This is a genomic window from Vibrio sp. CJQ_6 (assembly GCF_043106745.1).
GTDB classification, from domain to species: Bacteria; Pseudomonadota; Gammaproteobacteria; order Enterobacterales; family Vibrionaceae; genus Vibrio; species Vibrio furnissii.
In genome coordinates, this window is the sequence record NZ_JBICMV010000007.1 from 169,399 (window position 1) to 227,069 (window position 57,671).

52 protein-coding genes (2 of these 52 only partly in view) are annotated in these 57,671 nt (G+C 48.5%); 23 read left to right on the top strand and 29 right to left on the bottom strand.

Features of this window, described 5'->3' with window-relative positions:
- The 8 genes from pntB to ACF8PK_RS01505 form a co-directional block, all read left to right on the top strand.
- Nucleotides 1-431, top strand: partial view of a Re/Si-specific NAD(P)(+) transhydrogenase subunit beta gene (pntB, locus tag ACF8PK_RS01470; RefSeq protein ID WP_014257312.1) — the 3' end only. Its footprint begins 946 nt before the window's first position; only the last 431 of its 1,377 coding nucleotides appear in the window; its start codon lies beyond the left edge, outside the window; it ends in the stop codon at nucleotides 429-431.
- 130 nt (nucleotides 432-561) lie between these two features.
- A complete protein-coding gene (gene vxrA, locus ACF8PK_RS01475) occupies nucleotides 562-2,037 on the top strand; it encodes a sensor histidine kinase VxrA (protein ID WP_014257313.1) in 1,476 nt (491 codons plus the stop codon).
- Nucleotides 2,012-2,671, top strand: a complete 660-nt coding sequence (gene vxrB, locus ACF8PK_RS01480) for a response regulator transcription factor VxrB (protein WP_038152126.1) — start codon at nucleotides 2,012-2,014, stop codon at nucleotides 2,669-2,671. The genes vxrA and vxrB overlap by 26 nt, the downstream gene beginning before the upstream one ends.
- A 3-nt stretch (nucleotides 2,672-2,674) precedes the next feature.
- Nucleotides 2,675-3,553: a DUF2861 family protein gene (locus tag ACF8PK_RS01485; RefSeq protein WP_014257314.1), complete on the top strand. Its 879-nt coding sequence runs from the start codon at nucleotides 2,675-2,677 to the stop codon at nucleotides 3,551-3,553.
- 60 nt (nucleotides 3,554-3,613) lie between these two features.
- Nucleotides 3,614-4,786: a conjugal transfer protein TraF gene (locus tag ACF8PK_RS01490; protein ID WP_014257315.1), complete on the top strand. Its 1,173-nt coding sequence runs from the start codon at nucleotides 3,614-3,616 to the stop codon at nucleotides 4,784-4,786.
- A 43-nt stretch (nucleotides 4,787-4,829) separates the two neighbouring features.
- The gene (locus ACF8PK_RS01495; protein WP_004728141.1) at nucleotides 4,830-4,988 is read left to right on the top strand and encodes a YoaH family protein; all 159 of its coding nucleotides are present in this window, start codon (nucleotides 4,830-4,832) and stop codon (nucleotides 4,986-4,988) included.
- A gap of 592 nt (nucleotides 4,989-5,580) precedes the next feature.
- Entirely contained in the window at nucleotides 5,581-6,195 is a 615-nt protein-coding gene (locus ACF8PK_RS01500) for a hypothetical protein (protein ID WP_143680467.1), read from the top strand.
- Nucleotides 6,185-6,271, top strand: a complete 87-nt coding sequence (locus tag ACF8PK_RS01505; RefSeq protein ID WP_241669783.1) for a DUF3693 domain-containing protein — start codon at nucleotides 6,185-6,187, stop codon at nucleotides 6,269-6,271. The genes ACF8PK_RS01500 and ACF8PK_RS01505 overlap by 11 nt, the downstream gene beginning before the upstream one ends.
- A gap of 215 nt (nucleotides 6,272-6,486) precedes the next feature.
- Here ACF8PK_RS01505 and yciH read toward each other — a convergent pair whose 3' ends face one another.
- Both yciH and ACF8PK_RS01515 read right to left on the bottom strand, forming a co-directional pair.
- Nucleotides 6,487-6,798, bottom strand: coding sequence for a stress response translation initiation inhibitor YciH (gene yciH, locus ACF8PK_RS01510; protein WP_014257320.1), 312 nt, complete (start codon nucleotides 6,796-6,798; stop codon nucleotides 6,487-6,489).
- Between the two features lie 8 nt (nucleotides 6,799-6,806).
- The gene (locus tag ACF8PK_RS01515) at nucleotides 6,807-7,181 is read right to left on the bottom strand and encodes a DUF3319 domain-containing protein (RefSeq protein ID WP_038152387.1); all 375 of its coding nucleotides are present in this window, start codon (nucleotides 7,179-7,181) and stop codon (nucleotides 6,807-6,809) included.
- A 101-nt stretch (nucleotides 7,182-7,282) separates the two neighbouring features.
- On the opposite strand from ACF8PK_RS01515, the gene ACF8PK_RS01520 reads away from it, so the two are divergent.
- Complete coding sequence (locus tag ACF8PK_RS01520) at nucleotides 7,283-8,251, top strand: tyrosine-type recombinase/integrase (RefSeq protein ID WP_392439775.1); 969 nt, start codon at nucleotides 7,283-7,285, stop codon at nucleotides 8,249-8,251.
- Here ACF8PK_RS01520 and ACF8PK_RS01525 read toward each other — a convergent pair.
- Together ACF8PK_RS01525 and ACF8PK_RS01530 are read right to left on the bottom strand one after the other, a co-directional pair.
- Nucleotides 8,235-9,239 carry a D-alanine--D-alanine ligase gene (locus ACF8PK_RS01525; RefSeq protein ID WP_392439777.1) on the bottom strand — a complete coding sequence of 335 codons (1,005 nt, stop codon included), beginning with the start codon at nucleotides 9,237-9,239 and terminating at the stop codon, nucleotides 8,235-8,237. The two genes, ACF8PK_RS01520 and ACF8PK_RS01525, sit on opposite strands and share 17 nt — an antisense overlap.
- Before the next feature lie 159 nt (nucleotides 9,240-9,398).
- On the bottom strand, nucleotides 9,399-9,983 hold the full coding sequence (locus tag ACF8PK_RS01530) for an SPOR domain-containing protein (RefSeq protein WP_004728146.1): 585 nt from the start codon (nucleotides 9,981-9,983) through the stop codon (nucleotides 9,399-9,401).
- A 216-nt stretch (nucleotides 9,984-10,199) separates the two neighbouring features.
- On the opposite strand from ACF8PK_RS01530, the gene ACF8PK_RS01535 reads away from it, so the two are divergent.
- Nucleotides 10,200-12,887, top strand: coding sequence for a bifunctional acetate--CoA ligase family protein/GNAT family N-acetyltransferase (locus ACF8PK_RS01535; protein WP_392439779.1), 2,688 nt, complete (start codon nucleotides 10,200-10,202; stop codon nucleotides 12,885-12,887).
- Between the two features lie 50 nt (nucleotides 12,888-12,937).
- Here the strand turns inward: ACF8PK_RS01535 and ACF8PK_RS01540 are convergent, their stop codons facing one another.
- Nucleotides 12,938-13,834 (bottom strand): LysR substrate-binding domain-containing protein, encoded by an 897-nt coding sequence (locus ACF8PK_RS01540; RefSeq protein WP_392439781.1) that lies wholly within the window; start codon nucleotides 13,832-13,834, stop codon nucleotides 12,938-12,940.
- A gap of 244 nt (nucleotides 13,835-14,078) precedes the next feature.
- Between ACF8PK_RS01540 and ACF8PK_RS01545 the strand changes: the two genes are divergently transcribed.
- Complete coding sequence (locus ACF8PK_RS01545; protein WP_392439783.1) at nucleotides 14,079-16,181, top strand: TonB-dependent hemoglobin/transferrin/lactoferrin family receptor; 2,103 nt, start codon at nucleotides 14,079-14,081, stop codon at nucleotides 16,179-16,181.
- A 371-nt stretch (nucleotides 16,182-16,552) separates the two neighbouring features.
- On the opposite strand, the gene ACF8PK_RS01550 is transcribed toward ACF8PK_RS01545, so the two are convergent.
- The 4 genes from ACF8PK_RS01550 to ACF8PK_RS01565 all read right to left on the bottom strand — a co-directional run bounded on the left by ACF8PK_RS01550 (nucleotide 16,553) and on the right by ACF8PK_RS01565 (nucleotide 19,265).
- Nucleotides 16,553-16,804, bottom strand: coding sequence for a hypothetical protein (locus tag ACF8PK_RS01550; protein ID WP_392439785.1), 252 nt, complete (start codon nucleotides 16,802-16,804; stop codon nucleotides 16,553-16,555).
- A gap of 1 nt (nucleotide 16,805) precedes the next feature.
- Nucleotides 16,806-18,497 (bottom strand): SgrR family transcriptional regulator, encoded by a 1,692-nt coding sequence (locus tag ACF8PK_RS01555; protein ID WP_014257327.1) that lies wholly within the window; start codon nucleotides 18,495-18,497, stop codon nucleotides 16,806-16,808.
- Nucleotides 18,498-18,578: 81 nt separating this feature from the next.
- Entirely contained in the window at nucleotides 18,579-18,812 is a 234-nt protein-coding gene (locus ACF8PK_RS01560; protein ID WP_004728152.1) for a DUF3389 domain-containing protein, read from the bottom strand.
- A complete protein-coding gene (locus ACF8PK_RS01565; protein WP_004728153.1) occupies nucleotides 18,813-19,265 on the bottom strand; it encodes a hotdog fold thioesterase in 453 nt (150 codons plus the stop codon). It abuts the gene before it with no gap.
- A gap of 172 nt (nucleotides 19,266-19,437) precedes the next feature.
- On the opposite strand from ACF8PK_RS01565, the gene ACF8PK_RS01570 reads away from it, so the two are divergent.
- Together ACF8PK_RS01570 and ACF8PK_RS01575 are read left to right on the top strand one after the other, a co-directional pair.
- Nucleotides 19,438-20,226, top strand: a complete 789-nt coding sequence (locus ACF8PK_RS01570; RefSeq protein ID WP_038152142.1) for a M48 family metallopeptidase — start codon at nucleotides 19,438-19,440, stop codon at nucleotides 20,224-20,226.
- Between the two features lie 141 nt (nucleotides 20,227-20,367).
- Entirely contained in the window at nucleotides 20,368-20,934 is a 567-nt protein-coding gene (locus ACF8PK_RS01575) for a PhnA domain-containing protein (protein WP_392439788.1), read from the top strand.
- Nucleotides 20,935-21,019: 85 nt separating this feature from the next.
- On the opposite strand, the gene ACF8PK_RS01580 is transcribed toward ACF8PK_RS01575, so the two are convergent.
- From ACF8PK_RS01580 to ACF8PK_RS01590, 3 genes are all read right to left on the bottom strand, one after another.
- A complete protein-coding gene (locus tag ACF8PK_RS01580; RefSeq protein ID WP_004728156.1) occupies nucleotides 21,020-21,211 on the bottom strand; it encodes a hypothetical protein in 192 nt (63 codons plus the stop codon).
- 377 nt (nucleotides 21,212-21,588) lie between these two features.
- Nucleotides 21,589-22,548, bottom strand: a complete 960-nt coding sequence (locus ACF8PK_RS01585) for a TerC/Alx family metal homeostasis membrane protein (protein WP_392439791.1) — start codon at nucleotides 22,546-22,548, stop codon at nucleotides 21,589-21,591.
- A gap of 451 nt (nucleotides 22,549-22,999) precedes the next feature.
- A complete protein-coding gene (locus tag ACF8PK_RS01590; protein ID WP_143680488.1) occupies nucleotides 23,000-24,733 on the bottom strand; it encodes a bifunctional UDP-sugar hydrolase/5'-nucleotidase in 1,734 nt (577 codons plus the stop codon).
- 266 nt (nucleotides 24,734-24,999) lie between these two features.
- Here ACF8PK_RS01590 and ACF8PK_RS01595 point away from each other — a divergent pair, with 266 nt between their 5' ends.
- Nucleotides 25,000-26,631, top strand: coding sequence for an ATP-dependent endonuclease (locus tag ACF8PK_RS01595; protein ID WP_004728159.1), 1,632 nt, complete (start codon nucleotides 25,000-25,002; stop codon nucleotides 26,629-26,631).
- A gap of 245 nt (nucleotides 26,632-26,876) precedes the next feature.
- On the opposite strand, the gene ACF8PK_RS01600 is transcribed toward ACF8PK_RS01595, so the two are convergent.
- Both ACF8PK_RS01600 and ACF8PK_RS01605 read right to left on the bottom strand, forming a co-directional pair.
- The gene (locus ACF8PK_RS01600) at nucleotides 26,877-27,371 is read right to left on the bottom strand and encodes a DUF1097 domain-containing protein (RefSeq protein ID WP_158141889.1); all 495 of its coding nucleotides are present in this window, start codon (nucleotides 27,369-27,371) and stop codon (nucleotides 26,877-26,879) included.
- 184 nt (nucleotides 27,372-27,555) lie between these two features.
- Complete coding sequence (locus ACF8PK_RS01605) at nucleotides 27,556-28,461, bottom strand: LysR substrate-binding domain-containing protein (protein WP_038152153.1); 906 nt, start codon at nucleotides 28,459-28,461, stop codon at nucleotides 27,556-27,558.
- A gap of 216 nt (nucleotides 28,462-28,677) precedes the next feature.
- Between ACF8PK_RS01605 and focA the strand changes: the two genes are divergently transcribed.
- Nucleotides 28,678-30,129: a formate transporter FocA gene (gene focA / locus ACF8PK_RS01610; RefSeq protein WP_143680489.1), complete on the top strand. Its 1,452-nt coding sequence runs from the start codon at nucleotides 28,678-28,680 to the stop codon at nucleotides 30,127-30,129.
- Nucleotides 30,130-30,223: 94 nt separating this feature from the next.
- On the opposite strand, the gene ACF8PK_RS01615 is transcribed toward focA, so the two are convergent.
- The 3 genes from ACF8PK_RS01615 to ACF8PK_RS01625 form a co-directional block, all read right to left on the bottom strand.
- On the bottom strand, nucleotides 30,224-30,793 hold the full coding sequence (locus ACF8PK_RS01615) for a YceI family protein (protein ID WP_004728163.1): 570 nt from the start codon (nucleotides 30,791-30,793) through the stop codon (nucleotides 30,224-30,226).
- A complete protein-coding gene (locus ACF8PK_RS01620; RefSeq protein WP_014257336.1) occupies nucleotides 30,790-31,329 on the bottom strand; it encodes a cytochrome b in 540 nt (179 codons plus the stop codon). The genes ACF8PK_RS01615 and ACF8PK_RS01620 overlap by 4 nt, the downstream gene beginning before the upstream one ends.
- Nucleotides 31,330-31,491: 162 nt before the next feature.
- Entirely contained in the window at nucleotides 31,492-31,740 is a 249-nt protein-coding gene (locus ACF8PK_RS01625; protein ID WP_004728165.1) for a DUF2164 domain-containing protein, read from the bottom strand.
- A gap of 197 nt (nucleotides 31,741-31,937) precedes the next feature.
- Between ACF8PK_RS01625 and ACF8PK_RS01630 the strand changes: the two genes are divergently transcribed.
- The 3 genes from ACF8PK_RS01630 (at nucleotide 31,938) to ACF8PK_RS01640 (ending at nucleotide 34,693) form a co-directional block, all read left to right on the top strand.
- Nucleotides 31,938-32,573: a hypothetical protein gene (locus ACF8PK_RS01630; RefSeq protein ID WP_041943411.1), complete on the top strand. Its 636-nt coding sequence runs from the start codon at nucleotides 31,938-31,940 to the stop codon at nucleotides 32,571-32,573.
- 166 nt (nucleotides 32,574-32,739) lie between these two features.
- Nucleotides 32,740-33,528: a lipase gene (locus tag ACF8PK_RS01635; RefSeq protein WP_392439795.1), complete on the top strand. Its 789-nt coding sequence runs from the start codon at nucleotides 32,740-32,742 to the stop codon at nucleotides 33,526-33,528.
- Between the two features lie 355 nt (nucleotides 33,529-33,883).
- Nucleotides 33,884-34,693, top strand: a complete 810-nt coding sequence (locus ACF8PK_RS01640) for an EAL domain-containing protein (protein WP_392439797.1) — start codon at nucleotides 33,884-33,886, stop codon at nucleotides 34,691-34,693.
- A gap of 133 nt (nucleotides 34,694-34,826) precedes the next feature.
- On the opposite strand, the gene ACF8PK_RS01645 is transcribed toward ACF8PK_RS01640, so the two are convergent.
- The 7 genes from ACF8PK_RS01645 to ACF8PK_RS01675 all read right to left on the bottom strand — a co-directional run bounded on the left by ACF8PK_RS01645 (nucleotide 34,827) and on the right by ACF8PK_RS01675 (nucleotide 46,238).
- Nucleotides 34,827-36,779, bottom strand: coding sequence for a 7TM diverse intracellular signaling domain-containing protein (locus ACF8PK_RS01645; protein WP_392439799.1), 1,953 nt, complete (start codon nucleotides 36,777-36,779; stop codon nucleotides 34,827-34,829).
- A 238-nt stretch (nucleotides 36,780-37,017) separates the two neighbouring features.
- Nucleotides 37,018-37,332 (bottom strand): cupin domain-containing protein, encoded by a 315-nt coding sequence (locus tag ACF8PK_RS01650; protein WP_392439801.1) that lies wholly within the window; start codon nucleotides 37,330-37,332, stop codon nucleotides 37,018-37,020.
- 130 nt (nucleotides 37,333-37,462) lie between these two features.
- Complete coding sequence (locus ACF8PK_RS01655) at nucleotides 37,463-39,772, bottom strand: FdhF/YdeP family oxidoreductase (protein ID WP_392439803.1); 2,310 nt, start codon at nucleotides 39,770-39,772, stop codon at nucleotides 37,463-37,465.
- A 10-nt stretch (nucleotides 39,773-39,782) separates the two neighbouring features.
- The gene (locus ACF8PK_RS01660; RefSeq protein ID WP_392439805.1) at nucleotides 39,783-40,673 is read right to left on the bottom strand and encodes a formate dehydrogenase accessory sulfurtransferase FdhD; all 891 of its coding nucleotides are present in this window, start codon (nucleotides 40,671-40,673) and stop codon (nucleotides 39,783-39,785) included.
- Between the two features lie 325 nt (nucleotides 40,674-40,998).
- Nucleotides 40,999-43,422, bottom strand: a complete 2,424-nt coding sequence (locus ACF8PK_RS01665) for a sensor histidine kinase (protein ID WP_392439807.1) — start codon at nucleotides 43,420-43,422, stop codon at nucleotides 40,999-41,001.
- 35 nt (nucleotides 43,423-43,457) lie between these two features.
- A complete protein-coding gene (locus ACF8PK_RS01670; RefSeq protein WP_055465258.1) occupies nucleotides 43,458-44,570 on the bottom strand; it encodes a two-component system response regulator in 1,113 nt (370 codons plus the stop codon).
- A 273-nt stretch (nucleotides 44,571-44,843) separates the two neighbouring features.
- Nucleotides 44,844-46,238 carry an SLC13 family permease gene (locus tag ACF8PK_RS01675; protein WP_392439809.1) on the bottom strand — a complete coding sequence of 465 codons (1,395 nt, stop codon included), beginning with the start codon at nucleotides 46,236-46,238 and terminating at the stop codon, nucleotides 44,844-44,846.
- A gap of 91 nt (nucleotides 46,239-46,329) precedes the next feature.
- Here ACF8PK_RS01675 and ACF8PK_RS01680 point away from each other — a divergent pair, with 91 nt between their 5' ends.
- On the top strand, nucleotides 46,330-47,130 hold the full coding sequence (locus tag ACF8PK_RS01680; protein ID WP_392439811.1) for a helix-turn-helix domain-containing protein: 801 nt from the start codon (nucleotides 46,330-46,332) through the stop codon (nucleotides 47,128-47,130).
- A gap of 119 nt (nucleotides 47,131-47,249) precedes the next feature.
- Here ACF8PK_RS01680 and ACF8PK_RS01685 read toward each other — a convergent pair whose 3' ends face one another.
- The 3 genes from ACF8PK_RS01685 to ACF8PK_RS01695 all read right to left on the bottom strand — a co-directional run bounded on the left by ACF8PK_RS01685 (nucleotide 47,250) and on the right by ACF8PK_RS01695 (nucleotide 49,859).
- Entirely contained in the window at nucleotides 47,250-48,299 is a 1,050-nt protein-coding gene (locus ACF8PK_RS01685; protein ID WP_004728178.1) for an NAD(P)-dependent alcohol dehydrogenase, read from the bottom strand.
- A gap of 193 nt (nucleotides 48,300-48,492) precedes the next feature.
- On the bottom strand, nucleotides 48,493-49,233 hold the full coding sequence (locus tag ACF8PK_RS01690) for an SDR family NAD(P)-dependent oxidoreductase (RefSeq protein ID WP_392439813.1): 741 nt from the start codon (nucleotides 49,231-49,233) through the stop codon (nucleotides 48,493-48,495).
- 164 nt (nucleotides 49,234-49,397) lie between these two features.
- A complete protein-coding gene (locus ACF8PK_RS01695) occupies nucleotides 49,398-49,859 on the bottom strand; it encodes a MarR family winged helix-turn-helix transcriptional regulator (protein ID WP_154179872.1) in 462 nt (153 codons plus the stop codon).
- A 219-nt stretch (nucleotides 49,860-50,078) separates the two neighbouring features.
- On the opposite strand from ACF8PK_RS01695, the gene ylqF reads away from it, so the two are divergent.
- Entirely contained in the window at nucleotides 50,079-51,023 is a 945-nt protein-coding gene (gene ylqF / locus ACF8PK_RS01700; protein ID WP_038152161.1) for a ribosome biogenesis GTPase YlqF, read from the top strand.
- 160 nt (nucleotides 51,024-51,183) lie between these two features.
- Here the strand turns inward: ylqF and ACF8PK_RS01705 are convergent, their stop codons facing one another.
- Entirely contained in the window at nucleotides 51,184-52,179 is a 996-nt protein-coding gene (locus tag ACF8PK_RS01705) for a GTP-binding protein (protein ID WP_154179871.1), read from the bottom strand.
- A gap of 470 nt (nucleotides 52,180-52,649) precedes the next feature.
- Here ACF8PK_RS01705 and clcA point away from each other — a divergent pair, with 470 nt between their 5' ends.
- From clcA to cqsA, 3 genes are all read left to right on the top strand, one after another.
- Nucleotides 52,650-54,047: a H(+)/Cl(-) exchange transporter ClcA gene (clcA, locus tag ACF8PK_RS01710; RefSeq protein WP_004728183.1), complete on the top strand. Its 1,398-nt coding sequence runs from the start codon at nucleotides 52,650-52,652 to the stop codon at nucleotides 54,045-54,047.
- Nucleotides 54,048-54,207: 160 nt separating this feature from the next.
- Nucleotides 54,208-55,167 carry a TDT family transporter gene (locus ACF8PK_RS01715; RefSeq protein ID WP_004728184.1) on the top strand — a complete coding sequence of 320 codons (960 nt, stop codon included), beginning with the start codon at nucleotides 54,208-54,210 and terminating at the stop codon, nucleotides 55,165-55,167.
- Between the two features lie 217 nt (nucleotides 55,168-55,384).
- A complete protein-coding gene (gene cqsA, locus ACF8PK_RS01720) occupies nucleotides 55,385-56,566 on the top strand; it encodes an alpha-hydroxyketone-type quorum-sensing autoinducer synthase (protein WP_392439817.1) in 1,182 nt (393 codons plus the stop codon).
- Between the two features lie 161 nt (nucleotides 56,567-56,727).
- Here the strand turns inward: cqsA and ACF8PK_RS01725 are convergent, their stop codons facing one another.
- Nucleotides 56,728-57,671, bottom strand: the final stretch of a protein-coding gene (locus ACF8PK_RS01725; protein WP_392439819.1) for a hybrid sensor histidine kinase/response regulator. Its footprint extends 1,108 nt past the window's final position; the window shows 944 of its 2,052 coding nt (coding positions 1,109-2,052); the start codon falls outside the window, past its right edge; the stop codon is at nucleotides 56,728-56,730.

Genomic DNA, 57,671 nt, shown 5'->3' on the forward strand with positions numbered 1-57,671 from the left:
CACAGGCTCAGTACCCAGTCTTTGAGATCACTGAAAAACTTCGTGCCATGGGTGTTGAAGTGCGATTTGGTATTCACCCGGTAGCGGGGCGTCTGCCAGGTCACATGAACGTACTGTTGGCGGAAGCGAAAGTGCCTTACGACATCGTGTTGGAAATGGATGAGATCAACGATGATTTCTCAGACACCGATACTGTGTTGGTGATTGGCGCGAACGACACCGTGAACCCAGCGGCGCAAGAAGACCCGAACAGCCCAATCGCGGGGATGCCCGTTCTGGAAGTGTGGCACGCACAAAACGTTATCGTATTCAAACGTTCGATGAATACGGGTTACGCGGGTGTGCAAAACCCACTGTTCTTTAAAGAGAACACGTACATGCTGTTTGGCGATGCGAAAGATAGTGTAGACGCCATTTCTAAAGCACTGTAATCTCCGATTCTCAAGACACAAGAAGCCAGCATTTAGCTGGCTTCTTTATTATTCGATGATGCATTATTGACAGCAATATAACACGCCAAATGTATCTTTCTAAGAGAATACGTTATAGTTTTGTAACCCTATGATCTGCCGAAGATTCAAATTGATTAAAGCGATACTCAGAACCCTAGCAGTTTTAGGGCTATTCACATCAACCTCATCTTATGCAGATTCGCTGCCTGAGCGCATCGATCTGTTTGTATCGCTATTTGACTACCAATCGGCCGTTGTATCGTACGACATTCGCGAAATCCAGAATGACTACCCAACACGTCTTCTGACGCCCGATACCATGTTGCCGCAAACCTCCGCTTATCCATTAAAAGATATCCAGCAACTGTATAGTCTGGCTCAAACCTGTACCGGAAAACTACCGCTCAACCCATTGGTCACCGAACCGCTGGTTTTTACTCGCGCCATCTGTAAAGGCACGCAGTTACCCATGCGTTGGTTTGCCCGCAGTGCGTTGATTCACCCAGGCGGTGGGACATACGCTTCGCGCTATGCGGAAGTTCACACCGACAAAACGAGCGACCTGCAACAATACATGCACATTCAGGAACGCCCGCAAGCCGAAACCAACACTTTATTGGGCCGTTTACAGAGCATGAATGAAGACACGATGACGGCATTGATCGCCGGCGCCGTTATGTTTGGGGACGATACGGAACTTTGGCTGAGAAAAGGGGACGAATATTACGTTTTCGATGAAGAAACTTGGAATCGAAACGCCAGCAAAGCCGGATTATCGTTTAACATAGTCACTTCAGACAGCACGTGCTTTGTGCAGCGCGGCAACATCTGTTGGGACATTGAAGATCATTCTGATTTGTTACGAATTAGTATGGTCGCTTTGGTGATTGCCAACATACTTTTGGTATTTGGTTGGTCAATTTATCGTTGGAATTCAAAGCGTCAGGACATGAAGAGCCGCATGCTCATTCTGCAAATCCTTACGCATGAGCTACGCACACCGATCGCAAGCCTGTCGTTAACCGTCGAAGGCTTTCGTCGCGAATTTGAACATTTGCCTGAGTCTGTATACGATGAGTTCCGTAGGCTGTGTGAAGATTCACGTCGATTAAGGCAATTGGCAGAGGCAAGTAAGGATTATTTGCAATCTGATAACAAACCTCTTGCAACAGACTGGGTTCCGTCCGTTGAAGAGTGGTTACAATACAAGGTTGAAGAGGAATTCGCCGAGCCGGTAGAACTCAAAATTAACGAAGACATTGCAGCCAAACTGAATGTCTACTGGCTGGGGACTTGTGTCGATAATTTAATACGCAACGCGGTCAAATATGGCGTTGCGCCCGTGACATTGGAAGTAATTACTAAATCTAACGCTGTCACAATCAAGGTTACGGACCAAGGAACGCTTACAAACAAGGATTGGCGTCATTTACGCAAGCCATTTGTCAGTAAAAGTGGCTTAGGACTTGGCTTAACTATAGTAGAATCGATGGTCGGGCGAATGGGTGGAACAATGACCCTAATCGGACCGCCGACCACTTTTATATTGGAGATACCCTGTGAAACAGACATTGCTTCTCGTTGAAGATGATAAAAACCTAGCTGACGGACTTCTAGTTAGTTTGGAGCAAGCAGGATATGACTGTTTACATGCAGAGACGATTGCTGGTGTAAAGCAATATTGGGAAAAAGCCGACTTGGTGATTCTTGACCGTCAGTTACCTGATGGCGACTCAGTGCAGCACCTCGCGGATTGGAAGAAACTGAAAGACGTGCCGGTCATTTTGCTGACTGCGCTTGTCACCGTGAAAGATAAAGTGACCGGTTTAGATGCAGGCGCCAACGACTATCTAACAAAACCTTTTGCCGAAGCAGAATTATTTGCCCGCGTGCGCGCTCAGCTTCGTTCTCCTGAAAATGAAGATCAGGATGACAGCAAAGTCGTGACTGCGAATTTAACCATCGATAAAGCCACTCGCGAAGTGTTCTTTAATGGTGAATCGATCACGCTTACACGTACTGAATTCGACCTGCTGCTGTTTTTAGCAAGCAACCTTGGCCGCGTATTTACACGTGATGAACTGCTGGATCATGTGTGGGGTTACAACCATTTCCCAACCACACGTACCGTGGACACCCACGTTCTACAGCTACGCCAAAAACTACCAGGTTTAGAAATTGAAACGCTGCGTGGTGTTGGCTACAAAATGAAAGCGTAACGAATGCGAACAACTGCGTTACTGATGGGCACGCTGCTATGCGTGCCTCTTTCAGCACAAAGTGTGGAGTGGTTTGAGAACAACACGCCGCTTACACAAGCTCATCAACATCTGCTCAACAACGATTTAGAGAGCATGTTTGCCTCTCTGGTTGAAGTGTGGCAGCTTGAACACAACAAAAATATCAAATCCCATCTGAATGATCTTCTCGTTCAGTCACTGACGGTCGATTGCGGTAAAGGGTTGGACAGCAAACCTTTTCCAGAATGGATTAAATCGGTGTTGATTCGTCGTATCGACATTCAAAGTCCAGGTCGTGATGCTTACCAAGTTCTCATTGATACCAAAGCGAAGAAGGCGATTGCCGACATTCGTTTAACGCAATGGGTTGATAAACCACTGTCCAATGACAGTACGTTTACTCGCACTGACCGTGACAACGTCACAAGTCAAAACATCTCGTATCTTAAACGCTACAACCTCAATACCAAATTGAATATGGGTCTGTATCGTTTAGATATCACCGCCAACGACCAAGAATCGTGGAGCGCTTGGGTGATTTTTGGTGAACCCAAAGCGAAACAAACTGTACGTTGGGCGTCGAAAGATCAGTGGGTGGTTGAAAAGAACGCGCTGCTTAATCGTTTCTGCCCGCTGCCTAAATTGGGCGTGTCGGTTTTCGATTATGTGGATGGTAAATACAAAGAGATTTGGAATCAGAGCTACGAATCCGATTATCCAACCTCATTGGAACTGAACAATCTCCCTTCCGATCGTTATGTTTTAGCCGTCTCGATGACGCATCAACGGTGGCAAGGGCCCATCACAATTGAGCAATCTCAAGTTATCAGCAAAACATATGACGTTTCTCTAGAGGAATAGCTAAAGATAATAGAGAATATGCCGCTATAAAACGAAACGGAACTTACGGTTTATATCGGCATGAATAACAAACTCAAATTTCTTGCGCTGTCAGTCGCGATTGCCGCGCCCAGTGCCTTTGCAGCAAACTACGCCGTAGAAGCTCGCGGTGATGCCATGGGCGGCGTTGGTGTCGTCTCCGCCAACTATCTCACAGCCCCATTTTATAACCCTGCGATCGTTGCCATTTACCGACGCAATGACGATGCAGGCATGATTCTTCCCAGTATCGGCTTTACCTACAACGACCCCGATCAAATGGTCGATGGCATGGATAACATTTCCAGCATCATCGACAGTGGCGATCTCAACCGCGCTGGCGAATTGCAAACAGCAATGAACGACGTCAGTGGTGACGTTCTTAGCGCCCATCTTGGTGGCGTTGTCGCATTTGGTATCCCAAACCGCTATCTTGCTATGAACATTTTTGGTAAGGCGTATACCGAATCTTTTGCCACCACGAACATCGCAGATTCCTGCCCGAGTTACACAGAAGGCTCGGATGAATGTACCTTTGAGAAAGCGCAAAACAGTACTGTTAACGCAGTGTCCGTCGCCGTGACTGAAGTCGGGATCACGTTTGCGAAATACCAAACGTTCATGGGACAACACATGTCCTTTGGTATCAGCCCGAAACTACAACGCATCTATACCTACGTCTACGAAGCCAGCCTCAACGATTACGATATCAAAGATCTGCGCGAAAACAGCAATGGCGAAACCACGTTTAATATCGATGCCGGTGCACTTTGGTTCTACGGGCCGTTTCGTATCGGTGTGGCCGCGACCAACTTGATCAGTCGAGACATCGAAACGAAAAGCGTCGCGTCTAAAGTGTCAGGGAATCCCAACCTACAATACGCTTATCAAATTCGTCCGCAATTTACAGTCGGTGCCGGTTTAGTGGCAGATTACGTCACCTTAAGTGTCGACTACGATATCAATGAAGATCAACGCTACAAAAGTTTTGCCGACAATACACAAATGATTCGTGTTGGTGGCGAAATCGATTTGATGCGCCAACTGAAACTGCGGGCAGGGTATTATAAAAACTTAGCCTATAGCGGTAGTGAAGGGACGGTTACGGCCGGTGTGGGGATCTCGCCACTGAACCTGTTCCAATTGGATATCGGTGCCAGCTACACCAACGAAGATGCCATGGGCGGTTTCATAAACTTCCTTGCGAGTTACTAAACGAACCACTATAGTTGGGCTCCTTAAACAAGGAGCCTTTTTTATGTTTGATGATTTACCCACGCTATCACACGCCGAGCAACAAGCTGCGGTTGAAAAGATTCAGGCCCTGATGTCGCAAGGCATAAGCACCGCAGAAGCAATCAAAATCATTGCTCAGGAAATACGACAACAACAAGCAGAGCAACAAACCAAAGAATAGGGCACGTCAGTGCTCTTTTTTATGCCTTTCATTTAGACTTACAACTCCAGTCCCACCCCTAGAAATCACCCACAAAATACTGTTTAAAGATAAATAAAACATTTAAAACAATGAGTTAATGCAGAATAAAATACTACATTAGGATCGAATTTACTTGTTGATGTAATTTTATTACACGTCAAATTACACACCCAAATGGTGCCAGTTTATTATTCTGTCACGTTACGGTGTGATTACTTACTCTTGCCATATCGGCTGTAGTTACTTGTATTGAATTGAACACCAGAGAAATAGCAGCCAATCCAACCGCCAATCGAAAGGCACAACATCAAGAATTGATTTGGTTCAGAACAACAGCGCCATACAGCACAAAATATATGAGGTAACTCCTAGTGACGTTGTCACTCAAGTGGGCTTTATGGATTGAAATCAAGAAGGTTTTGAATCGAGAGAATGTCTGCCTCAGAGTGCGCAATCTGAGGGTTAGCAATAAAAAACACAGTAACTTGCGCCATAAACCGGGAAAAGATCGCGGTCTAACTTAGCGCGACGCCGTAAAGTGGCTTGTTGAGAAATGACAAGAGGAAAGTCAGTGAAATTTGTATCTATGGGCTTTGGTTTATGTGCAGCGCTGATCTCAATCAGTTCCCATGCTTCATTTCAGAAGAACGAATACTTCGATTCAATGTACAACAAGAACGTCTATGAACGTTACGTAACTAGCGGTGGTAATCACTTAGGTTTTCGATGTGATTCTGATACCTACAAGCGAACCATGTACCTGACATTTGGATCGCAGAACGCTATCGGTTCACCGAACCAAGAAATGAAATTGCGTATTAAGATTGATGGCGGGAACATTTACGATCTTGATGGCCGAATGTACTCATCAAGTTATGAAAGTGGAGTCGTCGAAAACTATCCTAAAGAGCTGCTTTACGCGATCAAGCAAGGTCGCACAGCCCATTTAGAGGTATACAGCTATAACGCTAGAAAGATTCGCGCATCATTCAACTTATCAGGGTCAAGCAACGCGGTGAATGATGTTAGCAGCCGTTGTGATGTAACTTTTCAAGCTGACCCTTACACCAATTACAACGAAGAAATCATGCGTTTACAACAAGAGAGAGACCATAAGATTTATTTGCTAGAGCAAGAGTATGCGAAGAAGATTGCTGAGATTCGCTCAAAAGCCTATGGAAGATAAAGCGTACTGGGAACGCATAGCAAAAAAGTATAACGGACTGGGATTACAAGGATTATCAATGGTTGTGGGCAGTTGACGTTATATGCGACCGAGGTTAAAGCATTACTATTACAGTGCGCATTATGTACGTTATGTTAAATGATGTTCGCTAATAAGAAGAGCACGTTCTTTTGGTGCTCTTCTCTGCTGTGTTTGGTTTGTTTGGTTATCTAGCGATGACATTCAACATAACTGGATTTACCATAAAATAGCTAATAACTACTTTGCTATCTAACGATATCAACCTGGTTATTAGCCACCAGCCAGTTTGACTTTAAAGCCTTTCTTTTCCAGTAACGCTTTAATTTTGTCTCTCATGTCGCCTTGGATTTCAATTTCGCCATCTTTAACGGAACCGCCGCAGCCACACACTTTTTTCAGTTCTGCAGCGAGCAGCTTTAACGGCGCATCATCTAAGTCTAATCCCTTAACGATGCAAACGCCTTTGCCTTTACGTCCTTTGGTTTCTTTGTGGATACGGACAATGCCGTCGCCTTTAGGACGCTCAATTTTCTCAGGTTCCTGTTTAATTCGGCCGACTTCTGTCGAATATACAAGTGTCATGATTTCTACTACTTCTTCTGTTGTGCTTCCGCTCGCTGTTTGGCGAGTAAGAAGGCTTCAATATGTTTTTGAATAGCAACTTTAGAACCTTTGATTAAGCGGCCATTAAAAAAACAATACCATCCGTTCGCTTCACCGGTGTCGTTCTTTATCGTGAACCCGTTGAAGTTTTCGTGTGCGCCCGCAGCGACTTCGCGTTTACGGCCCACCGACTCGAATTCTCTCGGGTCGATAATCGATGCCGTGTCACACCACCAATCAATGCTTTTCTTTACGGCGGCTAAGTTGCCCGTTAACACATGGTTCTTGATCTGAACTTGCCACACTTCGTTAGAATTTGGCGCAGATTTAAGGGTAAACCCTCGATAAGTAGCTAAAGCCATACGCATCTGGTTCTTCTAGTTGCAGTTACCTAAATAATAATTGTATATCCTGTGTTAGCAAGTATATTTATCACTAAAACCGTAAGTTATAGTGCGCTAGGATGAAAAAAAACCTTACTATCATCACAGATCAAAGTATTTTAAAACATAAGCTTAATGAGTTTGGTCGTCTTGTCACTCTAGAGCAAGTTGATCAGCTCACGCAGCATCAATACACTCGAAACTCGCTGTTAGCCTTCACAAAAGATTGGAATCTGTTCCTCAATTTCTGTCAATTACGCGCCGTGCGTGCGTTGCCTGCGTCGGTCACCGCCGTCAGAAAGTTTCTTGAACATGAGGCTCGTTCGAGAAAATTCAGCACACTAAAACGTTACGCGGTCACTATTAGTTTAATCCATACCCTACTCAACCAACGCGATCCAACCGCTAACAGCCAAGTGCGTACAGCCCTTCAGCAACTACGGTTAGACAAACATGGCGATGCCACTCAAGCCTCGAGCTTTGAATCTCATCATCTTCATCAGCTGTTTGAACAATTGAAGAACAAGCAGTCGCCCAAGCCGGTGCGCGATCTCGCCATTTATCATGTGATGTTCGAATGCGCACTCAAACGTGCGGAGCTGAAAGCGCTGCACGTTCATCAACTTGTCATCAATGAGAGTAACGAAGAACAATACTCGCTGACGCTTGCTGATTCTCACTATGTGTTATCGTCGCAAGCGAGCCGATGTATCACAAAATGGTTGAATTGCATTGGGGAACACGATGGTGTGCTATTTCGCGCCATCGACCGTCACGGAAACGTGTCTTCATCGGCGTTGGATGATTCGTCAATTTTTCGAATCTTACGCAATGCCGGCGCTTATTTGGGAGATGAAACGCTGAAGTTTTCCGGACAATCAACACGAATTGGCGCCGCGAAAGAGTTGGCCAAACAAGGCTACAAAGCGAAAGATATACAGGCGTTTGGACGTTGGCTCAGCCCCGCAATGCCTTATCAATACATGGGTAATGATCACACTGCGGAGCGAGAGAAGCTAAAATTTGTGAAATTTAAGCCTTGGGAGTAAGAGAACGACGCACGCAATCAGCGAGGAATTCATCGAATTGATGGCCATTGTTCGCCAACATTTTCGGGAACATGGAAATCGGTGTCATGCCGGGAAAGGTATTCACTTCATTCAGATAAACGTGACCTTCTGGCGTCAGGAAGAAGTCAATGCGTGACAAATGACGCAGTTTCATGTGCGTAAACACCTTTTGTGCCACCTGATGAATCAACGCCTGTTGTTCATCGGTTAGATTGCCAGCTTCCACTTCCGTACGAGAATGGCTGTCGGTGCTGTACTTCTCTTCGTAGCTGTAAAAAGCATCTTTTGGCGCGATAATTTCACCCGGTTTGGTAATGAACAGCTCGCCATTCATTTCATAAGCTGCAACTTCCAGCTCACGAGGTTTCACCGCTTGCTCGACCAACACTTGCTCTGAATAGCTAAACGCCGCATCAATCGCCGCCGCAATTTGGTCTTCTTTTGTGACCTTGTAACAGCCAACCGAAGAGCCTTGGCGCGCCGCTTTGATAAACAAGCTGCCCCATTTCGCAAATGCGTCTTGCGTGTTTTTTAGCGCCTGTGCATTGTTTTCAGACAGGAATAAATAAGGCGTGTTTGGAATATCTAACGCGTCGTACCACAGCTTTGAGGTGATTTTGTTGAAGCTGTTGGAACTGGCTTCAGGGCCACAACCCAAGTAAGGAATGCCTGCCAATTCAAACATAGATTGGATGTCGCCCGTTTCACCCGGGTAACCGTGAATACATGGAATAACGAAATCAATCTTGAGCGACAAACCTTCGCCATTCAACGTGGCTGAGTTCGTATCTAAATACACGATCTCACCCGTATCGGAGAACCATCCCTCTTTTTTCATTTCTACCCTGACTACATCGAAGTCAGGCGTCAGTGATAATTGCTGCTGTAGATAGTTCGCAGAAACCAGCGAAACTTCATGTTCTGAAGAGCCGCCGCCACACAAAAGTAAGATAGTTGTTTTTGTCATTAGATCTTTCCGTGACACCAAATAGGAATTGCCCACTATGATAGTCAATTCGTCATGAACTTACACTGTTCGAGACAATTTCTCACACAATCATGGTTTAAGTGGTTAGAGAACAAACAACAAAGGGGCTAAATAGCCCCTTTGTTGCGTCAGTCAGAGTTAGTTCAACTTGTTTAGTGTTGGGAACTCAGAATTCTTGATGGAGTCGATGCTCTTCACAAATGGTTTCAGAGATTGGAACTCACCAGGCAGCGTGCTGATCGCTTCTGCAGCCTCTTTGCGCGTTGCGTAGTCACCATAAAGCACGGTGTACCATTTGGTGCCATTCACGACTTTGTAGTTTTCCCAAACTGGCTGGCCATCTTTTGGCAGTTTGTTGGCAAACTGATCTACTTTAGTTTGTGTACCCACCGCGACAACTTGAATCGTAAAGCCGTAACGAGGATTCATTTGAACTTGTTTGGCTGTTGGCGGAGTGATTGCAACCGCAGGTTTCGCTTGAGTCTGAGGACTCATCTTGACTACTTTCTTCTCGTTGTCAGCCGGCGTCATCTTAATAACGTTCAGCTCAACGTTTTTCTCGGTCACACCTTCAGCCGTGCCTTCATCAGACACAACAGGTTGCGGAACTTCAGCAACGGCAAACTCTTCCGTATGACTTTCCGTGGTCACATCAGTGATGTAGCTTCCCGAGGAACAAGCAGCGAGGACCGCTGACAAGCCAACAATTGCAACTTTTTTCATGGATTCTTAAACACTCTAAGTAGAAAGTAATTAAATCATGCCGATAGCGGCGCTGAGAATCAAGCACAGCAGCCGAATTATCACCGATATCCTGTGATTTGTGACACAAAGTGGACTCACTTCGCTGCTGACAGGATCACAACCGCATCAAATACACGAACAGTTTAATCCGGAATTGGTTAGGATATAAACAGGTCAACCTGTGGCGCAATAATTATGAATAATTTAAGTCAGTTACTGAAGCCTAAATCCGTTGCGGTGATTGGGGCGTCGATTCGCCCGTTCCGTGCCGGAAACATCGTCATGAAAAATCTGCTTCAAGGTGGATTTGATGGCGCCATTATGCCCGTGACACCTTATTACCCTTCGGTATGCGGCGTGCTGGCGTATAAAACCATTGATGCATTGCCCTTAGTGCCCGACATCGCCATTTTATGCACGCACGCGTCACGCAACGTCACCATCTTTCGGCAATTGGCGGATAAAGGCGTCTCTAACGTCATTGTACTTTCGTCAGACATGTACACGTTGGATGCACAAGGCCGTGAAATTCAAGAGCAATGCACCGCGATTGCCAAAGAATCGGGCATGCGCGTGCTTGGACCTAACAGCTTAGGTTTGATCCTACCGTGGATCAATTTCAACGGTTCGTTCTCTCCAGTCACTGCATCACGCGGGAACATTGCGTTTATCTCCCAATCGGCAGCAGTATGTACCACCATTCTCGACTGGGCGAACGACAAACAGATCGGCTTTTCCGCGTTTGTCTCGTTGGGCAATGCCAGTGACATCGATTTTTCGGATCTACTGGATTGCCTCAGTACCGACAAACACACCGACGCGATTTTGCTCTATGTCGATACGATTAAAGACGCGCGGCGGTTTATGTCTGCAGCGCGTGCCGCTTCGCGTAACCGACGCATTCTGGTGTTAAAAGGCGGTCGCACAACCGCAGGTCGCAAAGCAGCGCAAATGCACACCGGGGGCGATGACACGCTCGACATCATTTACGACTCAGCAATTCGCCGCACCGGTATGCTGCGCGTAAACAACACGCACGAACTATTTGCCGCGGTAGAAACCTTAACCCATTCCGTACCACTGCGTGGTGAACGCCTTGCGATCATTACCAACGGTGGTGGCCCGGCGATTATGGCGATCGATACCTTGCTTGAACGTGGCGGGAAACTTGCTGAACTTGAAGCATCGGTGTTCGAGACGCTCAATCAGTGCCTGCCGCAAAGTTGGTCGCACAGTAATCCCATCGATATCGTCGGCGACGCCGACCACACACGATACGTAAACGCGTTGAATGCCGTGCTAGACAGTGACGACATTGATGCCATTCTGATCATGCACAGCCCGTCTGCCATTGCGCATTCTGAACAGACCGCGCAAGTCATTGTCGATGCGATCAAAGCACATCCACGCTCGCCACGCTTTAACATTCTCACCAACTGGTCGGGAGAACTCACGGCGAAACCGGCGCGTCAGATCTTCAATCAAGCCGGCATTCCAACATACCGAACGCCAGAAAGTGCGGTGGTTGCGTTCATGCACTTGGTCGAATACCGACGAAACCAAAAGCAACTGATGGAGACGCCCACCACCGCCGAATCCGTGCACGTGTCTGAAGTCAACAGCGCCAAACAGTGGATTAATGAACACCTAGAACAAGCGAACTTGGCACATTTGGATACCCACCAAATCGGGACGTTATTGAAATGTTTTAACTTCAATGTGCTACCGACTTGGATTGCGTCCGATGCCAGTGAAGCGGTTCATATTGCCGAAACCATTGGTTATCCGGTGGCGGTGAAGCTGCGCTCACCAGACATTGCACACAAATCTGACGTGCAAGGGGTCATGCTCAACCTGCGTAACAGCGCTGAAGTGGCGAGCGCGGCGCAAGCGATTTTGGATCGCACCCAAATCTCCTACCCGTCTGCTAATATTCATGGCCTGCTGGTTCAAGGCATGGCAAAACTGGCTGGCGGTGAAGAACTTCGTATTAAGGTTAAACACGACACCACTTTTGGCCCGGTGATTTTGCTGGGACAAGGCGGCTCAGAATGGAATGAATCGATCGATGCCGCGGCAGCGCTGCCGCCGTTGAACATGACACTGGCGCGCTACCTGATTGTGCGTGCAATTCGAAGCGGCAAGATTCGCCTGCAAAAATTGCCCGTCCCGATCGACATTGAGGGCCTGTCTGAATTCTTAGTTCGAATCTCGCAAATGGTGGTTGAGTGTCCGCAAGTACACGAACTGGATATTCATCCAGTCCTTGTCAACGGTAGCCAATTTACCATCCTCGATGCCGACTTAACCTTGAAGCGTTTCGAAGGCGATGCCCAAGGTCGCTTGGCAATCCGCCCATACCCTGCGGAGATGGTGGAATATGTAGAAGCCAAAGATGGTGAACGCGTCACGATTCGCCCCATCCTGCCTGAAGATGAACCCGACCACGCTGCGTTCATTAAAAAAGTCAGCAAAGAAGATCTCTACAAGCGATTTTTCTCGGATGTTGGGGAGTTCCACCATGAAGCTCTCGCCAACCTGACGCAAATTGATTACGACCGTGAAATGGCGTTTGTGGCGGTCAGCCACCAAGGAGACAAAGAGGAGATCATTGGCGTCTCACGCGCGCTGATTAACCCAGAAAATACCGATGCCGAGTTTGCGATTTTGATTCGCTCAGACCTGAAAGGAAAAGGCTTAGGCAAGATTTTGATGGGGAAAATCATCGATTACTGTCGCAACAAAGGCACCGCGCAAATTTCAGGGATGACCATGCCCACCAACCGTGGCATGTTGACATTGGCACAACGGTTGGGATTTGCCGTCGATATCCATTTTGAAGATGGCACCGCCGACATGGTCTTGCCGCTGAACGGTCAGTGAGCTGAAAAGCCACCGCCGGATCTTGACGATCGAGCGGTGGCTTGTTGATCTTAAACCAAATGCCAATTTTTCTTGAGGTATTGAATACACCAAGATTTTGCTTCACCAATCTTGTTTCGACGCCAGGCCATGATGATTTCCATGTCAATTCCCTGGCTACCTTCAATCTTCTTGAGTTTTCCTTCAGCAATCAATGGCTCAGCCACATGCTTTGGTAACGTACCAATGCCGAGGCCATTCACCAGTGCTTGGCATTTCGCATTAAAGTTGGTCACTGTCAGGCGCGGTTGCTTTTCCAAAATATTCACGCTCATGGCTGGTTGATCACGCGCGGTGTCGGCAATGGCAATCGCACGGTATTTTTGGCGCGCTTCGTCATCAAACTCACCGCTGCGTTTATGAACGTAATGATCGCTCGCAGCCACCCACATCATTTCCATGTTGCCCAGTGGTTCCGCTTTCACATCTTGCGGCAAGGTGTCGATTTTCGGACAAATCAACAAATCCGCGCGGTCAGCGGCTAACGATTCCCAGCCCCCTGCCAGAATATCTTCTTGAAGGCGTACACGTGTCTTGCTCACATTGCCTAACGCTTCGACCAGCGGGAAGAAGTTGGCAATCGGAATGATGCCATCAAACGCCAACGTGATGTCCAGCTCCCAGCCGTTCGCCAATAAAGTTGCATCGTTCACCAGTTTCTCCGTCGCGGAAAGGATGGCACGTCCCCGCTCCAATATCAGCTTGCCTGCATCAGTGAAGTTCGCTTTATGCCCTGAGCGGTCGAAAATCATGATATCCAGATCCTGTTCCAACTTCTGAATCTGGTAACTCAACGAACTCGGCGCACGATTCAACTCATTCGCCGCAGCTGCAAAACTGCCACGACGCTCAATAGCATCGAGTATGTGTAACGCCTCTAACGTAATTGGACTTTGCAAAACCAACATCCTTATATTGATAGAACGCCCACTAAGCGTGATTCAAATCACACTTATTTAATAAAGTAAAAACTTTATTTCTAGCGTTATTTTGGATTAACTGATTGATTAAATTAATTTAATTGACCTAATCATGACATTTTTAATAGAAAATTGACCGCAACAACACAAATGCAAATGATAGTAATTATTATTTAGATCCAGTACACTCTGCCGCGAACATACTTATATGGACTTACTAAGGTAAAAGCAGATGTATAACCGATCCTTACTATCGATGGCGATTGTCCTGGCTCTCTCTCCTTCCGTCTATGCAGACGATTATGCCTCATTCGACGAAGTCGTGGTATCCGCGACCCGCACAAATCAAACGCTCGGTAACACCGCCGCAAAAGTTGACGTGGTGAGTGAGAAAGACATTGAGAAAAACATGTCGAAAGATATCGGCGAAGTGTTTGAATATACGCCAGGTGTCACCGTCAATGGTTCGAATCGTCAAGGCATCCAAAACGTGAATATTCGTGGTGTTGAAGGCAACCGTGTGAAAATTCTGGTTGATGGCGTGGCACAAGCGCAAGCCTTTGACGGCCAACCGTACGACTTCATTAACTCCAGTGCAGTGTACATTGAACCAGACATGGTCAAAAGTGTTGAAGTGGTGAAAGGTGCGGCGTCGAGTTTGCACGGCAGTGACGCCGTAGGCGGTGTTGTGGCATTCGAAACCAAAGATCCGCGTGATTTCTTAAAAGACGGCGAATCCTTTGGCGGCCAAGTGAAGCTCTCCTACTTTTCAGAAGACAAATCATTCAGTGAGCACGTCGCGCTGGCCAACCGTATCGGCGATTTAGAAACCCTCGTGGCATTCACCCGTCGTGATGGCGAGAAAATCGATAACTTCTCAAACAACACCCATGAAAACTACTCCGTCACTGACCAAGATACGTCGAAAAACGATCTGTTGATTAAGCTGCAATATCAGCTCAATCCTGCCCATCGCCTTGAGTTACTGGGGGAAGTCATTCATAACGAATCGGATTCGGACATCTACCACGCCACTTACACGCAATACAGCGGTGAAGACACCACGAAGAAAACCCGCATTGGCTTGAAACATATCTGGAACGCTGATTTGGGCATGGCGGACACCATCACCAGCAAAGTGACGTGGCAGAAGAAAGATGACAACGGCATCACCCACCGCACCAGCTCAACAGCCAGTGAACGCAAAGACTACGTATACGAAGACAACCGTTGGGATGTCGAAACTCAGTTCGACAAGCTGCTGACCATTGGCAGTGTTGAACACAACTTCATTTACGGTGTCAGCCTGACGGCGGCGGACATTGAAAACACCAACATGACCTACAACCTGCTGACCAACACCAGCAGCCAGACGGTGTACACACCAGACTCGACCGAGCGTAAAGTAGGCGTATTTCTGCAAGATGAGATGGCGTTCATGAACGGCAGCCTGATCATCACTCCGGGAATTCGTTACGACTGGTTTAACACCAATCCGGACGACATTGATGGCACCAGCTACGAGACGTACAAAGATTCCGCCGTTACAGGTCGTGTGGGTGCGGTTTATCACCTCAACGACGAAAATACCGTCTTCTCTCAAGTGAGCCAAGGCTTCCGCGCACCGACCTTCAGCGAACTGTACTACGTGTATGGTGGCGGCTGTTACTACGGCTTCTGTTATGAAAACATTCCAAACCCGGATCTGAAGTCGGAAGAAAGTATTTCGTACGAGCTGGGCTATCGTCATCGCACTGCGGCAACCCGTTCTGAGATTTCGTTCTTCTACAGCGATTACGACAACTTCATCGATCAAACCAGCAGCAACGATGGTTCGATGACCTCGTACTACTACACCAACATCGATCAAGCGACCATCAAAGGTGTGGAACTGAGCAATACCCTATTGCTGGACAAACTGATCAACGCGCCACAAGGGATGAGCACTAAATTGGTTGCCGCCTACACCGAAGGTGAAGATGGCGAAGGAAACCCACTCAACAGTGTTAACCCTTGGAACGCAGTTGTTGCGTTGAACTACGACGCGCCAAGCACGCAATGGGGTTCAAGCCTAAAAGTGAACTACACTGCGAAGAAATCATCAAGCGACATCAATAGCGACGATTCTTCACAAACCGAAATGCCAAGCGCGACCATCGTGGATATCACCGCGTATTACAAACCGATCAAAGACGTGACATTGACAGCCGGTATTTTCAACGTGACGGATAAAGAGTACTACAAGTGGAATGACGTGCGCGGTTCCAGCGAACTGGATCTCGATAAGTCTCAGCCAAAACGTAACTTTGCAATCACGGCGAAGTACGAATTTTGATTTCAGAGCTTCCATGATCAAAAAAGCCAGCAAAAGCTGGCTTTTCTTTTATTTAAAACATTCAAAAGGAAAAGAAAAAATGAGAATGAAGTAAATTATTTGTTTTCTGTCATTTCTTTTTTAACCATAACCACAGCGGCTACGATAAAAGTAATAACTAGCGCAAGTTCCATAGTTTCCCCTTATTTTTTAGCAACTTCTCGCTCCAATTCGGAACAACTGCAGTGTATCACTTCCAAAACTTATTGGTAGCCCGATGCATTAAAATTCTAATTTTTATCGATCGAGATCAAAATTAGACCTAACCCCATGAAATTTTAAGTTTTCTGAACCGATTTTCCAATAATTTCAAAAGATAACTTAGACAGTGTTTATTTTACCATCACCTTGCCACCCGCAATTTTCCACGCCGGCGCACCGCGAATCATGGCTTCGCGCGCAAACTCGCTCCCACAGTTCGGACAACGCCCATCGCCCTGCGTGGCATCTTGAGCGATGCGTGCTTTGAAGCATTTGATGAGCGCGCCCTTGCCGCCTTTATGGTATTTGAATAACACCGTGCGACACTTCACGCAGGAAATGTCGACCGTCTTCTCAGGCAGTTTTTTTCTCGGTTTTGCCATCTTAATCGAACTCGGGTTTCACCCACACTTGCGCGAAATCAAACCAGCCCAGCGCGTTGCATTTGGCATTTTGCAGCGAACCACACTGATCTTTGGAAACACCCAACCAGCAATGGAACATCGGAATGATTTGATGTTGCTCAACCAGCGATTTACCGAGCTCTTTCGCCGGAAAAACCGCCTGTGAGTCGGCACGCCATTGATCCACCAAACCGCACCAATAGTTGAAGTCGTCACCGCGGCTTAAATGCTCAACATCAGAATAATTTAGCAACCAGCCCGCCAACGCATCGTCGCGGTGGTTGGCGATGCCCATGGCTTTAATCCAAATATCTACCGCCGTTTCTTCCGTCAATGACAACTCGTATTTAATGAATTCAACATGGATGCCATCTTCATTCAGTACCTGTTGAATCACTTTCGCGAGTGTCGGAAACATCGGATGCTGCGCATGATAAGCGACCGTCACTGAACGTTGCGCCGGCGGTGTGAGGGTAAAATCGCTCGGCGCCTGATGATACCAACCCGGTTTGAGGCCATAGGCGGGTAAAACGCCCAATTCCACCACTTTTTCTTCCGGGATGCGGCGAAACAGATTCAGCGTACTGAGTTTGTTGTGAAAATAGGTGGCCCATTGAGAGTCTTTCGCTAAGCCATTCTTGCGGTTTAATAGCAAGTAGGTACAGCCGGGATCGAGGTCGACGTCTTCGGTCGAAGACCCCCGCGGAGTTTTAATGGGATGCGATAGGCTCGGAAACACCATGGAGGAATGCGCTTCATCAATCACCCACACTTCCACGCGATCAAGCAGCGGCCGAAACCCGAAGTAGCCATCAAAAGCTTGCAGCACCAAACGTTTCTCATCATTGACGATCACTTTGTATGGGCCGCTCCCAATCGGCATCAAATCGAAATCGTCACCGCGCTGTGATTCTGGTAAGAGAATTTTGGCACACGCTTCCGACAGCAACAGCGGCAAACGGTGATCCGGCTTTTGCAGGTGGATATCCACCACGCAGTCACCCGGTGACATCACGGTATCAATGTGAGAGAACAGATTCACAAAACGTAGTTGCCACAAACTTTGGATCACAATGTCGGTGGTCAGCAGTTCGCCATTGTGAAAACGGACACCGGGGCGAATGTAAAAACGCCAATGGGTTGGCGTGATGGCTTCCCATGTGTGCGCCAAATCGGGTTGTAGTTGTTCGTCTTCATCAAGACGCGTCAAACCGCTGTAGATTTGGCGAGCGATGTGCAATTCAGAGCGACGCATGGGCTTGAGCGGATTGAGCATCGACAACGGTCGATAGTACGGCAAACGAACCACCTGCAAGCCTTCTTGATGCTGCACGCCTAAGTAACTCTGAATCACTTGCGTGAGCTTGGCAGCATCTTGATCAAGTACCGATAACGCCTGACCAATTTTGCCCTCTTCAAGATAGCGCCGTGCGAGATTCTCGCTCACATCCGACCGGCTGCGTTTAAACAGCAATTGCGACAGTTTGCCTCGGCCAGCGGCGGGATGCCATTCGATCCACCCTTCTTCTTCCATTTTATTCAATACAATCCGCGCGTTACGCCGAGTACAGAACAAAATTTCTGTGACATCTTCAAGTTGGGTGTCCGTGTCCTGACCATTGAAGTGTTCGAACAGGGTTTCGAACTGGACACGTAAGCGAGGGCTACTCATAAAGGGGAAATCTCATGTAAACGACTACGCCAATGAGTTTCCCTATTTTTAAGAGATTTGACAAGTAAGAGCTGGGAATCTTTAAGCGATGTCACAGCCTAATTCAGTGGCGAGCAAACGAAGTTGCGCTTCGTTATCTAACTTCAATGACCATTTCGCTTCAGAGCCGTTCACCGCAACCACATTTGCGCCGCGGCCAATCAGTTCAACGGCATCACTTTGCGCTTGCAACGTGACGTGATGCTCCCCTTGCAAACGAATCACCAACTCATGCGCCGTCACGATGATTTTTCCGCTTTTAAATTCGATGACCATTTACGCCTCAGTGCTCAGTTTTTGTTTGTTGTTCTTGGCTTTCTTCACCGCCATCGTTAAACGGCTGGTACACACCAAACGGCCACGTTCATCGGTGATGGTGATTTGCCATACCTGTGTTGAAACGCCCAAATGAATTGGAGTCGCTGTGCCCACCACATGTCCTTCTCGCATCGAACGGATGTGGTTGGCGTTAATGTCTAGCCCGACACAGTATGACTCATCGTCAACACAAAAATTGGCCGCAACAGATCCCAAGGTTTCCGCCAGTACCACCGATGCGCCACCATGCAACATGCCAAGCGGTTGATGGGTAAAGTGACACACTGGCATCGTCGCAGAGACTGAATTCTCGCCAATCTCGGTATAAATAATTTGGAGATGATCAATCAGCGTATTTTTTGAGGTGGCGTTAAGAATCTCTAAGCTGATCGGCTTTTTCCAAATGTCCATGTGAATATCCTTGCGTTAAGCGGCTGACTGACCCGCCAAAAAAGTGTGAGTTGGCTCTATTGTAACGTGCTGAATGGCAATGACAAAACGACATTCGTCGTCAATTCAGCAAGAGCCATGATATGATTTCAACGTTTTTATCACGCCACCTTATGCTCGACCGGAGATCTCAATGCGCCCATGGTTTAAAGCTTCTTGCATCCTCACAGTAATCGGCCTAACAGCTTGTGCCGCGTCCCCCACGGGTCGCAATCAGATCCTACTGTTTTCCAACAAAGACATGAGCAGTTTAGGCGCGCAGTCTTTCGATCAAATGAAACAGGAAACGCCGATCAACAAAGACGCAAAAACAAATCGTTACGTGCAATGTGTCGCTAACGCGATTACTGCGCAGATTCCACAGCAGGCAGGTTATGACAGCTGGGAAGTGGTGGTATTTGAAAGCGATCAAGTCAACGCATTCGCGCTTCCAGGCGGCAAAATTGGTGTCTATACCGGCCTGCTCAACGTTGCCGTGAACCAAGACCAACTGGCCACGGTGATTGGCCACGAAGTGGCGCACGTGCTCGCCAATCACAGTAATGAACGGTTATCGCAAAGCCAATTAGCCAGTATGGGGCTGCAAGTCACTGACTTAGCAATAGGCTCCTCGGCATACGCACAATATAAAGATGTCACCATGGCCGCGTTGGGTGTGGGCGTTCAATATGGGGTGATCCTGCCTTATGGCCGCTCTCAAGAATCCGAAGCGGATATCGTGGGCTTAGAACTCATGGCGCGTGCTGGGTTTAACCCACAACAAAGTATTGATTTGTGGCAGAACATGGCCAAAGCTTCTGGAGGAAGTCAACCGCCGGAATTGCTCTCCACCCACCCGTCACACAGCACACGCATTCATGATTTAAGCGCAAAGATCAAAACATTACCGACCTCTTCGACGCCACGTCCACAGTGCGGCTGATACAAATCACACAATTTGGGGTTGTTTGTATCAATTCAATACAAATAACCCGTTGATTTACCGTGTTTGATGCAATATCCCTTTAAATCTTGTGCGTAAAGTGGATAATACGCGCCTACGAAATTTTACAAGGTGGGTTTTATGTCTACGGAAGCAACGCTACTTACACGCTGCGAATCTAAATGTGAACTTTGTTCTGCAGAGTCACCTCTATCTCCTTTCGTGGTTGCACCACATACACAAGTGACTGTGGACCACGCAGTGATGCTATGTGATACCTGTAAAGGTCAGATTGAAGACCCAGACACCGTAGATGCCAACCACTGGCGCTGCCTCAATGACAGCATGTGGAGTCAGGTAGCACCTGTTCAGGTGTTGGCTTGGCGTCAACTGAAGCGTCTGGCGACCACTGAAGGTTGGGCGCAGGATCTGGTCGAAATGATGTACATGGAAGAGGAAACTCAGAAGTGGGCAGAAATCGGTATGGATGACGATGCAGACAAACCGCTGGATGTGAACGGCGTTGAGCTGAAAAAAGGCGACGACGTGACCGTGATTAAAGACCTTCCAGTGAAAGGGTCAAGCATGGTGATCAAACAAGGTACTGCGGTACGCGGTATCGCGCTGACAGACGACCCAAAACACATTCAGGGTAAAGTCAACGGTCAGACCATGTACATCATTGCGGAATACTGCCGCAAGAAGTAATTGAGATAAAGCGCGGCTTCGGTCGCGTTTTCTTTATGCCATAAAAAAGCCGACATGAATGTCGGCTTTTTTGTATCGCTTTTGCTTAGCGTGACAAACCAATGTCACGTTGCATGTGGCTAGATAATTCTGCACTGTGGTAAGTGCGCGTTTGTTTGTCATCAACAAACAGAATATCAACCAAATGTTTCATCAATCCTTTGAAGTTAACCGCGTAGGTTTTTTTATCCATAGAGGTTGGTGCTGTAACAGTACCCAAACGCATTGCTTGTGCCATGTGAGCCTCTCTTAAATAAATCGGTAACTTACTGTGTTGGCACGAATATTAGGCAACTTCGGCGGATTAAAAAAATGACAAAATTTGGCCATTCGGATTAGTTTAACTTATGAAACAATCCAGCAACAACCACTAAAATATCCATGCTTAAACGCCGCATGATTAGTCATTTTATACTCATTACTGCGCATAAATAATGAGCAGCAATTTCACGTGTCACAATGACATACAATTTATTTACACAACAAAAAAGCAAATTATTGTGAGCGTGGTTTATACACATGAGCTGTACACATGAGCTATACATATAGCCTGTACACATCCTCTGTACAGAAGTGTGCTACGACCGAACCCTGTCAATCGCAGCACATCGTCACCTACTCTTCTGATTTAACGTGACTTAACGTGGCGTGGCGTTGGCCTTTGATCACCGACGCAATCACCGCCGTCAGCATGGTCAACAGCAGTACCAACAGCGAAACTGGGGTTGGAATTTCCCACGCCGATCCCACCAGTAACATTTTGACGCCGATAAACATCATAATGAACGACAGTGCGGGTTTGAGATAGATAAACTTATCCATCATGCCTTGCAACACAAAGTAAAGTGAGCGCAAGCCCAGTAACGCGAACACGTTTGCTGCCAGCACCAAGAATGGCTCACGTGTGACGGCGAAAATCGCCGGGATCGAGTCCAAAGCAAACATCACATCCATAAACGCAATGACGCCAACGACAATGAACATCGGAGTCGCCCACCAACGGCGGTTCTGACGTACCCACAAGGCATTGCCAGCAAACGAATCTGTCACCGGGACAAATCGGCGAATGAGTCGCTCTGGCGCTGGGTTAATTTCCTCATCGCCTTTGTCACGTGCCAGTTGAATCCCCGTCCAGATCAGAAACAGCGCAAACACGTACAGCAACCAGTGATACGTTGCGAGCAGCTCAGCACCGACGAAAATCATCACCGCACGCAGTACCAACGCACCAATCACCCCCCACAATAGCGCGCGAGGACGCAAATGCTCAGGAACGGCATATTGATGAAAGATGATGGCAAAGACGAATAGGTTGTCGACGCTCAAAGACTTCTCTAACAGATAGCCAGTGAGAAACGACACGGTCGCTTTTTGCGCGCTATAGTGGCTGTCGGGCGCGTACACGTCCCAGAAATAATAAATGCTTGCAGCAAAAACGAAGGCCAAAGCAAACCAGAACACACTCCAGAGGGTTGCGCGCTTGAGCGTTACATTCCCCCCTCGGGTTTGCCAAATATCGAGAGTAACTAAAGACAGGGTTAGGACAGCAAATCCTACATAAGTTATTGGGGCCATAAATCCTCCATAGGCGGAAGGATTGAAAACCGTCACGTTTCGAAACCTTCCGCATAGCAACGACTACTGCCTTGATTTCAAAGCAGCGTTGAATGCGTTGGTCTCGTCGAAGTGATTGATCTGTTGTTCAACAGTTCAGGCACTCATACTTGCCGGATAAGCCGAAGCTCAACGTGATGACGACAAGTAAACCGATGGCGACTACTCCCCAAACGGCCCCATTTTATGTGCTGGGTTGCATTCAGTCCAGATCTGGATCAAAAAAGGAGCGAATCACGCTCCTTTTTATCAGATCCCGGCAAACGGTAGTACATACACCAATGCCGACCATACGCTCACCCATGCGACAACCACTAATGTGTCTAGCCAGTCTTTGCTCCACATATTTTCCCCCTGCAATTTCCGAGTTGAGAAACTGAGACAGAAAAGACTAAGCAAAGACCGAGCCACTTTATTGCATTGAGTTCATCGCTTGAGTTTTGTGACGAGCCAGCAGTGCTGGTTGGTCTGATAACGCTTCGATAAACGCATCGGCCATCGACACCGTACTGACAAAACCTTCCCCTTGCATGTTGATGAGCGCATCGTATCCTTCTTTACCTTTCATGGTATAAGCCGACGACGTTCCACAATAGAGACTTTGTGGATCAACAGGTTGCCAGTGGTTGTCGATGAAAATACGCAAGTTTTGAATGCGTTGTCCCATCGGTTTGTCTGCATCGTAATCAAACGATAAATGACTGGTGTAGGGGTAACTGCCCGAACCCGTTCCAGCCACACCATTATTGGTCGCATTGTTGATCGCGCCCTCTAACGTGGCGGCAATCACCTCGCCTTTCACGTGATACACACCGATCGGAACGGCAAACGGAAGTAATTTTCCGGCAATGTCGGCAACAGTCACTTTCCCCGGCAAAATCGAGGTTCTCACGCCACCCGCATTGTGGATCGCGAACTGAACATCGTGACCGCGCTGCCGCATGGCATGAATGAAAGATTGTGCCACCAACGGTGCCAATTCACTCGGGCCTTCTTCATCCGGGATCCGCACATGGCGCAGTTTCTCCGGCGCGTTGGCGATGACTTGGCTTTGCAATTCACGCACACGCGGAATGTATTTATTGAGCAGCAGCCCCTGCACTTGCGGATCTTTCTTACACACCACCACATTGGGATGATTATTGACGTACTCACACGCCTGCAAATGAGCAGTATCACTGCCCGCTTCATTCATACTGGCATCCAAGAATAGTCGACGTCCCAATAGCAGCTCGTTACGCCCTTCAAAGTTCACCACGTGGCCATCTTGGTCAAAATCGATATGGCAATGACCAAGCGCCAGCGCGTACAAACCCGCTTGAACCACATACGTACCGTTGATGAACTGGCCGTATTCCTCTTCGTTCGACAACCCCAAAGCGCTGAAGTCGCCTTGCAACACGTGGCTGTGGCCTCCCACAATGACGCTGATGCCGTCCACCTGCTCTGCGAGTTCTTTGTCAACGTCGTAGCCTAAGTGACTGACCAAGATGATCTTGTTGATGCCAGCCCGTTGAATTTCGGCCACAGTGTGGCGTGCGGTTTCGAGCGAGTCCACAAACGGAGTGTCGCAATCGGGGTTGGCAATATCCGCCATTTTATCCAGCGACAAACCAAATATCGCCACTTCACTGCCATCAACCGACTTGGTGATCCAGTTCGCGCAACGTCGCGCAACGTCATACGCTTTCACGTTTGCGTTGTCCGATAGGCGATGCGCTTTATTCTGACGCTCCGCCGATAAATCCCAGTTGCCCGCCAACAGCGGGAAATGAATGCGTTTGGCAAACTGCGCCACCGGCTCGTTGCCCATGTCCAATTCATGATTGCCCAGCGCCATGGCGTCGATATTCAACGCATTCAGCATGTCGGCGTTTGCCTTTCCTTTAAACAGGGAAAAGTACAGCGTGCCCTGGAAGCAGTCTCCAGCATGCACAAACACGAAACCCCGTTTCATGCGCTCGGCATCGTCTCTCAATTGTTGAATGCGGGTTGCGATGCGGGCAAATCCACCGGCACTAACAAAAGGCGTCAGCGTTTGGCCGTTCATATCCAGTGTCAGTTGCAGCGAAGTCGGTTCGAAATAGGAATGGGTATCGTTGATGTGTGCCAGAGTGATGGATGTAATCTCTCTCTTTCTTGTCATATATTCTTCTCTTCTCTTTCACTCTCATCCTAGCCCACCGATCATGACAGAATCGTGACTTTTATGAAATGGCTTTGAAAAGAAACTTATCGCATTTGATGTTTGTCACTCTTTACGCCGCCGGAATTTCGTGACAATTAAAGGGTTAAGTGACTGAATTTGTGATACACACGCCTGTTTCTGTGAGTGAACATTCTGCTTAATCTCATGTTTTCCTTTATCCTTAAATAAAACTCAACACAGCGAACAAAAAGGAAGTTGAGCCTATGCATTTAGAGCGAATTGAAGTATCAGGTTTTCGTGGCATTCGTCGTTTATCGCTCACTTTAGATGAACTCACAACGTTAATAGGTGAAAACACTTGGGGTAAATCATCCCTGCTGGACGCCCTGTCTGTCATGTTGCCGTCCAACGGCCAGCCCTATCAATTTGAGTTGCAGGATTTCCACGTCGACTATTCGATCTCCCACCCACAAACGCAGGATATCCAAATCATCCTGAGTTTTGTCGCCTCCGACACCAAAGAGCATCGCGCTGGGCGATATCGCAATCTCAAACCCGTTTGGCGTGAAGATGAGAATGGTCAGCATCGCATTATTTATCGGGTCAGTGGTTCTCGGGTGCAATACGACATCACCACGGAATATGCTTTCCTTGATCTCGATGGCAATCCAATCCCCATTCATCACTCAGAGAGTTTGGCAAAAGAATTGATGAGCTTGCATCCGGTGATTCGTCTGCGCGACTCACGCCAGTTTGATCGACCGTTTGATGGCAAAAATGGCGTCAACTCGCGCGTGGAGAAACGTATCAACAACACGGCGCGCCGTTTGATGGCCATTCCCGGTCACGTGAACAAAGGCGAAATGCGCAGTAGCCTAAACGCCATGCATGCGCTGGTGGAACACTACTTCTCGTTTAAAAGTCAGAGCCGTAAAAACCCACGTCGCGAACGTGAAAGTTTGGTGTATGGCTCGCCTGCCAATGAAAAGAGCCTGACCCAAATTGTTGATGAAACCAAGAATCGGCAAACTCGATTACTGCTATTAGGATTGTTGAATGCCTATTTGCAGGCCAAAGGCCCGAACGAGCTTCGCCGTTTTGCTCGGCCAATCTTAATCGTGGAAGACCCGGAAGGTCGTCTGCACCCGACACATCTTGCGCGCGCGTGGAGCTTGCTTGAAATGTTGCCAATGCAGAAGATTTTAACCACCAACAGTGGCGACTTGCTAGGTTCCGTACCGCTGCACTCCATTCGCCGCTTAGTGAGAAAGTCGGATAAAACTGTCGCCACCAGCGTACCGGTGCGAGGTTTGAGTCGTGATGAGTTGCGGCGTATCGGCTTTCATATTCGCTTCCATCGTTCCGGCGCGCTCTACGCACGTTGTTGGTTGCTGGTTGAAGGCGAAACGGAAGTGTGGCTCTTTAGTGAGTTGGCACGTCAATGCGGCTATAACTTAGCGGCAGAAGGCGTGCAAATCATTGAATTTGCTCAATCAGGGTTAAAATCACTGATCAAAGTCGCCAAAGCGTTTGGGATTGAGTGGCATGTGGTAACAGATGGCGATGCCGCGGGTAAAAAATACGCGGCCACAGTGCTGGGTATGCTGGGACACGACCAAGAGCGTCACCGCTTAACCGAACTGCCCGACCGCGACATCGAGCACTTCTTGTATTCCCACGGCTTTGAAACGTTCTTCAAGGATATGGCGAAGATCCCGTACGATCATCCGATCCCGGCAAAGAAAGTCGTCACCAAGGTATTGAAGAAACATGCAAAGCCCGATTTAGCGCTGGCGATTGTCTCGCACTGTGAAGAGAACGGCATCGACTGCATTCCGGTCTTGCTGCGCTGGACGTTGAAACGTGTCATCACCATGGCCAATGGCAACACATGATGACTCAACCGTGCTTGGTGTGAACTGAAGGCTCAATTTCGCAGCAGCAACGCATGATGCTGAGGCTTATAAATACAAGCGTGTCGCGGATAAAAAAGAAGGCACACATTCCTGTGTGCCTAGTATCAATGCGGTTCAGCGAAAAGGGACCGTCAAACTGAACGCAAATATCAAATAAACTGATAATTCGATACAAATTAATCGGGGGTGTCTTTTCTCAGAAGCGAGAGCTCTGCGGGGCGTGATTAGGCGATCCGCTCCGCGTCGTTCAACTCTTTTTTCAGATCAGACCGTTTTGATCGCTGATGCAACCAGACTCCGCTTGATTTCATGAGGTAGCCGAACAAACCACCGATGAACAATGAAGGGATCACAAGCTTCCAGTCGCCACTGGCGGCAAATGTCGCACATGAACCAATGAAGGTACCAGGAATGTATGCGAGCCACTGTTTACTGGCTTGAATGCACATAAAAAATGCCACAATCGCAGTAATCACATAACCGAGAATATCAATGCCAACGTAATTGGAGGCTTCGATGATCACCATCGCCCAAAACACGCCGCTTAGATTGGTCAGTAAGCTCTCTCCTAGCCCTCGCAATCCGTCTTTTGGTGAGGCGAAATAGCTGGTACATCCTAAGAAGCCAGCCCAGGACAGTAGTCCAAGTGTCACGGCTACCCAGCCCCAAATACCCGACAGAATTCCCGTAGTCAGTGAAATAGCGAACAGTGTGCTCATAATGCCCTCTACGAAGTCGCCAACCCATCGGGCTGACCACATCAGTGAATCAAGCGAGAATACTAAGAGCTAAATTGTGCCTTTACCAGTGATTTGGATCACAATAAAAATGTATACGATAAACAAATATCATAAAAATCGTGACGCAAACGGTAAATCAACAGATTTAGGAAATATAAAACGGCTATAAAACAGAAGGTCTTCCTTTCATCATTCGCAACCCTTCGCGCTTGATGCACTCCACCAATGGGTTTTCCGCCATGTCCGCACGCCACACGAATGACAAAGTACGCTCCATATTTAGTTCAGGGACGTTGAGTGCAACCAATTGGCCATTCTGAATGAACTTCTCCACATCTAAATACGGCAGGCAAGTCAGGTAAGACCCATTCGCCACCAACGTACGTAGTACAGGCACGTGCTCGTATTCTCGCCACACATCCAGATCGGCAATCAATTTATGAATGGAGCTATCAAAGGTTTTGCGTGTGCCGGAGCCGTGTTCACGCAGCACCCATTTGGCTTGTTCTAATTGCGCCAAACTCACCACGTCACGCTTTGCAAACGGATGATGAGCCGATGCCACCACGGTCAAGTGATCACGACACCACACTTCTTGGTGAATTCGGTTGTCGTCACAGCGACCTTCGATGATGCCCAAGTCATATTTGTAATCCAGGACGCCCTCAATCACCCCTTGGGTACTTTTGACACCAAGGTCGATTCGAATTTCTGGAAAGTCACTATCAATAATACTGATAAGGTCTGGAACAAGGTGTTCTGCGGGGGTTTGACTGGCGCCCAAACAGAGTTCACCACTGATGAGGTGCTGATCGTAAAAGCCCATTTCTATCTGTTGTGCATCCTGCAACAGCTTTTTGGCCTTTGGGCGCAGCCACATGCCCCAATGCGTTAACGCCATTTGCTTCCCCTGTCTTTCAAACAAAGGACGGCCAAGCATTTTTTCCAACTGGGCTAAAGACATGCTCGTCGCCGACTGGGTCAGAGCAAGCTTATCTGCTGCTGTACTGACGCTTCCACAATCGGCGACCGCATCAAAAACGGCTAATTGTTTTAGTGAATATCGCACTGCTTATCCTATGTGTTCTGTGAGTGAACAACTTGCTTATGAGCAAGCGGTTTCATTGTACTTGTTCATTTCGCTATATCAATACAATTGATAGGGATAAAAAAAATTATCAATTTTACCTGTGAATGTTCCGCTCGTAATCTGATCTCGAAACAGCACATAACGTGTTGTTTTCCATAAGGCGCTATTACATGAACATTCATTTGAGGAACAAATATGTCTGCAACAGGTGCTGAAAACCTAAACCATTTTTCGCCATACGAAATGATGGCAGAGGCGGAAAAATTCGCACTCAGTAAGATAAAGAAGAACAGTAGCATGACGCTGAGTCTTGCCGTGATGGCAGGCGCGTTTATTGGTCTGGCTTTCTTATTTTATATCACCGTCACCACAGGCAGTGAATCTGCTGGCTGGGGACTGAGCCGCTTAGCGGGCGGGATTGCGTTCAGTATGGGATTGATACTGATTGTGATCTGCGGCGGTGAGCTGTTTACCAGTTCCGTCCTGTCGAGTATTTCCTGGGCTAACAAACAGATCAGTTTCGGCAAAATGCTCGCCATTTGGGGCAAAGTCTACATCGGCAACTTTATCGGTGCGATGTTTTTGCTGGCTTTGGTCAGTGCGGCCGGTCTGTACCAGCTTGATCACGGCCAATGGGGACTGAATGCCCTCAACATTGCCCAACACAAACTGCACCACACCCTACTGCAAGCATTTGCGCTGGGCGTGCTGTGTAACCTACTCGTCTGTTTGGCGATTTGGCTAACCTTCAGTTCAGCCAACGCGATGACCAAAGCCGTCATGACCATTTTGCCGGTGGCGATGTTCGTCTCCAGTGGTTTTGAACACTGTGTCGCCAACATGTTTATGGTGCCACTGGGCATTGCGATTCACACATTCGCGCCAGAGTCGTTCTGGCAACAAACCGGCGTGACGGCTGCGCAATATGCGGATCTGAATGTCATGCAATTTATTACCGCCAATCTCATTCCAGTCACACTCGGCAACATCGTCGGCGGTGCCGTACTCGTTGGACTGGCGAATTGGGCCATCTATCGTCGTCCCCAATTAAAAATGGCCAATGTTCGTGCAATTACGGAAACAACAACTATCACGTCAGTGAAGGAAGCTACTATGAAAAACACTCTTAATGTCAAAGATATGATGAACACTCAACCTATCACCCTAAGTGTTGAGCAAACCACCGCGATGGCCATCGACACATTGGTCGAACACCGTTTGAATGCAGCTCCTGTTTTAGACGTCGAAGGTCGCTTGGTGGGCATGTTATCTGCACACGACATTATGGTGGATTTGTGGTGCCAAGATTACATTCCAGACGGCGAACAAAAGGTAGTCGATTTGATGACGCGTGACGTGATTGCCATTGATGTTAACGACAAGCTGGTTGATGTGGCCGAGTTCTTCTGTATCGACAAAGACCAATTGTTCCCAACCACCAGCATGGGAATCGCGACACGCTTTAACTCACTGTCACTAGAAGAACGCGCGAAAAGCATGAAAGTCAGCAAACCGCACACATTGCCTGTGCTGGACAACGGCAAGTTTGTCGGCCTGCTGGAACGCAACCATGTTTTAGCTGCATTAAGACCCATTTACGGCGAGCGCCTCAGCGTGGTTGAAGAACAAGAACTCGCGCGTGCTTAATCAAAAAAACGAATAACGCAGATGGCTAACTAAAACAAAGCCCCCGTATCTCGAGGAGACCACGGGGGCTTTCTTTATTGAGACGCGCTGAAGATTACTTCTTCACGCCTTCAATATACAGTTGCATGTCGGCGTAAGACGTTGGTCCCATCACCGCAATATTAAAGTCTTTCAACTCAAGACGCGTGGTACCGCTAAAGCCCGCGCGCTCGCCGCCCCACGGATCTTTACCTGCGCCAATGAATTCAGCGTCAATCGTGATTGGTTTCGTTTGGCCGTGCAGCGTTAAATCACCCAACACTTCCAATTTGCCGTCCCCTTTATCAATCACTTTCGTGCTGGTAAAGGTTGCCGTCGCATATTTTGATGCGTCGATAAAGTCTGCACTGCGAATGTGTTTGTCACGCTCTGCGTGGTTTGAGTCGAGGCTTGTCGTATCAACAGTGACGTTCACTTTCGATGCGGCAATGTTCGCTGGGTCGTAAGAGAATTCACCGCTAAACGTGTTAAAGCGACCCATGGTGAAACTGTAGCCGAGGTGGCTAACTTTAAAGTTAACCGATGCGTGCGCACCTTTGGTGTCGATCACATAGTCCGCTGCGCTAGCGCCGAATGGCATTACCATTGCCAATGCTAAGCCCGATGCCAATAACGTCTTCTTCATTTTGATGCTCCTATCATTTTGCGTAGCGTATTATCTTGGTTAATAAAGTGGTGCTTCAAAGCAGCCGCAGCATGCAGTACTGCAATGGCAATCAATGTCCATGCAGCATACTCGTGGACCAAACCTGCTAAGTCGGATTGCCCTTCAAACAGCGCGCCAGCGCCAGGAACGGTAAACCAGTTAAACACGTCAATCCCACGGCCATCTTCTGTCGAGATCAGGTAACCTGACACAAACAGAATCATGAGGTCTAAGTAAATGAAACCATGAGCCAATTTTGCTGATACTTTTTCCCAGCTTGCCCCTTCCACCTTGGGTGACAACGTCACGACTTTCCACACGATGCGGAACAAGGTTAAGGCCAGTAATAAGATGCCAACCGATTTATGCCAATGCGGTGCCGTTTGGTACCATTGGCTGTAATACGATAAATCGACCATCCAGACACCGGCTGCGAACATGCCAATCACAACAATGGCAGACAACCAATGAACACACTGAGACGTTCGGTTGTAATGGGTGACTTCTGTACTCATGATATTTCTCTCACTGGTAGTCAGAACAACAATAATCAACCGCAAGAATATCGGTTCCTACATATTCGTAACAGAGTATTTACCAAGATTTACGCAGCGAATAGACGGCAGGATTGATGAAGACGTTCGAATAATTTGAAGACGTAGGTCAAAACAGGCGTTTTAGAATTCACTTTCTTTTTCAATTTGATAGAGCTCATCAGCGATATCAAGCATTTTGCGCTCCATCACCGACTGTGCATCTGCCAGCCCCTTATTGTAGTAAAATGGGCCGATCTTATTTGTAACAAAATCTAACAAGAACCACGCATCAAACTGTTCCAGTTCAACATCCAGTTCATCGGCACAAAATTGCTGTAACGCTAAAGCCAATGCTTCACGCTGTTGTTGCGTAAACGATACGTCACTCATGGCAGGTTTCCTTCTTATTAGGGCATTTTTTATTGCAAGTTATCCTGTTCTCCAAATTCACCATTGCGCATTTATTCGCCAACCCGCTCGTTGGATGAATGAGAACAGTGCAAAAGATCAAGAACTGGTGATTTGCTGCTCGTAGCAAGCAGTAACTGTGATAATCTTATCGAGCTTTCGTAATGGAGAACAACGCGTTGTTACTGGACATCCTCACTCAAAGTGTCAATGAATTCCAAGCGGATTGCTTAAAGCTGTGTGAAAAGCACTACCCGACGATTCATAATCAGGGCATGAGCGAACATCACCTTGGTTTGGCATTTGCCCGGCGTCTGGCACGCACACTGACCGAATTTGGTCATCGCTGTGAATACGCACCGATTGAATCTGTCTCTCAAACCGAACAGCCACATCACTATCGCATCAGTAGCGACGCAGGGACAGTTTGGGTGCTCACGCATCACATGGTCAGCGCGGGGAAAACTTGTCGTGACAAATTGATGCGCGACATCACGCAGTGGAAGCAAGAATACGGGTATGCCATCCAACCCAACGATTTGCTGCTTCTGCTAACCGACCACTGGATCAGCCGCAGCCACAAAAGCCGCGAACTCCTGCATTGGTGGACCGGCCAACTCCCGGACGAAATCGATGATTACAACGCTCAAGGTATCACGCTGTACGAAAGCGAATCCCAACTGACGCAAGCTTTAGACACCTTTTTCCATATCAGCCCTTGTTATATAAAGTTTGGTCACCCACTTAAGCGTTCGAAGAATCAACAACTGGTCCGCAAGTACATTCAGTTGTACGCCGTGTTGCAATGGGCCTAACCCAAGATGGCGTCGCAATCCTTACAACCCGATTGCGACGCCATCTTATCTAGCCGTATCAATCTGATCCAACTCTATCAGTCCAACCCTATCAGGGCGATTTCGTCACATAAGGTTCATCTTTATCTCGCATAGTGGTCACCAAAGCCACTCATCCTGCATCCATGTGAAAAGCCTCAAGCGCTATCAATATGAACGCTATGCCGTTTTATGTAATTTGGCCTATCCGCGTGTGTTCAAACAAACCAATTATGGGTTTGATCCCAACGGGCAGCGGATCGTCTACAACCGATTCGGCAAAATCATGATGCGTGTGTTGTGGAGTAAACGCGACGATGAAGTGATTGTGGTGATCAAAGGCTCGCACTCTTTAGTGGATTGGGCACTCAATTTAGCCCTGTGGAAGCGCTCGACGCCGCAACTTGGGTTGCCGTACCCAATCCATGCCGGGTTTCATTACTTAATTCATCAAGAAAGCTTGCCCGGTTACAACAGCGATACGCTGGGATTGTGTGTTTTTGAACGCCTGCTGAGTTACGTTGAACCGCTGATCGCTCAGGGTAAACATGTAACGATCACCGGTCATTCATCCGGCGGTGCGGTAGGCTGCGTTCTGGCCGATCTGCTAGAAACGCGCCACCCGAAATGCATCAAACGCGTGGTGACCTTTGGCCAACCGGCGATTGGCGGGTATCGTTTTCATCAACGTTACCAATTGTCACACCGAACCTACCGCGTGTGTTGCGATCTGGATGTTGTGACCTTTCTGCCCCCCATTCCACTCTATTATTGGCATGTGGGGAAACTACTCTGGTTACACAATGGCAAGATCTATGAAAACACCCCGACGTTTATTCGTTTGGGTCGCTCATTGGTATCGTGGCTGATTCGCCCATTTTCTTACCATTTGATGAGTCGTTACATTCGCAACAAAGATTTTTTTGATGAGCGCTAAACGCAAAGTTTGACGTCGGTCGACATTTTTCCGCAAGAAGAGACGCGCTTACATATTAACGGGGGTGTCATGCCACAGATAAAATGCAACAAAACATTGAGACGATAAATATGTGATGTCACTCGGGTAGATATAACCTCATGTAAATTAAAGTGTTATTTAAATCATGAGCATAGCGTTGATCAAAAATAGATCAAAATGAACGCTTTAAGCTCGGAATCATGGATCGGCCCTGAATTTAAAAGTTTTTATCCGATTGACATCGAACCCAGTTCGTCAATATTATGGCTATTGTCAAAATAAACACGGCATGGACGCAAAAGCACCGTGATTAATCAAGGATTACAAAGATTGTATGATTCTCACTGACCCACAGCAGTATCAGCAATACGTCACATTCGATCCGGATGGACAATACATTGCTCATTATAAAGGTCTAACGTTACGCAGCGTATTCCAACCCATTTTCGCACGCGAACAACGTGTGGTTGGCGTCGAAGCCCTCGTCCGCATTTATACGCATTACCACACGCAGATACGCCCCGATCGCTTCTTTCACTCTGAACTGTATGGCTTGATCGACAAACTCAACGTCGAATACCTGAGCCGATTGATTCACCTGCGCAACTTCGCCCTCTCTCATTACCGTCATCTCAAACTGTTTCTCAATGTATTGCCGCTTAGTGGCCATGCCGTCAATCAACACCTCAGCGATAGCTTGTTGTCACACCGCTTAGATGAATTGTCGTTAACCCATGATCAAGTCGTGATGGAATTGGTGGAGCTAGAATCGGACGACGATGCGCAGCTTAAAATCGCCACACGTTCACTTTCCGGCCAAGGGTATGGCATTGCGATTGATGATTTCGGATGCCGCGCGTCCAACCAAGCGCGTGTCGATTTACTGCAACCGGATATCATTAAGTTTGATCGTCACTTGCTGACTGAATACATGCAAGGCAATACGCGTTTGCTGCTCAATGCGATTGACGTCGCCAAACAAGCGAATGCTCAAACCGTGGTGGAAGGCATCGAAACCGCGCAGCAGTTGAGCGCGATGCAAGCGCTGGATATCACCATGTTTCAGGGCTATCACCTCGGTATGCCAGAAGCGATCGTGCCAACACAGACTCAAAGCGGCATGAAAATGGCGATGGGACAATAACAAACCGTCCGATTCACAAACCACACGATTGAGAAACAAGAGATCAGAATGCGGCTGATCTCTTGTTCGTTTAAGCACAGTCCTTTTTGCGCGATGCCCCTTTTGAACGCTTATCCGTTGGAAGGGTAATCATTTACAGCGTGGCGTGCTCTGGGATGGACACGTCAGACACCACCACCACACCATTTTTACCATTGTGCTTGATGTCATACATGGCCGTATCGGCCGCGCGGAGCGCCGTTGCAAACGAATGAGGCGCAATGGTACAGAGCGAAACCCCAATACTGGCCTGAACATGAACCACTACATCCGAATGAAGCGCAATCGGCTCGGAGATAGCAGCCAGCAATTGCACGCCAATCTGTTCTAATTCGTGTTTAGAGCGTCCCGTTTGCCCAGCAAAGAGCGCGACAAACTCATCGCCGCCCAAACGCCCCAATCCAGCATGCTCAGGAAGTCGTGACCTCATGCGCTGCGCCAATGTTTGCAGCAACATGTCGCCTGCTTCATGACCATACTGATCATTCACCGGCTTAAATTCATCAAGATCGATCAAGACCACAATGGCGGTGTCGTCTGCACTGCTTGCTCGTGACTTGAGCGTTTCAAAGTAACGGTTAAGTCCGCGGCGGTTCAAAATCCCGGTCAGCGAATCAACGGTGACATGCACTTCGAGCTGGCTTTTAGCCTGCTCCAGTTCCGCCGTGCGCGCCGCGACGCGAGTTTCCAACACCTTTTCTTGCTCAATTAATGTGTTGACTAAATCGGCCTGGGCTTTTTCTTTCTGACGTTTGAGATCGTTAAACTTCGCCACCAAGGCAAACGACAGCAACAACATCTCGACTGCCGAGCCAATTTGCATGCTGTATACCGTGAAGAAATTCGAGGGCAACAAACCGGCATTGCGTATTGAGAGCAGCGATGTGCCCACCAGCAGCAACGACCAAGCGAGCACGAAAATCTTCGCCGCTGGGATTTTCAAGCGCACCGCAGCAATCCCAACCGTGAGCAGGCTGATGGTGGTTAACACCGCTTGAATCGACATGATCTTGAACGCGAGCGGAATATCAGTAAACCATGTTGCGACCACGCAAGCGCCCCACACTGCAATGGCAGACAGCACAAACTTGTCCCAACGCGGCGCATGCGTTGCTAGGTTCAAGAATCGGCGCGCAAACATCAATGCGAGCGTTGCGGCGATGCTATAACCGGTCGGCACCACGCGATCTGACGCGTGTGTGATGTCCGGCCACAGCAACAATGGGCCAATGCCATTCATGCTTGATGCGGCCAGCGCAAAGGTGAAAACAAAGCTGGCGTAGAGCAAAAAGATTCGTTGACGCAAGCCAATAAAGAGCAACAAGTTATAACTACCGAGCGCAATCAACATGCCGTAGTAAAGCGATAACACCACCAATGTGCGCGTGTCCGATTTGGCATACGCCTGCTGCGTCATCAAATTTACGCTCATCGCCAGCGCTGCGTGGCTTTCACCGCGCACATACAGCGTGACCGCTTCACCGGGATGGAACATGATCGGAAATGCCGGTTTACGGCTAGCAAGCGGCCATTGATTCACAGGAACATTGCGCCCAGAGTAATAGGTTTCAATCCCCTGATTCGATACCACATAAAAACGCACGTCATCTAAATAGGCGTATTGAAATTCCAAAACTCGGTTTTGAATGTGCGTGATGTCGGACGTAACAGCCAGCTTTAACCACACCGCACTTTGGGTGTAGCCAAAATTCATCTCCTGCGTGTGTGCCGTATTTTGGAAATCGTCGCTGCGGGCGATGATGTCTTGTATCGTCAGCTGTGCCGATGTGTCGCGAAAGTACTCCGCTTTACCACTCAGCGGAATCACCTCATCACTGCGATCGGTTAACACCAAAGGCGATTGGGCAAACGCAGGTAATGGGCCAACCACAAAGAAAAGTAGCACAAGCCACATCAGGTGATTGAGCGTCATCCGCCCACGTTGAACGAATTGGGTAACTTGATGATGTAAGGACGTCGAATAGACGCGAGCTGACACCAACCCGTCTTGTTGGTGGGCGTGCTGTTGATGTGGTAACGGTGCCACGTAATATCTTCCGCTCTGATGATGATCGTTGTGTTTGAAGTGCGCAGTATACCGAACTTCCAAAATCATACCGAAGCGTTTTTATGATAATCTGGCATTTAGCGCATGATGTCGGCACGTTCGCTACAAAAACTGCACACTTTTGCGAACGACATGCGTTAAACTAAACAATAACGCACATCAATACATCAAATTACGCCTTTTTACGTGACATTGTCACGTAATGGACATCAACACGTTATGCTGGATAAAATACCGCCAACCAAAGTGTCACATCATCTGGGTCGGTGTATGTGACGCGATGTCGAGTATGGGCAGGAATATTCAAGTAGTCGCCCACGTGCAAGGTCTGTGATTCGCCGTTTTCAAACTCAACCGTCCCGCAACCTTGTAGCACCAACACCCATTCATGTTCCTCTTGATCGTACCAACCCTGTTTGGGGGACGTGTGCCCTTGAGACAAGATACGTTCGAGACGAAGGTTCGGCCGTTGTAGCAACGCCTTAAATTGCTCCTCCGGGAGTGCCGTTGGAATTGTTTCAAATAGATTCATGTGCTCACCGTTCCTATGACATGGTCGTGCCACAACACATTGTGGCATTCGTTGTGATGTTGATTTGTGACACTTATTAGTGACATTGTCACCTAAAACAAAGCCCACTGAATCAGTGGGCTTGCGGCGATTATTGGGCGGTTGCGAGTAACGGCGCGACTTGGGTTGCCGTGATGACCACCGCAATCGACTTCGACGTCGGAGTATCACTCAAGTCCCCTTTGCTGCTGAGGGGAATCAGCGCATTGGCTTCTGGGAAATACGCGGCCACGTTTCCTTTTGGAATATCAAACGCCACCACTTTGAACCCGACAATTTGACGCTTCACAGCATCGGTCCACAACGTTTCGATATCAACCAAATCGCCCGCTTGCAAACCTTGCTGCTCAATATCTTTCGCATTCATGAACACCACATTGCGCTCGCCAAATACGCCACGATAACGATCATCAAAACCGTAGACCGTGGTGTTGTATTGGTCGTGAGAACGCATGGTTTGCAACACAAATACCGGTTTTTTGGTCATTTGTTCCGCTTCAACCGGAATAATCGACGTAGGTAGCGCGTTGTTGGTGAGCTGCGCTTTTCCACTCGCCGTTTTCCAGTTCAATTCGCGCGCTGAGTTGCCAAGGTAAAAACCACCGGGGCCCGCAATGCGCTGATTAAACTGCTCGAACCCCGGAATGATCTGCTCGATCAAATCGCGAATGTTGTCATAGTTGTCCGCCATCGATTGCCAATCAACCGGATTGTTGTCGCCCAGCGTTGCTTTGGCCATGCCCGCAATGATCGCCGGCTCAGAACGCATCAGTTCACCGGTCATGTCGACGCGGCCTGATGAGGCATGCACCATGGAGAACGAATCTTCAACCGTCACTTTTTGTGGCCCTGCGGCTTGAATATCGATATCAGTGCGCCCCAGACACGGCAGAATCAGTGAATCTTTCCCCGGATTGACGTGGCTGCGATTGAGTTTAGTTGCGATATTCACGGTGAGCTCGCAATTGCGCATCGCTTTCGCCACCAGCGCGGTATCCGGTGCGGCAGCAACTAAGTTACCCCCCAAGCCGATAAACACTTTGCTTTCACCGCGACTCATGGCCTGCAGTGCGTTCACAACGTTATGTCCGTGCGCTTTTGGCGGCGCAAAGCCAAGGGCTTTCTCAATATTTTCCAGCAGCGCAGCCGGCGGTTTTTCATTGATGCCCACCGTGCGGTCACCCTGCACGTTGGAGTGACCACGCACCGGACACAGACCCGCACCATCTTTACCTACCTGACCAAACAACAGTTGCAAGTTCACCAATTCCTGAATGGTGGCCACCGAGTGTTTGTGCTGGGTAACGCCCATGGCCCAAGTAACAATCACGCGTTGAGCGTTTTGGTAAATATCGGCCGCTTGCGTCAGTTCTGCTTGGCTGAGACCCGATTGTTGTTCGATCTGTTCCCATGGCGTGGTACGTACAATATCCAGATACGCTTCCATGCCTTCGGTGTGCTGCGCGATAAATGCCAAATCAAATACAGATTCGCCGCACGCTTGCGCTTTCTCGTGACGCGCCAACAAAATTTTGACCAGCCCCCGCACCGCCGCCATGTCGCCACCTAATTTGGGCATGAAATAGTCACTGGTGGTGGGCGTTGAGCCATTGCTGAGCATTTCAAATGGATTCTGCGGGTTGGTAAAGCGCTCCAATCCGCGCTCTTTCAGGTTATTGAACGCCACCACTCGCGCACCACGTTTGTAGGCTGAGGCCAAAGTTTCCAACATACGTGGGTGGTTCGTCCCCGGATTTTGACCAAACAGGAAGATCGCATCAGCTTCTTCAAAATCATCAATCGTCACGGTGCCTTTACCAATCCCAATCGTGCGAGCTAACGCGACGCTGGTGGCTTCATGGCACATGTTGGAGCAATCTGGAAAGTTATTCGTCCCAAAGCGGCGAGCAAACAACTGATAGAGAAAAGCCGCTTCGTTGCTGGCGCGGCCAGAGGTGTAGAACTCCGCTTGATTCGGATGTTCGAGCTGATTGAGATGCGTTGCCACCAATGCAAACGCATCGTCCCAGCTGATCGGTTCGTAGTGATCCGTTTCCGCATTGTAGCGCATCGGCTCTGCCAAACGTCCTTGATATTCAAGGAAATAGTCGCTTTGCTTGTTCAGCCAGCTGACAGAATATTGCTCGAAAAATGCAGCGCCAACACGGCGTGTGGTGGCTTCCCAGTTCACGGCTTTTGCGCCGTTTTCGCAGAAACGAAAACGCCCTGGTACATGTTTTTCACCCCAAGCACAGCCCGGACAGTCAAACCCATGATCTTGGTTGGTTCTCAATAGGTTAGAGATATTCTTGGCAACGTTGTGACTTTTGAACAGATGATGCGCGGTACTTTTCAGTGCGCCCCAACCACCCGCTGACCCGGTATATTCTTTAATACTCATTTTATAATTCTCACTTTCTCACTGACTGCAACCGCGAATGACCGTGGTAAATATTGAACTGCTGACGTTTGGTAAAACCGATGAGTGTGATGTCAAATTGGCGCGCCATATCGACGGCCAGTTTTGAAGGTGCGCCAACGGCGACCACCACCGGAATACGGGCAATCGCCGCTTTTTGCATGAGCTCAAAGCTGACACGTCCACTGAGGATCAACACCCCTTGCGGATGCCAGCGTTGCTCTCCAATCACTCTCCCGATCAGCTTATCGACGGCGTTATGACGTCCTACATCTTCCGCCGCCGCAATCAATTGTCCCTCAGCAAAATAACCCGCGCCATGCACCGCGCCTGTGTCTGCAAACAGCGGTTGAAGGGACGCAAGCGTACTTGGCATTTGCATGATTTGGTCTGAAGTTAACCACGCTGACTCGCTATCGACATGAATATCCTGGTGCAGCGCCAACGCCTTCACCGAGGTTAATCCACAGAGGCCACAACTCGATTGACTGACATAACGACGCTCTTGGGTTTGAATACGCAACGCTTGTTGATAAGGCAGCGTGACAACCCAATGATTGGCCGCATGACGCGTTTCGTCATCAGCGAGGTTGAGATCGAGTATTTGATCAAATGAATCAATGATTTGCTGTGACAACAACAAACCACGAATCAAGTGCGCATCTTCACCCGGCGTACGCATGGTCATGCTCCACTCTTGAATGTGGCGACAATGTGTCACGGGATCATGCCATTGCACACTGATCTGCAATGGTTCTTCGATGGCGAGCGCGTCGCGTTCAAGCGTCAGTCCCATTTCGCAATCGAAACGTTGACGATGAACACGAACAACCCCCTCAGATTGAGCGCGCTGAGGGGTCGAGGTGGTGGTTTCTTCTAACATGATTCTTATTATTGGCTGACTGACTTTCACGATAAGCATAGCAAGTGGCACCGTCGGCGATACTTCGATCCGATGCTTGTCGTGTAAAGTGGGAGCTGTGTTTACACACGTTGAGCGGAAAACTACTCCTCACTTTGCGTTTGGTCAACAAAACCATATTTTAGCCATGGTTTATTTAACCTACTTTTCGCAACCTTTCGATACATAGTTCTATCATTTCGACACCAATGATGCGCAATATGCACAAATAATCATAATGATAAAATAATATTCCATTAATGAAACGTCACATTCAATTGCCACCATTCGGGGAGATGCGCCGCATTTATCCCGTCGTTTCGTTGATGCGCTCCAACAAAAACTCACGGAATTCCCGCGCGAGCTGCAAGGCGTGGTCAAAATCATACGCCGACACCGCCGTTTCCAGCTTCATACTGAGTTCGGGATTGGCTTTCTCAAAGCAAGACTTGTTTTGCATGAAGTCATACACCGCTTCAAGATCGTTCTCTGCGAGCAGTTCATACAAGTGTTGTAACTTGAACTCCAGCACGGAGAAATCCAGCTGGTCGCAACTTTGCTGACTCGGTTCAACCAGCATCTCGTGCGCATCCTGCGCTTCTTCGCGTTGGCGAAGTGCCACACGCTGCGTGGTATCGATGTTCAGATCGAGCATCAACCAAAATGTGCTGCCGTCACCGAGGCGGCTCTCAACCCCGACTTCGCCCCCCATCAAATGCGCAATCCGTTTACAAATGGCGAGTCCCAATCCAGTACCGCCGTACTTACGCGTGGTTGATGCGTCTGCTTGTTGAAAGCTCTCAAACACTTTCATTTGATCGTCAGCGCTTAAGCCAATGCCGTTGTCTTCAACACTCAAACGTAATGCGAACACCGATTCCGACGTCACCGCACCTTGAACGCGAATGGTCACATCCCCTTGTTCGGTAAACTTAATCGCATTGCTGACAAAATTGAGCATGATTTGTTTGATTCGGAAAGGATCGCCCAACAATGGCGGCAATGATTTGTCCAAATCCAGATGCAGTTTCACGCCATGTTTTTTGGCTTTGTACTCGAAAATGTCATGCACATCGTACACCAACGCGGCGAGATCAAACGGAATCTCTTCAATGTCCACTTTGCCCGCATCGATTTTCGACATATCCAAAATATCGTTGATCAGCGACAACAGATGTTTCCCCGATTTATCGATGGTGATCAGATGATTGCGCTGATCTTCGCTCAAGTTCGATGTCATCAACAAATGAGACATGCCGAGAATCGAATTCATCGGCGTGCGAATTTCATGGCTAATATTAGAAATAAACTGACTTTTGGCCATGTTGGCATTCTCAGCTTGGAGCTTGGCGTCTTTTAGCGCGCCCGTCAGTTTGTCGAGCTTGTCGCCCATGCGCATCACCGAATCTGCGGTGTCATCTAACTCTTTGAGTCGGAAACGGCGATGAGAGACGTTGAAATCACCCAGACTGACCTTGTGCACCATGTCCTGAATCGTCGCCAATGGCTGCGCAATGGCTTGACTCATTTGCTTCGAAGACAGCCAAATGAACATCAAAAACAGCGCATAGAAGCCAATCAAACCGACAATCAGAACGTAACCAATGCGTTGGTATTTGTGTTCGAGCAGCCTAGATTCTGCAAACATCTTGCTTTCATCCACAATCATCAACAGCTGCCATTTCGTTTCAGGAATCGTCGCCCACGCCACGAGTTTCTTCGCGCCCTGCAATGTCATCTGGGTAATACCTTGCGCGCTCTGGCTCAGTTGTTGACTCAAGATGGCCGTGTCGGGACGTTTGTGCAGGTTAAATTGATCCGGCTTAAACACCTCTTGTGTGATGGCTTGTTGATAGTTGTGCTCTGTCAGCTCTTGCATGCCAAAATCCTGCTCGCCCTGTGGCGGCAGCGCCATCATGGTGCCCGTATTGCTTGCCAGCACCGCGTAGCCATTCCACGGCACCGACAAGTGTTGAATGCTTTCGACAATCGAGCTCACGGTGATATCCAGCCCGACCACGCCTTCCAAAAACCCATGGTGATACACCGGCGCGATGGACGATGCCATCCAGCCTAAACCGGCGGGATCAATATACACATCCGTCCACACCCCCGTTTTTTGAGGATTGTAGGGATAAGTCGCCAAGTAGTAGAAATTGTAATCCGGGATATTCATGTCAGGCGGGTACTGCGCCAAGGTCGAAAACCAAGGATAAATTCGATTGTAGGAGTCCCAACTGTTGAAATAGACCGCGGCCACCAGATCGTTGTTCTCTTTGATCTGTTTCATCAATGGATCCAAACTCGCCAGTTGGTAGACCTTTTCCATCTGTTTGTTTGTCGTCAACCCCGAATAATAGGATGCCGCCCCGCCCTCATCGCGCAATGAATACAGTACACCGCTTTCGCTGAGTTGAAGGTTGGCTTTTTCAGTGTCGATTTCGCCGACAGGCGTAGCAAAAATGCGCTCTGTTTCGTGGCGGTATAACGCCGTTAAGCTGGCGATGTTTTTCAGCTTTTCACCGATGATTTCGGTTTCTCGCTGCGATGAAAGTTTGAGTTCGTTGTTCACTTGCTCGTTGATATAACGCATGTTATCGGCGCTGATAAAATGGTGACTGAGCAGATAAACCGCGATCAATACCGACTCCACCAAAATCAGCGGAATGATCCCGGTTTTCACCATGGAACGCCAGACCCACGCTTGTGTCGTGATGGTGTTTGATTTCATCGTTCTACCACGCTGCTTCCAGTGTATTTGATGCGCTAATTGGCATAGCGAAGCGCAACAGCGTACAACTCTTCATTGATCGCCATAAACACATCCACGATGTCCGGATCAAAATGAGTTCCACGCCCTTCCCAAATCAACTGCACCGCATCTCGATGAGTGAATGCTGGCTTATACACACGCCGACTGATGAGTGCATCGTACACATCGGCGATGGCCATCAAGCGCGCCGCAAGAGGAATATCGTTTCCTGCCAGTCCAAGCGGGTAACCGCGCCCGTCCCAATGCTCATGATGTGCATACGCGATGTCTTTGGCATAACGCAGGAATTCGATCGATTTTCCCGTCACCAGTTCCGCTTTTTGAATCGCTTCATAGCCAATCGTGGTATGCGTTTTCATGATTTCAAACTCATCTTCGGTCAGCTTGCCTTGCTTGAGTAGAATGGTGTCGGAAATGCCAATTTTGCCGATGTCGTGTAACGGCGCGGATTTGTACAGTAGATCAATGGTGCGATCGTCGAGTTGCAAGGCGTAATGTGGATTGTTGCGCAGGTTTTCCGCCAACAGTTTGATGTAGGTTTGCGTCCGGCGAATGTGGTTGCCTGTTTCGTTATCGCGTGTCTCGGCCAGCGAAACCATGGCATAAAACGCGACGTCTTGAATGGTGTGCAGTTCCTCGCGTTGTCGAACCAATTCTTGCGTCCGACGCGCCACCTCATTTTCCAGAGAGGCTTTTTCACCCCGCAGAATGTCATGGGCAAGTTTGAGTGACACATGTGCTCGCACCCGCGCTTTGACAATGTCGGGATGGATCGGCTTGGTGATGTAATCCACCGCGCCCAGTTTGAGCCCTTTGTATTCGTCGAGTTGTTCTGATTTGGCGGTGAGGAAAATGACAGGAATATGCGCCGTGGTCGGATTGGCCTTGAGTTGTTCACACACGGCAAAACCATCCATATCCGGCATCATGATATCGAGCAGAATGAGATCAGGGCTGGTGCTTTCAGCAATGCTAATCCCTTTCAAACCACTGTTTGCACCTTTGATTTTGTATTCGTCCTTGAGCAGTTGATACATCAGCGTCAAGTTCTCAGGAATATCATCAATCACAAGCAACGTCGGTTTAGACGACGACACATCAAACATCGGGAGACTCCTCTTCACTGCGAACGAACCTTGTCGTCGCATCAACACACGGTTGATTTGCAATCGCACTGTCTAAACGTGCTGAGCCTGACTGTTGGTGTCGTAAACCCCAACAAACCATTCAGTTTCTTTTGATATTAGTCGCCGCGTGAATACAACGGAGTGATAAATGTCTATTTCTTATGCACAAACCAGAATTGGCGGCCGATTGGCGCGTTGCACGATATTCCGCGCCACGCTGAGCCAAAGATGCCGCCAGATTCAGCGTGATTACTACATCCAACCCAATACAATCCACCACACGTAATCGAGTGGCATCAATACCATGATGGTGATCGCCGCCAAAGGCAGGGTCACTTTCACCAGTTTGGACAAGGGTTCTTGGGACAATTGCATCGCCACAATGAGTGGCCCCACTTGGTAGGGGAAAATGACGGTCGAAAACCCGATCACTTGTGTCATCAACACCGCAGGCACAGAAAATCCAGTGGCGTTCGCGAAATCAGCCGCCATCGGCGTCAGAACCGTTGGAACACCGGGGATGGTGGCAACCAAACCGGTTAGTGTTGAAATCAGTGACAATGCCATAAAGCTCAGAAATGGCGTATGCGGATCCGAAGGCAACATGTGGCTAAACAAAGCGCCCATTTCGGTGCCAAGCCCCGATGCATTCACCAACGCACCAAGTCCCAGCGCCGATGCCACAAACACCACAGTGCCAAAGTCGACCGAACTGTTGAACGCTTTGGGTTCAACCACGCCCCATTTGGGTAGTAATAAGATGACTGCCGTGACCAAGCCCACCCAAGCAGGGTTGACGCCATGAATGGTGTCGGTCATCCAGAACAACAGCGTGATGGCGAGCAAAATCGAGACTTTCTTTTGCATCGCTTGTGTCGACGCAAATCCATCACTTTGCGGTTCGGGAACTAAACATTTGGGATCGATCTCCGCGGGGAAAATGCGCACCACCAGCCAAACCAACACGATTGATTTCACAATCCCTAACACGGGGAAATGCAACAGCAGGTATTCGGTGTAACCAAAATGGATGTCAAACAGCGTTTCGCTCGCCCCCGCCAAAATCATGTTGGGAATATTGGCCGGAAGCACCGCAAAGCTTGGCATATTACACGCAATCGCCAGCGATGTTGCGATGCCCAAACGTCCGTGGCTGCCTTTGGTAAATCCCACCGCATCAGCCAGAGCCATGCCAATTGGAATAAGCACCACGGCTCGGCCAACAGACGATGGCATCACAAACCCCAACAGCGCAGATGTGAACACCAAACCGCCAATCAACCGCGGGTAACTCGCCGTCAGATGCGGTGCGATAAACGACGCTAGGCGCTTCCCCAACCCGGAGACGGAGATGGCCGAACCAATCACAAAGCCTGAAATGATCAGCCAAACGGCGGTGGACCCGAACCCTGCGAACAGCAGCGTAGGTTCGATTAAGTGGAAGACCGTGGCCAGCGCGAAAAACAATAAACCGGTCATAAATGGGGGAAACAGCCCAGTACTCCAGAACACCAAGGTCAACAGCACCACAGCCGCACTTTGATAAAAATTGGCCGTTTGGCCCGCAAATGGATAAAACGCCAGCGCCGCCGCCAGCAGAATAGCCACTGCAATGATCACCGGTTTAGCACGCAATTGATTGGTCATAACGACTGACTCCACAGTCCAAGAAAGTTTGCATAAAACGTAAGCAGGGTTTTAAGATACCCGACATTGTGTGACGTTTTAAGGCGCTGATATGCCAAACCATATTCCTGATACGACAATGCAGTCCCCCAGCGACGTTGCCTTCACTTGTGATGCATCCCAACCGGTGCTCACACACAGTCGCAGTATGCAGGCGGAATCAGGCATCGTGCCGCATTCACACCCGCGCGGTCAGCTATTGTGGGCCACCACTGGCATTCTTCGCGTCACCAGTGAACACGCCGTTTGGGTGGTGCCGTCTACGCACGCGGTGTGGATTCCCGGCGGCATGTTGCATCAGGTGAACAGCGAAACGGCGGCGCAAACGCGGAATATATACATCGATCCGTCGTTTTCGGTTCGCCAAAATGAAAAGGCAGTTGTCATGTTGAAAATGAGTGCGTTAATGCGAGAAATTGTGCTGACGTTGACAGAAAGCGCCAACCGGTTATCAAAAGAGCGAATTCAGCGATTGGGATTGGTGGCGTTGGATGAACTCGACGCGCTGGAACCGTTGCAATTGTATATTTCATCGGGAGAGGATCCGCGCCTGAAAAAGCTCATCCGTCACATTGTGAATCATGCAGAGCAAAACGAGTCGCTGGCGGATTTGTCTCGCCAAGTTGGCGCAAGCGTTCGCACGATTGAGCGTTTGTTCAAGGCGGAAACCGGGCTTACCTATCGTCAGTGGCGCAGCCGATTCAGGTTGATGAGTTCGCTCGAACATATTGTCAATGGTGCCAATACCACCACGGTCGCGCATCAACTGGGGTATCAAAGCGTGAGCAGTTTTATCTCGGCGTTCAAAGCGTTGTTTGGTTGCACGCCGCAGGAATACGCCAAACAGCGTTAACGCGATGGCACATTTTCCGCCTCAAAAACCAAACGCGCCAATGCAAACAGCGAACAGGAATGCAAAAAAGCGAGCAGGAATGCTGCTCGCTTGTGTTTCACTTCATTTGCCTATTGGGCTTATTTCGCTGATAGCGATGCCATATCAATCACGAAACGGTGCGCTAAGTCACCGGATTCCAACTGTTTGAACGCATCGTTAATTTGATCCATGCGGATCATTTCACATTCTGGGTACACATCATGCTCTGCACAGAACTCCAGCAGCTCTTGTGTTTCAGCAATCCCACCAATCAATGAGCCAGCAATGCGGCGGCGACCAAAGATCAGCGGTGTGGTCATCGGTTCAGCCAATGGGCCGACTTGACCCACGATGACCAGTGAGCCATCTAGATCGAGTAACGGCGTATAGATGTTCACGTCGTGTTTGGCTGGAATGGTATCGATAATCAGATCAAATGATGATGCGGCTTTCGCCATTGCATCGCTGTCGCTTGATGCCAGCAGCGATTTTGCACCCAGCGCTTTTGCTTGCGCTTCTTTGCTGTTACTGCGGCTAATTGCAGTCACGTCTGCACCCATCGCGACCGCCAGTTTCACGGCCATGTGGCCAAGGCCGCCGAGACCAATCACGCCCACGCGCGTGCCCGGTTGAACATCCCATGTGCGTAGTGGAGAATATGTCGTAATGCCCGCACAAAGAATGGGCGCAGTTCGCGCAATGTCTAGTTTTGCTGGAATACGCAAAACAAACTCTTCGCGAACAACAATGTGTTTTGAATAACCACCTTGGGTGGTTTCACCGGTATGACGATCCGGGCTGCCATACGTTGGTGTCATCCCATTTCGGCAGTATTGCTCTTCACCATGGTGGCAGTGATCGCACTCTTGGCAGCTATCAACCATACAGCCGACCGCTACGCGATCGCCCACTTGATAGGTCGAAACGTCCTGACCCACCGCAGTCACAATACCCACGATTTCATGACCGGGAACCAAAGGATAAGGTTGCGGGCCCCAGTCGCCGTTTACGGTGTGTAAATCGGAGTGACAAACACCACAATGGGTAATTTCAATAGCGACATCGTTACTTCTGAGATCTCGACGTTCAAAATGATAAGGGGTAAGTTCTGCCTTTTCTGCATGCGCAGCGTAGCCAACGGTCTTCATAACACAATTTCCTTAACGTTTACTATCGATGGAAAATGGAACGGCATGCGAAGCATGCCGTTTACTACCGTGTATTAATGTACCGTTCAAAGCGCGGCGTTGCTTGCCCAATCGTCCATCATTCTTGCCCGATTTTCATGCGATCCAAGAAATGAGAGCATTTCATCACCAGGTGAAACCAGCCGCCTGCACATTATTGCAAGTAAGCCCCACCACACACCGGATTGTAAGTGCCGGTAATGTGAGAACTTTCTTCACTCACGAGGTAGCGAACCGTATTAGCCACATCCTCTGGCTTGGCGATGCGCTGCGTGGGCGTAAACGCACGGATCATCTCTTTAAATTCTGCGGGTGCATCTTTGGTTGCATCGGTTTCCACCATGCCCGGCGCCACGATGTTCGATGTGATCCCAAACGGGCCCAGTTCTTGTGCGAGGTACTTGTTAAAGCTGTCTAGAGCCCCTTTGGCGGTGCCATGTGCAATAAACAGCGGCGCTGGCGCTTCAGATAACGTACTCGAAATGAATACCAATCGACCATAGCCTTTGTCTTTCATGACTTTCGCTGCCCATTGCGCGGTTTGATACGCAGCATGCATTTCGTCATTTAACTTTTGCGAAAATTCTTGCCAGCTTTGTTCGATAAATGGCTTTGAGGTAAAACTCATGTTGGCGTTCGACACCAGTACATCTACACCGCCGTACTCCTGAACCAACGCAAACATCGCTTCAATTTGGTGATCATCACGAACATCTGCTTTTATCGTGTGCGCTTCGCCGCCCTCAGCGCGAATTTCCTCTGCCAACGCATCGGCCACAGCCGTGCTGTTGACGTAGTTAATGAACACACGAAATCCATCTTTCGCTAACACTTTAGCCGTCGCTGCGCCAATGCCACGCGCGCCACCGGTAATCAATGCATTACGTTTTGTCATTGCCATTCCTCTTTACAACGATTGGTTTTGTTTGGCGATACCCCCTATCGATGTATCTGCACGGGTATCGGTTGGTATTGCTATCGGTTCGTATTGCTATCGGTTCGTATTTATATCGGTTTGTATTTCTATCTGTCTGGATGGATATTTGTATCTCTGGCCAGTTAGTGGTTGAGCTGCCTTAATTGGCGCACAACCTGAGCAAGGTGCTGTTTCGTGCGCTCTAATTCAGCCTCTTCAATGCCCTGCTGCGCATCGGCAAGTACCGTGGCAGCAATCTCAGAACAACGTTCAACCACAGCCAATGACTGTTGGGTTAGGCTGACGAACTTACTTCGACTGTCCGAGGGAGAACGTTGGCGCTCGATCCATCCGCGCTTCTCTAAGCCATCAATAGACCGGCTGACGCTGGATTTTTCCAGATACAACAACTCACTGATTTGGCTCTGCGTCATCGGCTCACTGTTTTTTGACTCATGGTTTTTTAAAACCAAGATGACGCCCCATTGCTCGGCAGTCATATCAATGCTGGCCTGCTTAAAACGCTGTGTCAGTAACCGGTTAAACAAGCGGCTGGCTAACCCAGTCAGATGGCCGAGTGATTGCTGATGGCGGTGTTGAGTCATGTGCTCTCCACATTCGATGATTTATTTAGTTGTATACACAACCATTATCCGATTTGTCAAATGCTCTTGCATCATTCTGTGGGCTGCCAGCGCGCCATTTCCCTCGCTGATTGGCTACACTGAACGATCTAGCGTACAATGCTTCCCATTTCGTATTCACGTCTAATTGCTTGTGACATTTACTGGCACGTTAGACCCAAAATAAGACTTATTTTTCAAATGGTTAACAATAACATCCAATGGTTTCCTGGCCACATGCACAAAGCGCGCAAGGAGATCGAAGAAGCGATTCCTCAGGTCGATGTGATCATCGAAGTACTCGATGCGCGCATTCCTTTCAGCAGCGAAAACCCCATGATTTCACAACTACGTGGCGAAAAACCCGTAGTGAAAGTGCTGAACAAACGCGACCTCGCCGATCCGGAACTGACCGAACTTTGGATTGAACACCTAGAAAAAGAAAAAGGTGTGAAAGCGATGGCGATCACCACGTCCAATGCTCAGGAAGTGCATAAGATCCTCGATTTGTGCCGCAAATTGGCACCGCATCGTGAAGAGATCGGCAAAAATATTCGCACGATGATCATGGGCATTCCAAACGTGGGTAAATCGACCATCATCAATACGTTGGCGGGTCGTGTGATTGCGCAAACCGGCAACCAACCTGCGGTCACTCGTCGTCAACAACGTATCAACCTGCAAAACGGCATCGTTTTGTCTGACACACCGGGAATTCTGTGGCCAAAAGTTGAAAACCCACACAGTGGTTTTCGTTTAGCGGCAACAGGCGCGGTCAAAGATACGGCCATGGAATACGATGAAGTGGCGTTCTACACCGTGGAATATTTGGCGGCGCACTACCCTGAGAAACTCAAAGAACGCTACCAAATTGACGAGTCACCAGAATCTGATGTGGAATGGATGGAAGCCATCGGCCGCAAACGTGGCGCATTGCGTGCTGGCGCGCGTGTTGACCTGCACAAAGCATCTGAAATTCTGCTGCACGAACTTCGCCAAGGCATCATCGGTCAAATCACGCTGGAACTTCCAGAGATGATTACGCAAGAGCTGATCGAAGTTGAAATCGAAGAAGCACGTAAAGCCGAAGAGAAAGCGAAAATTAAAGAAGAGCGCCGTAAGCGCTACCTGCGTAACAAGCGTTAATCACACAGCTTTATGTGCCCCTCATCGAGCGGTACATTATGGGATGAAAAAGGGCGATGTGAAATCGCCCTTTTTGTTTGCTGTCGCCCTATTTGTTTGCTATCGCTCAGTTTGATTCCTGAAGCTCAATCTTGTTGCTGGCGTTCAAGCTTGTTGATGCTCAGCAGGACGATTTTTCAATGCCCGCCAGTTGCAGCAAAATGTCTTCCAGCTGTTGCCACGGCATAGGCTGTGAATCAATCACTTCAATGCGGGATTCAAAACCATCTAAGCTCATTTCGTTCACCGACACCACGCGATTGGCGACGTTAAACGCATAACACCCACGCTCGGTGTTGACGACCGCTTTGATGCGTTCTGCTGTCAGATCACTGAACAGTGAAAACAGATCGTCAAATGGGAATTGGTATTCCGCGCCAAACAACCATCCACAACTGAAATAGCCTTGACCTTTGTTCTCACGACGTAGGTACGCTTGTTGTGGCGCCAATTGGAATTGCGGTTCCAATGCGGCATGGTGATGATGGTGCGATTCTACATGACTCGATGCACCGTTTTCCAATCGCTCAATATCGAGCACTTCTAAAGGCAGTTGTCCTTGCGTCACCAATTGATGGAACACTTTGGCGGGTGTTTGATCGGTGACCCAGTCGTTAAAAGCATCGATATCGTCGGCGTTGCAGGCATCGACCTTGTTGCCAATGACAACATCCGCACAGCCGAGTTGGTCGTTGAAATTCTGATTCGACGTGTATTTTTCATCACGTAAATTGCGTGGGTCCACCAATGCAATCGTTGCTTTTAAATCCACATGATCTTGATATTGCGCCGAGGTCAACGTCGCCACAACTTGTTTCGGGTGGCCAAGCCCCGTCGGTTCGATGATGAGACGATCCGGCTTTTGACGCAACAATGCGTTGATGCCCACCGACATTGGCACGCCCGCCGTACAGCACATGCAGCCGCCCGGCACTTCTTTGATCAATGCCCCTTGGTCAGACATCATGGCGCCATCAATGCCGATTTCGCCAAATTCATTGACCAATACCGCCCAGTTTTCATGCGACGGTTTATTCTTGAGCAGGTTGAGAATCGTTGTCGTTTTCCCCACACCGAGGAAACCCGTAATGATATTGGTAGGAACTTTTGTTGTCATTGGTCACTCCTTTTCACGGAGTATACCGAGGAAGATGTATCAGAGTACACCCTGGAAATGCGGAGACGTCAAAACAACAAAAGGCGCACTACAATGAGCGCGCCTCGATCCTCGTCACTCAATCGTGAGTCTGCGAGTCGGGATGTCTATAGATGCAAGCCGACCATGTACGAGGTTATTTGATTTGAATTATTTTTGATTCCATCCAAATTGTAGGTAAGGCATTCATATCCTCCATAAGAAATGTTCAAATCTGCCTTACCACTTAACTATGGTTCATTTCGCTCAGAAAACAAGTTTTCATAGCAACTTTTTAATGCAAATCACGAATTAGTCAGAACATTCAATAAATCAATCATATGTGAAATTCAATATTGCAACTTTGTCGCTATAGTTGGATGATGTGGCGCGTATAATTCTAGGCCATCCCCCCTATATCATCCCATATCGAATCCTGAGGCCCTTTTTACATGACCAAGAGAGAGAAATTTAAACACAGTTTACTCGCCAAAGTACCCAAAGACGCCATCAATCAATTTCTCTCTAAAGACAAAACCCCCATCTCAGTCCTCTTCATGGCTTTGATCGTCGGTATTCTGTCCGGTCTGGTTGGCACCTACTTTGAACACGCCGTACATTTGGTCTCAGAAACACGTACTGAATGGCTGAAAAGCGAAATTGGCAATATGTTGCCCTTGTGGCTCGCTGCATTTTTGATCAGTGCCGCGCTTGCTTTCATTGGTTATTTTTTGGTTCACCGTTTCGCGCCAGAAGCTGCCGGCTCCGGGATCCCGGAGATTGAAGGGGCAATGGATGGCATGCGTCCCGTGCGTTGGTGGCGTGTGCTGCCGGTCAAATTCTTTGGTGGGATGGGCGCGCTGGGTTCCGGTATGGTGCTTGGCCGTGAAGGGCCAACCGTGCAAATGGGTGGTGCCATCGGTCGCATGGTGACCGACATCTTCCGCATTAAGAACGAGGATACTCGTCACTCATTGCTTGCTTCCGGTGCAGCAGGTGGTCTATCGGCGGCTTTTAACGCCCCGCTGGCTGGCATCATGTTTGTGATTGAAGAGATGCGCCCCCAGTTTCGTTATTCCCTGATTTCCGTGCGCGCCGTCATTATCTCTTCTGTTGCGGCAAACATTGTGTTTCGCTTGGTCAACAGCCAAGATGCTGTGATTTCAATGCCGCAATATCAAGCGCCCAGTTTGCCCACGTTAGCGCTGTTTTTGTTGCTTGGCGTGTTGTTTGGCATCTTTGGCGTGCTGTTCAACAGCATGATCACGCGCGCTCAAGACATCTTTGTGAAAATTCACCGCAACGACCGTAAACGTTACTTGATTACTGGTTCGCTGCTGGGCGGCTGTTTTGGCCTGACGCTGCTTTACATTCCTGAGCTGACTGGCGGTGGTATCTCATTGATTCCAACCATCACCAATGGGGGCTACAGCGCAAACATTCTATTATTGCTGTTTGTCGGCCGTGTCCTCACCACCCTGCTCTGTTTTGGTTCTGGTGCGCCGGGCGGCATCTTTGCGCCCATGTTGGCACTTGGTACCCTGTTTGGCTATGCGTTTGGTTTGATTGCCAAAAGCTTGTTGCCAGAATTGGACATCGAACCGGGCATGTTCGCTATCGCGGGTATGGGTGCCCTATTCGCCGCAACCGTTCGCGCCCCAATTACCGGCATTCTGCTGGTGATTGAGATGACCAACAACTACTACCTGATCCTACCGTTGATCATTACCAGCTTGGGTGCCGTGATTTTTGCGCAGATGTTTGGTGGCCAGCCAATTTACAGCCAGTTGTTACATCGAACACTGAAAAACGAAAAACTTCGACAGCAAGATTTGCCCCAGCAGGAATAACTTTGTTTACTATTTTGTGACTGTAACGCACCGAATTGTTGAACAAAATTATCGAATTCTTGTTAGAATCGCCGCGGACTTAAGATTGAGTCCGCGGCGATTGTTTTTTCGACATTTAGAACCTTTTCGCCGCTGATAGACATCATTAAAAGGGAGTTTGATGTTGAACTGGAAAAGGCTGATTCAGGTACAAAATGTTCCTCCGTCGCAAGCTGCGCTGGCGCTCGGTGTCATTGGTCTGGGCCAAGCGTGGGCGCTCTATTTGCCGCAAGTCGGCCTTGTTTTGCGCCCTTACATGGTCATCGCCGGTGCCATCCTTCTTCTGCCTGTTCTCGCCCGTTATCTCACCAGTTATTCAACGTTCATCAACGACATTCGTCATCCGCTTTCGGGTAGCCTGATGGCACCGATGAGCATGGCACTCTTGATCCTGTGTGACTATTTGGCCGTCATCTCTCCGACCATCGCTTACCCCATCTGGGCGATTGCGCTGCTGCTGCACTTCACCATGATGATGCTGTTTTTCAGCTTTCAGTTACTCGATTTTAAAATGTCGAACATAGTACCCAGTTGGTTTCTCTATCCGGTCGGGCTGATCAGCAGTTCGTTGGCGGGCACCCAGTTTGGTCACACCGTGTTTTCAGAAACCTTGGTAACCGTGTGCATCGGCATTTACTTTTTTATGTTACCGCTGGTGCTGTATCGTTTGGTGTTTGAAGGCATGTTACCTCGACGTGCTCGACCGACCTTGGCCATCATGGCCGCCCCCATCAACCTCACCCTTGCCAGTTACCTGGTGAACTTCCCCAACCCCGACCCGATTCTCACGGGCGCATTGGCAGGCATTGCCATCACCATGACCCTGCTCATCTACCTCTGCTACATCCGTCTGCTGAGACTCAAGTTTCAACCGTCCATCGCCGCGGTCACTTTTCCATCCGTGATCAGCGCCATTGCCATGCATCGATTGACCAGCTTTTTCCACGATCAGTTTCCTCACTGGCATTGGCTGCATCACTTTGGCTTATTCGAATTAAGCGTTGCAACAGGATTGGTTATTTGGGTTTCGTATGGTTACGTTAAAATGTACTGGCCAGAGATATTCCCAAAAGCGCAATAATAATTCTTCGTTAGATTTATTTACTATTAAAAAGCAATAGAAATAAATGTCTCAGTCTCGCCGAGCGTAATGTTTATGGAAAAATAGCAAATCCAATATAACTCAATTTGTCGTTGCTCCCAAAACAATCAATTTTGGCAGGTGAAATTTAATTTAAACGCATCAATATATCCTTTGTCAGCTGGCATTAATGTTTAATTAGAAGGATATTTTCACCATGAAATCTGATGCCAAAAATAATCGGTTACCTGACTCGATTCAGGACCGTTTGAATTTCTTCGTTCGCGATTTAATTGAAAGCAATCAAAACGGTAAACATCTGGTATTAGGAAAGCGCCCCTCCCAAGGTGATATTGTTTTACAAAGTAACGATTACCTCAGCCTTGCCAACCATCCATTGATCAAGGCGCGTTTAAAACAGGCCATTGATACCACGCACGACAGTGTGTTTATGTCGGCCATTTTCTTACAAGATGATGAAACCAAACCTAGCCTAGAGCACCAACTGGCTGAGTTTGTCAATTTCGACTCATGCCTGTTGTCTCAATCCGGCTGGAATGCCAATACGTCGCTACTGCAGACCGTCTGCGCACCGGGCAGCAATGTCTATATCGACTTCTTTGCGCACATGTCGATGTGGGAAGGTGCGCGTTATGCCAATGCGAACATTCATCCTTTCATGCATAACAATTGTGACCATCTGCGCAAACAGATCCAACGTCATGGCCCTGGGCTCATTGTGGTCGATTCCATCTACAGCACCATTGGTACGCTTGCGCCACTGACTGAATTGGTTCATATCGCCAAACAGACTCAGTGCGCCATATTGGTCGATGAATCGCATTCACTCGGCACCCATGGCGATAAAGGCGCTGGCTTAGTGGCGGAATTGGGGCTCTCCGATCAGGTCGATTTTATGACCGCGAGTTTGGCAAAAACATTTGCGTATCGTGCGGGGGTTATTTGGGCAAATAACAACGCGAATCAATGTATTCCTTTTGTGGGCTATCCGGCGATATTCAGCTCGACGATATTACCGTATGAAATAGCCGCATTAGAAGCCACATTAGAGGTCATTAAATCGGCCAACGATCGTCGCAAGAATTTATTTCACAATGCACAACTATTATCACAAGGATTAAATAAAATTGGTATTCACATTCGTAGCCAATCCCAAATTATCGCATTGGAAACAGGCGATGAAAAAAATACAGAAAAAGTCCGTGATTATTTAGAAGACAATGGTGTTTTCGGCGCCGTATTTTGTCGACCGGCCACCTCGAAAACGAAAAATATTATTCGCTTGTCGTTAACCAGTGCCGTCACGGAACAACAGATCGACCGCATTTTGTCGGTGTGTCACAGCGCGGTAAAACGGGGGGATATGATCTTTAAATAAATTGGCCCATCCAATGCTGGGGAGACTTTTCGCATCGGCGGCGTTTTGAATCGGTGACGTTTCGAATCGATAGGATTTCGAATCAACCCACAACACGACTGTCTTTCAAATTGTCTCTCTGCAACGGATGCCCATCTCTAGCTCTGAGCTTCGGCTCAGAGCTAGATCCAATTGGCCAGTTTGCCCAGCAGCTTGTCTTTATCGGCCGGTTTAACGATGTAATCGTTCATGCCAGATTGGTGGATTTTCTCAATTGTCAGCGGGCTGTTATCCCCGGTATGGCCAACAATCGGAATATGGCAGTACGGCTTATTGGAATCCCGAATCACGCGCGTCGCTTCAATGCCATCAATGATCGGCATTTCAATGTCCATCAAAATCAGGTCGAACTCGTTGTGCTCCATTGCATCCAACGCTTGTTGACCATCATTGGCCTGCACCACTTCATAGCCCTGCTTTTCAAGCAGCAACGCTGTGAATGTGCGCAGTGATTGGTTGTCATCTACCACCAGAATACGGCGTTCATATTTCGGTTGTTTGATCGGCACAACATTGTGATCCGGTGCAACATCATCCACCTCAAACAGCAGTTGATCGAGTTCTTTGTCGGTATCGAGCAGCAGTTGACGAATGTCTAAAGGTACGACCCGCAAATGGCGCTCAATATTGATGGGGTATGCGCGTTGCTTGTCGTAAAGGTAAACAATTTTGGCTTCGGTAAAATGCAGTTTGGTTTCCAGCTCGACCAATGACTGCCACTGATCGCCGATCTGCTCTAAATCCAGCAGAATAATGTCGTATTCAAACTCGTACTCTTCACGCGTTAACGCCTCGCTCAGCGTTGCGTGATGTAGGCGAAATCCTTGGTAAAACGCTTTCTCGCTTAGATGTCGGCTCATCAGCCCTTGCGTACCAACATACAACACCGATTTACTTTTCATTAAATCCAGTTTGATGTGCGAGACGCGTTCAGAGTGATATTGAGGAAAACTTAACGTGAACTCCGTCCATTCCCCCAGCACGGAGGCACAACGGATGTTGCCACCGAACGACTTCATCACCTTGCGACAAAACGGCAAACCCAAACCGTAACTGCCATTTTTGC

Excerpts from the sequence above, each read along its gene's own strand:
- ACF8PK_RS01640 (WP_392439797.1), top strand. The coding sequence starts at position 33,884 with ATGATTCTCACTGACCCACAGCAGTATCAGCAATACGTCACATTCGAT.
- ACF8PK_RS01600 (WP_158141889.1), bottom strand. The coding sequence starts at position 27,371 with ATGAGCACACTGTTCGCTATTTCACTGACTACGGGAATTCTGTCGGGT.
- ACF8PK_RS01650 (WP_392439801.1), bottom strand. The coding sequence starts at position 37,332 with ATGAATCTATTTGAAACAATTCCAACGGCACTCCCGGAGGAGCAATTT.
- ACF8PK_RS01675 (WP_392439809.1), bottom strand. The coding sequence starts at position 46,238 with ATGACCAATCAATTGCGTGCTAAACCGGTGATCATTGCAGTGGCTATT.
- ACF8PK_RS01520 (WP_392439775.1), top strand. The coding sequence starts at position 7,283 with ATGAAAAAAAACCTTACTATCATCACAGATCAAAGTATTTTAAAACAT.
- ACF8PK_RS01660 (WP_392439805.1), bottom strand. The coding sequence starts at position 40,673 with ATGTTAGAAGAAACCACCACCTCGACCCCTCAGCGCGCTCAATCTGAG.
- ACF8PK_RS01705 (WP_154179871.1), bottom strand. The coding sequence starts at position 52,179 with ATGACAACAAAAGTTCCTACCAATATCATTACGGGTTTCCTCGGTGTG.
- ACF8PK_RS01655 (WP_392439803.1), bottom strand. The coding sequence starts at position 39,772 with ATGAGTATTAAAGAATATACCGGGTCAGCGGGTGGTTGGGGCGCACTG.
- ACF8PK_RS01585 (WP_392439791.1), bottom strand. The coding sequence starts at position 22,548 with ATGGCCCCAATAACTTATGTAGGATTTGCTGTCCTAACCCTGTCTTTA.
- ACF8PK_RS01690 (WP_392439813.1), bottom strand. The coding sequence starts at position 49,233 with ATGACAAAACGTAATGCATTGATTACCGGTGGCGCGCGTGGCATTGGC.
- ACF8PK_RS01615 (WP_004728163.1), bottom strand. The coding sequence starts at position 30,793 with ATGAAGAAGACGTTATTGGCATCGGGCTTAGCATTGGCAATGGTAATG.
- ACF8PK_RS01485 (WP_014257314.1), top strand. The coding sequence starts at position 2,675 with ATGCGAACAACTGCGTTACTGATGGGCACGCTGCTATGCGTGCCTCTT.
- ACF8PK_RS01555 (WP_014257327.1), bottom strand. The coding sequence starts at position 18,497 with ATGAGTAGCCCTCGCTTACGTGTCCAGTTCGAAACCCTGTTCGAACAC.
- ACF8PK_RS01715 (WP_004728184.1), top strand. The coding sequence starts at position 54,208 with ATGTTGAACTGGAAAAGGCTGATTCAGGTACAAAATGTTCCTCCGTCG.
- ACF8PK_RS01505 (WP_241669783.1), top strand. The coding sequence starts at position 6,185 with ATGGAAGATAAAGCGTACTGGGAACGCATAGCAAAAAAGTATAACGGA.
- ACF8PK_RS01625 (WP_004728165.1), bottom strand. The coding sequence starts at position 31,740 with ATGAGTGACGTATCGTTTACGCAACAACAGCGTGAAGCATTGGCTTTA.
- focA (WP_143680489.1), top strand. The coding sequence starts at position 28,678 with ATGTCTGCAACAGGTGCTGAAAACCTAAACCATTTTTCGCCATACGAA.
- ylqF (WP_038152161.1), top strand. The coding sequence starts at position 50,079 with ATGGTTAACAATAACATCCAATGGTTTCCTGGCCACATGCACAAAGCG.
- ACF8PK_RS01570 (WP_038152142.1), top strand. The coding sequence starts at position 19,438 with ATGCGCCCATGGTTTAAAGCTTCTTGCATCCTCACAGTAATCGGCCTA.
- ACF8PK_RS01680 (WP_392439811.1), top strand. The coding sequence starts at position 46,330 with ATGCCAAACCATATTCCTGATACGACAATGCAGTCCCCCAGCGACGTT.
- ACF8PK_RS01575 (WP_392439788.1), top strand. The coding sequence starts at position 20,368 with ATGTCTACGGAAGCAACGCTACTTACACGCTGCGAATCTAAATGTGAA.
- ACF8PK_RS01525 (WP_392439777.1), bottom strand. The coding sequence starts at position 9,239 with ATGACAAAAACAACTATCTTACTTTTGTGTGGCGGCGGCTCTTCAGAA.
- ACF8PK_RS01515 (WP_038152387.1), bottom strand. The coding sequence starts at position 7,181 with ATGGCTTTAGCTACTTATCGAGGGTTTACCCTTAAATCTGCGCCAAAT.
- ACF8PK_RS01495 (WP_004728141.1), top strand. The coding sequence starts at position 4,830 with ATGTTTGATGATTTACCCACGCTATCACACGCCGAGCAACAAGCTGCG.
- ACF8PK_RS01620 (WP_014257336.1), bottom strand. The coding sequence starts at position 31,329 with ATGAGTACAGAAGTCACCCATTACAACCGAACGTCTCAGTGTGTTCAT.
- ACF8PK_RS01565 (WP_004728153.1), bottom strand. The coding sequence starts at position 19,265 with ATGGACATTTGGAAAAAGCCGATCAGCTTAGAGATTCTTAACGCCACC.
- ACF8PK_RS01545 (WP_392439783.1), top strand. The coding sequence starts at position 14,079 with ATGTATAACCGATCCTTACTATCGATGGCGATTGTCCTGGCTCTCTCT.
- cqsA (WP_392439817.1), top strand. The coding sequence starts at position 55,385 with ATGAAATCTGATGCCAAAAATAATCGGTTACCTGACTCGATTCAGGAC.
- ACF8PK_RS01560 (WP_004728152.1), bottom strand. The coding sequence starts at position 18,812 with ATGGTCATCGAATTTAAAAGCGGAAAAATCATCGTGACGGCGCATGAG.
- ACF8PK_RS01595 (WP_004728159.1), top strand. The coding sequence starts at position 25,000 with ATGCATTTAGAGCGAATTGAAGTATCAGGTTTTCGTGGCATTCGTCGT.
- ACF8PK_RS01685 (WP_004728178.1), bottom strand. The coding sequence starts at position 48,299 with ATGAAGACCGTTGGCTACGCTGCGCATGCAGAAAAGGCAGAACTTACC.
- yciH (WP_014257320.1), bottom strand. The coding sequence starts at position 6,798 with ATGACACTTGTATATTCGACAGAAGTCGGCCGAATTAAACAGGAACCT.
- ACF8PK_RS01695 (WP_154179872.1), bottom strand. The coding sequence starts at position 49,859 with ATGACTCAACACCGCCATCAGCAATCACTCGGCCATCTGACTGGGTTA.
- ACF8PK_RS01540 (WP_392439781.1), bottom strand. The coding sequence starts at position 13,834 with ATGTTGGTTTTGCAAAGTCCAATTACGTTAGAGGCGTTACACATACTC.
- clcA (WP_004728183.1), top strand. The coding sequence starts at position 52,650 with ATGACCAAGAGAGAGAAATTTAAACACAGTTTACTCGCCAAAGTACCC.
- ACF8PK_RS01490 (WP_014257315.1), top strand. The coding sequence starts at position 3,614 with ATGAATAACAAACTCAAATTTCTTGCGCTGTCAGTCGCGATTGCCGCG.
- ACF8PK_RS01530 (WP_004728146.1), bottom strand. The coding sequence starts at position 9,983 with ATGAAAAAAGTTGCAATTGTTGGCTTGTCAGCGGTCCTCGCTGCTTGT.
- ACF8PK_RS01535 (WP_392439779.1), top strand. The coding sequence starts at position 10,200 with ATGAATAATTTAAGTCAGTTACTGAAGCCTAAATCCGTTGCGGTGATT.
- ACF8PK_RS01665 (WP_392439807.1), bottom strand. The coding sequence starts at position 43,422 with ATGAAATCAAACACCATCACGACACAAGCGTGGGTCTGGCGTTCCATG.
- ACF8PK_RS01580 (WP_004728156.1), bottom strand. The coding sequence starts at position 21,211 with ATGGCACAAGCAATGCGTTTGGGTACTGTTACAGCACCAACCTCTATG.
- ACF8PK_RS01590 (WP_143680488.1), bottom strand. The coding sequence starts at position 24,733 with ATGACAAGAAAGAGAGAGATTACATCCATCACTCTGGCACACATCAAC.
- ACF8PK_RS01550 (WP_392439785.1), bottom strand. The coding sequence starts at position 16,804 with ATGGCAAAACCGAGAAAAAAACTGCCTGAGAAGACGGTCGACATTTCC.
- vxrA (WP_014257313.1), top strand. The coding sequence starts at position 562 with ATGATCTGCCGAAGATTCAAATTGATTAAAGCGATACTCAGAACCCTA.
- ACF8PK_RS01670 (WP_055465258.1), bottom strand. The coding sequence starts at position 44,570 with ATGTTTGATGTGTCGTCGTCTAAACCGACGTTGCTTGTGATTGATGAT.